At 41.3% G+C, this 57,671-nt stretch carries 48 protein-coding genes (1 of these 48 only partly in view); 8 read left to right on the forward strand and 40 right to left on the reverse strand.

Translation table 11 applies throughout. The features are described 5' to 3' along the window. The 7 genes in view from DWY37_RS12195 to DWY37_RS12225 are tightly spaced (at most 15 nt apart) and all read right to left on the reverse strand, a layout consistent with a single transcriptional unit that may run on beyond the window. Window positions 1–173: the 5' portion of an ATP-binding protein gene (locus DWY37_RS12195; RefSeq protein ID WP_117698006.1), read on the reverse strand. It extends 1,627 nt beyond the left edge of the window; the window shows 173 of its 1,800 coding nt (coding positions 1–173); its start codon is at window positions 171–173; its stop codon lies off the left edge, out of view. 11 nt (window positions 174–184) lie between these two features. Then, a complete protein-coding gene (locus tag DWY37_RS12200; RefSeq protein WP_117698005.1) occupies window positions 185–1,915 on the reverse strand; it encodes a DEAD/DEAH box helicase in 1,731 nt (576 codons plus the stop codon). Between the two features lie 10 nt (window positions 1,916–1,925). Beyond that, entirely contained in the window at window positions 1,926–3,089 is a 1,164-nt protein-coding gene (locus DWY37_RS12205; protein WP_117947769.1) for an aminotransferase class V-fold PLP-dependent enzyme, read from the reverse strand. A gap of 15 nt (window positions 3,090–3,104) precedes the next feature. Beyond that, the gene (locus tag DWY37_RS12210; protein ID WP_118540897.1) at window positions 3,105–6,668 is read right to left on the reverse strand and encodes a hypothetical protein; all 3,564 of its coding nucleotides are present in this window, start codon (window positions 6,666–6,668) and stop codon (window positions 3,105–3,107) included. A gap of 14 nt (window positions 6,669–6,682) precedes the next feature. After that, window positions 6,683–7,564 (reverse strand): DUF4007 family protein, encoded by an 882-nt coding sequence (locus DWY37_RS12215; RefSeq protein ID WP_117698002.1) that lies wholly within the window; start codon window positions 7,562–7,564, stop codon window positions 6,683–6,685. A gap of 5 nt (window positions 7,565–7,569) precedes the next feature. Next, the gene (locus tag DWY37_RS12220) at window positions 7,570–9,291 is read right to left on the reverse strand and encodes a phosphoadenosine phosphosulfate reductase domain-containing protein (protein ID WP_118544542.1); all 1,722 of its coding nucleotides are present in this window, start codon (window positions 9,289–9,291) and stop codon (window positions 7,570–7,572) included. A 5-nt stretch (window positions 9,292–9,296) separates the two neighbouring features. After that, on the reverse strand, window positions 9,297–9,599 hold the full coding sequence (locus DWY37_RS12225) for a helix-turn-helix domain-containing protein (RefSeq protein ID WP_117698001.1): 303 nt from the start codon (window positions 9,597–9,599) through the stop codon (window positions 9,297–9,299). 70 nt (window positions 9,600–9,669) lie between these two features. On the opposite strand from DWY37_RS12225, the gene DWY37_RS12230 reads away from it, so the two are divergent. Next, window positions 9,670–9,999 (forward strand): helix-turn-helix domain-containing protein, encoded by a 330-nt coding sequence (locus DWY37_RS12230; protein WP_117698000.1) that lies wholly within the window; start codon window positions 9,670–9,672, stop codon window positions 9,997–9,999. An 84-nt stretch (window positions 10,000–10,083) separates the two neighbouring features. Here DWY37_RS12230 and DWY37_RS12235 read toward each other — a convergent pair whose 3' ends face one another. The 10 genes from DWY37_RS12235 to DWY37_RS12280 all read right to left on the reverse strand — a co-directional run bounded on the left by DWY37_RS12235 (window position 10,084) and on the right by DWY37_RS12280 (window position 20,177). Further along, window positions 10,084–10,857, reverse strand: coding sequence for a ZIP family metal transporter (locus DWY37_RS12235; protein ID WP_117947773.1), 774 nt, complete (start codon window positions 10,855–10,857; stop codon window positions 10,084–10,086). A 94-nt stretch (window positions 10,858–10,951) separates the two neighbouring features. Beyond that, window positions 10,952–11,824: a GNAT family N-acetyltransferase gene (locus tag DWY37_RS12240; RefSeq protein WP_117697999.1), complete on the reverse strand. Its 873-nt coding sequence runs from the start codon at window positions 11,822–11,824 to the stop codon at window positions 10,952–10,954. A gap of 1 nt (window position 11,825) precedes the next feature. Next, a complete protein-coding gene (locus tag DWY37_RS12245) occupies window positions 11,826–12,713 on the reverse strand; it encodes a DUF2156 domain-containing protein (protein ID WP_117697998.1) in 888 nt (295 codons plus the stop codon). Window positions 12,714–12,876: 163 nt separating this feature from the next. Further along, window positions 12,877–13,719, reverse strand: coding sequence for an Rpn family recombination-promoting nuclease/putative transposase (locus DWY37_RS12250; RefSeq protein ID WP_158552025.1), 843 nt, complete (start codon window positions 13,717–13,719; stop codon window positions 12,877–12,879). Between the two features lie 368 nt (window positions 13,720–14,087). Beyond that, window positions 14,088–14,834, reverse strand: coding sequence for a helix-turn-helix domain-containing protein (locus DWY37_RS12255; protein ID WP_117697996.1), 747 nt, complete (start codon window positions 14,832–14,834; stop codon window positions 14,088–14,090). A gap of 122 nt (window positions 14,835–14,956) precedes the next feature. Further along, complete coding sequence (locus DWY37_RS12260; RefSeq protein ID WP_022243700.1) at window positions 14,957–15,466, reverse strand: QueT transporter family protein; 510 nt, start codon at window positions 15,464–15,466, stop codon at window positions 14,957–14,959. Between the two features lie 231 nt (window positions 15,467–15,697). Then, window positions 15,698–16,600 carry a carbohydrate ABC transporter permease gene (locus tag DWY37_RS12265; protein WP_242986114.1) on the reverse strand — a complete coding sequence of 301 codons (903 nt, stop codon included), beginning with the start codon at window positions 16,598–16,600 and terminating at the stop codon, window positions 15,698–15,700. Continuing rightward, entirely contained in the window at window positions 16,600–17,559 is a 960-nt protein-coding gene (locus tag DWY37_RS12270) for a carbohydrate ABC transporter permease (RefSeq protein ID WP_117697995.1), read from the reverse strand. Before DWY37_RS12270 ends, DWY37_RS12265 begins: the two co-directional genes overlap by 1 nt. Before the next feature lie 127 nt (window positions 17,560–17,686). Then, complete coding sequence (locus DWY37_RS12275; RefSeq protein WP_147326025.1) at window positions 17,687–19,120, reverse strand: hypothetical protein; 1,434 nt, start codon at window positions 19,118–19,120, stop codon at window positions 17,687–17,689. A gap of 16 nt (window positions 19,121–19,136) precedes the next feature. Next, window positions 19,137–20,177: a LacI family DNA-binding transcriptional regulator gene (locus DWY37_RS12280; protein ID WP_117697993.1), complete on the reverse strand. Its 1,041-nt coding sequence runs from the start codon at window positions 20,175–20,177 to the stop codon at window positions 19,137–19,139. Window positions 20,178–20,561: 384 nt separating this feature from the next. On the opposite strand from DWY37_RS12280, the gene DWY37_RS12285 reads away from it, so the two are divergent. Further along, window positions 20,562–23,006: a GH36-type glycosyl hydrolase domain-containing protein gene (locus DWY37_RS12285; RefSeq protein WP_117697992.1), complete on the forward strand. Its 2,445-nt coding sequence runs from the start codon at window positions 20,562–20,564 to the stop codon at window positions 23,004–23,006. Window positions 23,007–23,131: 125 nt separating this feature from the next. Here the strand turns inward: DWY37_RS12285 and asnS are convergent, their stop codons facing one another. Beyond that, window positions 23,132–24,523 (reverse strand): asparagine--tRNA ligase, encoded by a 1,392-nt coding sequence (gene asnS, locus DWY37_RS12290; protein WP_117697991.1) that lies wholly within the window; start codon window positions 24,521–24,523, stop codon window positions 23,132–23,134. Window positions 24,524–24,562: 39 nt separating this feature from the next. Beyond that, entirely contained in the window at window positions 24,563–25,756 is a 1,194-nt protein-coding gene (gene tig, locus DWY37_RS12295; protein WP_158552022.1) for a trigger factor, read from the reverse strand. A gap of 224 nt (window positions 25,757–25,980) precedes the next feature. Here tig and DWY37_RS12300 point away from each other — a divergent pair, with 224 nt between their 5' ends. Continuing rightward, the gene (locus tag DWY37_RS12300; RefSeq protein WP_117698024.1) at window positions 25,981–26,391 is read left to right on the forward strand and encodes a hypothetical protein; all 411 of its coding nucleotides are present in this window, start codon (window positions 25,981–25,983) and stop codon (window positions 26,389–26,391) included. A gap of 47 nt (window positions 26,392–26,438) precedes the next feature. Here DWY37_RS12300 and DWY37_RS12305 read toward each other — a convergent pair whose 3' ends face one another. The 7 genes from DWY37_RS12305 to ispE all read right to left on the reverse strand — a co-directional run bounded on the left by DWY37_RS12305 (window position 26,439) and on the right by ispE (window position 33,874). Next, window positions 26,439–26,885, reverse strand: a complete 447-nt coding sequence (locus DWY37_RS12305; RefSeq protein ID WP_022243709.1) for a DUF1934 domain-containing protein — start codon at window positions 26,883–26,885, stop codon at window positions 26,439–26,441. Window positions 26,886–26,925: 40 nt separating this feature from the next. Next, the gene (spoIIR, locus tag DWY37_RS12310; protein ID WP_243092109.1) at window positions 26,926–27,567 is read right to left on the reverse strand and encodes a stage II sporulation protein R; all 642 of its coding nucleotides are present in this window, start codon (window positions 27,565–27,567) and stop codon (window positions 26,926–26,928) included. A 584-nt stretch (window positions 27,568–28,151) separates the two neighbouring features. Then, window positions 28,152–29,291 carry a Ger(x)C family spore germination protein gene (locus DWY37_RS12315; RefSeq protein ID WP_158552019.1) on the reverse strand — a complete coding sequence of 380 codons (1,140 nt, stop codon included), beginning with the start codon at window positions 29,289–29,291 and terminating at the stop codon, window positions 28,152–28,154. Between the two features lie 55 nt (window positions 29,292–29,346). After that, complete coding sequence (locus tag DWY37_RS12320; RefSeq protein WP_117697988.1) at window positions 29,347–30,543, reverse strand: GerAB/ArcD/ProY family transporter; 1,197 nt, start codon at window positions 30,541–30,543, stop codon at window positions 29,347–29,349. 2 nt (window positions 30,544–30,545) lie between these two features. Further along, window positions 30,546–32,120 carry a spore germination protein gene (locus DWY37_RS12325; RefSeq protein ID WP_118173358.1) on the reverse strand — a complete coding sequence of 525 codons (1,575 nt, stop codon included), beginning with the start codon at window positions 32,118–32,120 and terminating at the stop codon, window positions 30,546–30,548. Window positions 32,121–32,282: 162 nt separating this feature from the next. After that, on the reverse strand, window positions 32,283–32,966 hold the full coding sequence (locus DWY37_RS12330) for a GntR family transcriptional regulator (RefSeq protein WP_117697986.1): 684 nt from the start codon (window positions 32,964–32,966) through the stop codon (window positions 32,283–32,285). A 38-nt stretch (window positions 32,967–33,004) separates the two neighbouring features. Next, window positions 33,005–33,874 carry a 4-(cytidine 5'-diphospho)-2-C-methyl-D-erythritol kinase gene (gene ispE, locus DWY37_RS12335; protein WP_117947545.1) on the reverse strand — a complete coding sequence of 290 codons (870 nt, stop codon included), beginning with the start codon at window positions 33,872–33,874 and terminating at the stop codon, window positions 33,005–33,007. 166 nt (window positions 33,875–34,040) lie between these two features. On the opposite strand from ispE, the gene DWY37_RS12340 reads away from it, so the two are divergent. Continuing rightward, a complete protein-coding gene (locus DWY37_RS12340; protein ID WP_022243716.1) occupies window positions 34,041–34,625 on the forward strand; it encodes a hypothetical protein in 585 nt (194 codons plus the stop codon). A 52-nt stretch (window positions 34,626–34,677) separates the two neighbouring features. On the opposite strand, the gene DWY37_RS12345 is transcribed toward DWY37_RS12340, so the two are convergent. The 7 genes from DWY37_RS12345 to DWY37_RS12375 all read right to left on the reverse strand — a co-directional run bounded on the left by DWY37_RS12345 (window position 34,678) and on the right by DWY37_RS12375 (window position 42,859). Beyond that, on the reverse strand, window positions 34,678–35,364 hold the full coding sequence (locus tag DWY37_RS12345) for a GTP pyrophosphokinase (RefSeq protein WP_117697983.1): 687 nt from the start codon (window positions 35,362–35,364) through the stop codon (window positions 34,678–34,680). Window positions 35,365–35,592: 228 nt separating this feature from the next. Further along, complete coding sequence (locus DWY37_RS12350) at window positions 35,593–36,654, reverse strand: PTS transporter subunit IIC (RefSeq protein ID WP_117947546.1); 1,062 nt, start codon at window positions 36,652–36,654, stop codon at window positions 35,593–35,595. Window positions 36,655–36,741: 87 nt separating this feature from the next. Further along, on the reverse strand, window positions 36,742–37,257 hold the full coding sequence (locus DWY37_RS12355; RefSeq protein WP_022242312.1) for a transcription repressor NadR: 516 nt from the start codon (window positions 37,255–37,257) through the stop codon (window positions 36,742–36,744). A 24-nt stretch (window positions 37,258–37,281) separates the two neighbouring features. Next, on the reverse strand, window positions 37,282–37,548 hold the full coding sequence (locus DWY37_RS12360; RefSeq protein WP_022242313.1) for a hypothetical protein: 267 nt from the start codon (window positions 37,546–37,548) through the stop codon (window positions 37,282–37,284). 3 nt (window positions 37,549–37,551) lie between these two features. Next, window positions 37,552–38,325, reverse strand: coding sequence for a TrmH family RNA methyltransferase (locus DWY37_RS12365; protein WP_117947547.1), 774 nt, complete (start codon window positions 38,323–38,325; stop codon window positions 37,552–37,554). A 9-nt stretch (window positions 38,326–38,334) separates the two neighbouring features. After that, on the reverse strand, window positions 38,335–39,309 hold the full coding sequence (pfkA, locus tag DWY37_RS12370) for a 6-phosphofructokinase (RefSeq protein ID WP_117841732.1): 975 nt from the start codon (window positions 39,307–39,309) through the stop codon (window positions 38,335–38,337). A gap of 88 nt (window positions 39,310–39,397) precedes the next feature. After that, window positions 39,398–42,859: a DNA polymerase III subunit alpha gene (locus tag DWY37_RS12375; RefSeq protein WP_118544543.1), complete on the reverse strand. Its 3,462-nt coding sequence runs from the start codon at window positions 42,857–42,859 to the stop codon at window positions 39,398–39,400. Between the two features lie 469 nt (window positions 42,860–43,328). On the opposite strand from DWY37_RS12375, the gene DWY37_RS12380 reads away from it, so the two are divergent. Then, the gene (locus DWY37_RS12380; RefSeq protein ID WP_022242317.1) at window positions 43,329–44,186 is read left to right on the forward strand and encodes a patatin-like phospholipase family protein; all 858 of its coding nucleotides are present in this window, start codon (window positions 43,329–43,331) and stop codon (window positions 44,184–44,186) included. Here the strand turns inward: DWY37_RS12380 and DWY37_RS12385 are convergent. Further along, window positions 44,183–47,005, reverse strand: a complete 2,823-nt coding sequence (locus tag DWY37_RS12385; RefSeq protein WP_117947549.1) for a hypothetical protein — start codon at window positions 47,003–47,005, stop codon at window positions 44,183–44,185. The two genes, DWY37_RS12380 and DWY37_RS12385, sit on opposite strands and share 4 nt — an antisense overlap. A 206-nt stretch (window positions 47,006–47,211) precedes the next feature. Here DWY37_RS12385 and DWY37_RS12390 point away from each other — a divergent pair, with 206 nt between their 5' ends. Together DWY37_RS12390 and DWY37_RS12395 are read left to right on the forward strand one after the other, a co-directional pair. Beyond that, window positions 47,212–47,955, forward strand: coding sequence for a LytR/AlgR family response regulator transcription factor (locus DWY37_RS12390; protein ID WP_117841728.1), 744 nt, complete (start codon window positions 47,212–47,214; stop codon window positions 47,953–47,955). Further along, complete coding sequence (locus tag DWY37_RS12395; protein ID WP_117947550.1) at window positions 47,952–49,271, forward strand: ATP-binding protein; 1,320 nt, start codon at window positions 47,952–47,954, stop codon at window positions 49,269–49,271. The genes DWY37_RS12390 and DWY37_RS12395 overlap by 4 nt, the downstream gene beginning before the upstream one ends. A gap of 213 nt (window positions 49,272–49,484) precedes the next feature. Here DWY37_RS12395 and DWY37_RS12400 read toward each other — a convergent pair whose 3' ends face one another. The 5 genes from DWY37_RS12400 to DWY37_RS12420 all read right to left on the reverse strand — a co-directional run bounded on the left by DWY37_RS12400 (window position 49,485) and on the right by DWY37_RS12420 (window position 55,908). Then, complete coding sequence (locus DWY37_RS12400) at window positions 49,485–50,984, reverse strand: radical SAM protein (RefSeq protein WP_022242699.1); 1,500 nt, start codon at window positions 50,982–50,984, stop codon at window positions 49,485–49,487. 157 nt (window positions 50,985–51,141) lie between these two features. Next, window positions 51,142–52,047, reverse strand: coding sequence for a hypothetical protein (locus DWY37_RS12405; protein WP_117697975.1), 906 nt, complete (start codon window positions 52,045–52,047; stop codon window positions 51,142–51,144). A 120-nt stretch (window positions 52,048–52,167) separates the two neighbouring features. Next, entirely contained in the window at window positions 52,168–53,049 is an 882-nt protein-coding gene (locus DWY37_RS12410; protein ID WP_117947551.1) for a GDSL-type esterase/lipase family protein, read from the reverse strand. A gap of 12 nt (window positions 53,050–53,061) precedes the next feature. After that, window positions 53,062–54,477, reverse strand: coding sequence for an MBOAT family O-acyltransferase (locus DWY37_RS12415; RefSeq protein WP_117697972.1), 1,416 nt, complete (start codon window positions 54,475–54,477; stop codon window positions 53,062–53,064). Window positions 54,478–54,582: 105 nt separating this feature from the next. Continuing rightward, entirely contained in the window at window positions 54,583–55,908 is a 1,326-nt protein-coding gene (locus tag DWY37_RS12420; protein WP_022242703.1) for an MATE family efflux transporter, read from the reverse strand. Between the two features lie 78 nt (window positions 55,909–55,986). Here DWY37_RS12420 and DWY37_RS12425 point away from each other — a divergent pair, with 78 nt between their 5' ends. Then, the gene (locus tag DWY37_RS12425; protein ID WP_117697971.1) at window positions 55,987–56,799 is read left to right on the forward strand and encodes a MerR family transcriptional regulator; all 813 of its coding nucleotides are present in this window, start codon (window positions 55,987–55,989) and stop codon (window positions 56,797–56,799) included. A gap of 46 nt (window positions 56,800–56,845) precedes the next feature. Here DWY37_RS12425 and pflA read toward each other — a convergent pair whose 3' ends face one another. Beyond that, entirely contained in the window at window positions 56,846–57,580 is a 735-nt protein-coding gene (gene pflA, locus DWY37_RS12430) for a pyruvate formate-lyase-activating protein (protein ID WP_117697970.1), read from the reverse strand. Window positions 57,581–57,671: the final 91 nt, after the last annotated feature.

A 57,671-nucleotide genomic window follows, 5' to 3' on the forward strand; every position in this document is an offset into this window, starting at 1 on the left:
TTATTTCTTCCTGTTTCGGGATTATATTCTTCTGATACAATTATTAAAATATCTTTTGCCTCTGCCTGAATAGAGTTATCAATAATTTCTGCCATTGCACATTCAATATTTTTATAACCCGTATTTCTCAGTGCATCTCCCATTGTCTGAATTACAAATATGTCTTTTGCCATAACTTTTCCTCCTATGCATTCCAATAATTATTAAAGTGTGAAAATGCCATATTTTCATTAAACTGATTCAAATTGTCTTTTACATCTATTAATAAACATTCCTTTTTTCCGCCCATCTGTGGTCCACGAAGTCCGCGCCCTAACATCTGACTATATAGAACTACTGATTGTGTTGGCCTTGCAATAAAAACACATTCAATGTTTGTTGCATCAAACCCTGTTGTCAGCACTTCATAATTAATCAGAATATTCATATCATTTTTTGTATCTTTAAACTTCCGGATTGCTTCCCTTCTCTCAGTTGCTGACATCTCTCCTATTACCAATGCATTAGGTATATCTTCCAGAGTAAGCATGGAAGAAAGTAATTGTCCATGTTTTACAGAACACGCAAAAACGATTGTAGGTGTCTGTGATTGATTTAGTGCTCTTAATTCCTGCATAATCCGCAAATTTCTGCTCTTATTTTTTCCAATCACATTAAGTGCTGCAGGCGAGAAATCGGAATAACCATTCTTCGTGGCTATTACTTTTATCTTTGACAGTTCTTCATCTGTTAATTTTTCTGCATATGTAAGCTCTTTCTTCTTTATCTTTGCCAGCACACCTCTGTTTTGAAAATAACGGATAATATCTTTTTCCACCTCTGCATTGAGTGCTTCCTGTCTGGACAAATTCACTTCATTCATAACTTTCGTATCAATGGATATGATTTTGTTTCCAAACGTCGATGCTAACAAATCATTTTCAAAACTCATTTCTGTTGTTCTGCCCGGCGTTGCCGATAATCCCATCAACGCACAATCCTTCATTTCTCCCGTTCTACGCATAAAATGTTCAATTACATTTCTTGTCTCCTGAGCTGCTGCTTTATGTGCCTCATCATATACAACTAATCTGGTAGCATTTACAAGCTTCTGAAATTTGTCCGGTTGATTTTCCTTCATAGACTGCAATTTTTGTATTCCACAGACCATAAAACCAGACATATCTTCTGGAATAGCTTCTATATTATGTTCTCCCCAAAGTTTATACGTTGAAATTTCTCCATTTCCTATGTTCTTCCAAACATTAACAAATGTGTCATATGCCTGCTGCAACAATTCTGTGGTATGTGCTATCCAGACAATCAATCCCTGTTTCTTTAAATTATAATTATAGTGATGACATATAATATGAGTTGCCGTCTTGGTTTTCCCCGTTCCGGTCGGCATATGTATTAAAAAACGTCTTTGCTTATATTCTGAAGTCAGTATATTCAGTGCTCTCTGGCGAATAATATATTGATAATCCAACAATTCATAAAACTTATCATATGATGCAATTTTTTCAGATGAAACTTCCTCTACACTTTGTTCCTGAAAAATATCTTTTTCCGAATAGTTCAACAAATGAAGTACATGATTATTTATCTGACTTTCACGCCAGTTTTTCTTCGCTACTACATCTATAATCAATTCCGGATTCTCACAGGTTCTATATTTTTCAGGCAATTCCACACGAAAATCCAGAATATCTTCTTTTTGAAAGGTACTCAAAATATGATGTCTGAATTCCTTACTCTTTAAAATATTCACCCCATAAATGCACATGATCATATCAACCAATCTTTTCTTCGTAAGCAGAGCTTCACTTCCTGTATTCCATTCAAGTAAAGATTCCACAATATCTTCTCCAAGAAAACTTTTTAAATCTTCCAAGGAAAATTTCATCATATGAGATCTCATAACTTCATTCTCCATCTTCTTCCTCCTACTCCGCCAGTTCCTCTACTGCGGCAACCAGTGTATCTATCTCTTTCTCCGTGGTATATCTTCCGATTCCGATCCGGACGACGCCGCCGGAAGCTTCATCCTTTAAATGCTTATGTATCAGTGGTGCACAGTGATATCCAGTTCTTACGGCAATTCCATAGTCTGTGTCCAAAAGCAATCCCACCTCGGACGCCTGATAGCCCCGGATATGGAAAGGAACAATTCCGACTTTGTCCTGCCCGAAATCTCCATATAATTTCACACCTGGAATCCGTTTTAACTGCGCAATTAATTTATCAGTCAACTGTTGTTCATGCGCCAGCCAGCCTTTCGTTCCGGCTGCCTTTATCTCCATGAGGGCTGCCCAAAGTCCTGCTATTGCTACAATATTGGGGCTGGCTGCCTCATAACGTGCCGGGCTTTCCAATGGCATCTTCGGATTCAGGGAATCACTGCCGGTTCCTCCTGCCAGAAAAACTTTCAGCTTTATGCCATGTCTTAAGAAAAATCCTCCTGTTCCGAATGGACCATACAGATTTTTATGACCGGCAAATGCTACAATATCTGCCGGAACTTTTCGCATATCAAGCTCTGTCAGCCCAAGGGACTGGGATGCATCGATTACTGTGATTGCATCATATTTCTTTGCAATTTTGCATATTTCTTCGATGGGGAGTATATAACCTGTCACATTGCTGACCTGTGACAGAAAGATATGAGTTGGCGGCTGCTCCGTAAAAAGATATTCCATTTTTTCCAAATCAATTTTTAAGGATTCTTTTTCCAAAGGAAGCTCTATTGTGGTAAACCCAATCCGCTCTTTCCATAAATCCAGTGGGCGAACCACCGCATTATGTTCGTAAGGGCTGACATAAACCACATCCGTTTCCTTCCAGTCCATTCCGCCAATGATCTGATTGAAAGCAACAGTAGCAGAGGCAGATAAAACCACCTCTGCCTGTTCTTTTGCATGTACTAAATCAAGCAGTGATTCTCTTGTTTCCGCGATAATTTCATCCGCCTCTTTTGCAAGGGCATAGGAACCCCTCCCTGCATTAAATGCAAGGCTGCGGTTGACCCGGTCCATTTCCGTATATACTACTTCCGGTTTTGGATATGTTGTTGCCGCATTGTCAAGATAAATAATTTCTTCTGTATTCATAACTACAACTCCTTGCTACTTCGTCAGTTTCTCTATCATCTGAACCAGTACTGCTACCTTCTGGTTCACTTCCAGACTGTCTCCGAATTCCTCCATAGCTTCTTCCATGGCATTTTTCAGAAAATAACTGGTGCTGTCATCCTCTGCTTCATAGAATTTCTTTACCTTTTTTCCATCACTTCCGGTAAATTCTATCATCTGCCTGCTGCCGGACTCACTCTGTTCCATTCCGATGTGTTCAATCTCTGCCTTTAACCGGGCAAGCTCTTCTTCATACTGCTTCAAGGACTCATCCCGCCAGTCTTCCATATAAATATCAAGGACTGCCTTGGAAAGATGTTCTACAATTTCCTGTTCATTGTGGGTCTGCATTCTGGATAAATAGCCCATCAATGCCGTCACCTGATTGCTGGCCAGAAAACTCTTTGCCGCCTTCCCCTGTTCCTCATACCATGCCTTTAAAACGCCAGAAAGACTGTCTTCTTTTGCTGCGCCATAGATTTTCTTTGTGACCTCTATTGCCTGCTCATTTTTCTTAAAAAGGAAGGTATCTAAATATTCTTTTCCCTCTTTGATTTGCCGTGTCGTTTCCTTTAAATTCTTTTTCTCTACCAGTCCCGGAAGCTGTTCAAACAGCATTTCCCTTGGGTTCGGCTCCATATTTTTAAGAATCTTACGAAGCCCCTTGATAAATACATAAGCTTCCTCATCCATGCCTTCCGGGCAGGTCTGAAAGGAAACAGCAATCTGCGGCAGACTTCTGTACCACCGTTGCATTGCTCGTACCAGTTCATAAAGCCGGTTTCGTTTTCCAATACTCTGATAGGTATCCTGTCCGCAAAAAATTTCTTCTAACTGCTTAATATACTTCTCTTTATTTACCGTTTCCTTTTCCACATAGAGGCTGTAATTCTCCGGATGTTCTTCTATGTTGTCAAATATTTCCGGCGTAATCTCCACCTCACGCTCCTGCAAAAGAATGACCGGTGTATCCTCAAGTTCCGCAATCTGCCTTGCGATATAAATTGGAATGATACCTTCTCTTACTCCATAGCCTTTTCCGGAAAGGCTTTCATAAAGTTCGGAAAAACTGTGTTTTTTCCCGGCACAGCGGTTGATATATTCCATGATTTCCTGTAATACCTGCTGGCTTCCCTCTTCTGCTCTTCCTTCATCCAGTACCCGTAAGGTTGCCCGGTAAATGGTTGCTTCTGCCGCCGAACCGTTCTCCCACTGCGCCATTTCTTTTCCATTTAAAACAGCATCTACAATGGTTCTTCTGGCACGTTTTGTCTGGGACGACACCTTTCTGCGGTTAATCATTTCATTATTAATTTTCGGAGTCAGATTATAATATTCCTCACAGATTCTACTGAGCGTACGATTAAATTCACCTACTGATTTACTCTTGTTCCGGGAAACAATTCCACATAATACTGTGCAGTTTCCATTTTCCGGAAGATAACGCTTTTCTAATGCCGCATTGATTTCATAAATCAAATCTTCTTCATATAGCTGCAATTCCTGCTGCAATACTGCATTTTCTTCTAAAAATGTCTTATCTTCTTTTAACTGCCGAACTGCTATCAGACGCCGGATATTTTCTTCTTCCATTAACGGTTCTCGCGGAATGAGGACTACGATTCGCTCGTCCTTTAACTCCTTCAGATGCTGCTGGACTTTTTCCATATCTGTTGTCTTATCTGCATCCGTCAATGCGATAATCTTTCCGTCTGCGGGTTTCTCTTCAAAAAGATATTCTGCCTTCTTTAATGCAAGAAACTGCTCTAACTTTTTATATTCATAATGAAAATATCTGGTCATGGTGAATTCCTGATTATACTGCTTTGGCAGGACATAATCTAATTCTGCAATTTCACCTAACACTTTTTCGATATTTACTTTTTTCTGTTTCTGTATTTCTTCCTGAATCTTTTTTTCGATATCTACACCGACATTATTTTTAAAATCATAAGAAGCAGTCCGGTTTCTCCACTGTATTAATTGTGCTTCTTTTAACTGTTCTAATTTTTCTTTTACAATTCCATATTCCAGTCCGCTTGCCAGATAGATGCTTTCATCGTTTACCGGAAGTTCTTCTTCATTTCCCATCATCTTAAGCAATGCCATTACTTTGATGATGTTTTTTTCTTCCTCATACTCTGCCTTTCCAAGGGCATACTCTGCCTTCAGCCATTCCGCATGAATATGGATAAGGTCTGTATTTTCCCGGAATAATCTGGAAAAATAATCATAAACGACTGCCGCACCGATTCCATGGGCTTCCTTTTCATCTTCTTCAATCAGGCGTACCAGTGAACCCGGCTCATTATTTGCAAGGAAAGTAAACACGCTGCGCTCATTCTGTGCCACTTTTTCACTGACTCCTAATAACAGATAAACGGTAAGCGGCAGCAAAGGAAAACAGCCTTCCTTTACTACTGTGTCATACTCCTCCTGTTCAAAAAGTGCAGAAATGCAAGGCAGTTGATAGGTATCTTCTAACACCTTTTTCCACTCTGCATTTTTTGCTGCCACACGTCTGCATTCCTCTATATCCTTATGAATGGCGTCCATCACCAGTTCAAAATTATTCTTCGCAGATACTACGAACCGGACTTCTTTTAATCTTCCTTCTACTCCATCAAAAGCATCCTTTATATTTTTTGATAACTGATGTCCATATTCCTTAATACTCTTGTGGGCAACACATACGATATGAATTTCCTCTTTGCCGGAATTTGCCAGCTCACACATGTCCTGCAATACCTTCATATCTCTTGCAAAGGTTGCCTCTTCATGACCTTCCACATATTTGCTGAACTCATCGAATACAAGGAAAATGCCTGCATAACCGTATTTTTCACATAAAATACGATTGATGCCCTCATAGACCTTCATGGTTTCAATATTTACAATCGGCTGGAACTGGCTGCCGGAAGTCACTTTCGGATAAATTTCCCGGAATGCTTCTAAGGCATCTTCCTGCATTTTATCCATCTGTTTTCTCCACTGTTCAATGGAGCGACCATGCTCTGAATGCATCAGTTCTGCAAACTTCTGATAAGTCTTGGGATAATTTTCCATCCAGTTATCCGCTGCCTTTTCTGCTTCCTTATAATAGCTGTCCGGAACAATGTCGCTAAGTCCTGCATACTGCAATGCTTCTGTCAGTCCTAAGACGAAGGCATCCGAAAGATTCATATTCGAACTGGATACAATAACCGGAAGGAATTTTTTCTTCTGACTCCGGTACTGTTCCACTAATTCTGCTGTTTCTGCATCTAATTTGCTGATTCTTTGAACCAGGTCATTTACCTTTTCATTTTCCGGTGCAGAAAGAATCTGCAACAATACCAGCAGTAAATGTGATTTTCCTTTTCCATAAGGTCCAATCAGAATCGTTGCTTTTTCCTGTTCCTGTCCCATTACGGATTTCAGATATTTTTGCAGAATTAATAAAGATGATTTGGTTGGAATATAACTTTCCAGCTTGGTATCATCCTGCAAATCCAGTTGCAAATTTATGGAATTTTGAAATCTTTTATCTATCTCAACGAAATCTTTCAGTCTCTTCATCTTCATCGTTTCCTTTATTTTTCATAATATAATTCCGCAACTTTCTGCGGCTCCCAATTTTTCTCTTCGTTTTTGTATACCATATCCAGCCCCGCAGTCCGGTTCAGCCGGATATAGCCATAGTTATCCAGTTTATCCAGATATTCATTCAATGCAGCCCGTTTTAACTGCAGGACTTTTCCCGGACCTTTTGCATCTTCCAAAAGGCTTGCAATACTGATGCTATTCGTTTTATTTTCTTTCCACATCTTTTCGATAAGATACCAGACTGCAAATGGGCTGAGCCGGTTTAAATTCGGCTGGCTCTTCCGGTATTTCCCACCATCCAGCTTTAATAATCCAAGGTGTGCAAAAGGACTGATGCTCTTATCCTCCGGGTCGTAATCCTCCACATGATCCCTGCTATACATCCGGAGTATGGCACTGCAATCATCTGCCAGCGAACGTCTTGGTATCTCTGTCCGTCCCGTTTCCACTGCATATTCCCGCAGCATATAATCTTCCAGTTCTGTTCTTGTAAATTCTTCTGCCTGCAGCGTATTAAAGAAAAGATACCAGCTTGTAACTGCCTCGGCATTTGTCACCAGATTCATATGTACCAGCCAATAGGAAAAATCATCCTCAAAATACGGGTCCTTCTGATATACTAATTGACCAAGTGATTCCAGTTTTACGGCTGCCCTGTTTTCAGTTTTTCCAATGAATCCGGCCGACTGCATCCAGTAACGGATTGCCTTTGCCATATTGGTTCCGACTCCCAAAGCATCTGCCCCGGAGTTTTTACTGAATACCGTTCCATCCTTTTCTGCTGCTGCCAGTCCCTTTGTCAGCCAGCCTTCCCGCAATATAAATGTCTCATGACCTTTCAGTCGAATCTTTTTTATCATTGCTCCCATTCTTCTTACTCTTCCCTTTTTCCTCGTTTTGTTGCCAGCACTTTTCTAATATAGCAGCCACCTACATAATGGTTGACGCACTCTCCACAGCGGACACATTTTTCATCCAAAATATGATAGGAAATGCTTCCGTCCTTTTCATCCCGGATAACAATCGCATTGTGCTTACAGATACTTTCACAGGCCTTACAGCCCATGCAGAGCTGATATTTGGTCAGCTGGCATTTTATCTTATCTTCCGCTGTTTCCAGATTTTTTGCTCCATCCAGATGCGTATCATAAATTGTCACCTTCAGAGTGGTCTTACCTATTCGTCCCTGCAATTTTATTCTTGGATTGCCATTTTTTGTGGTAATAAACACTTCTCCCAAACGCTCATTTCCAAGATTCTTATTGATATATCCAAACGGCCGGAATAGCTCATATAATTCTTCTGAAATCGGCCGCTGCAATTCATAATTAAAGCTGTTTTCTTCCAATACACAGGGTTTAAATGACACCACTGCTTTATTGGCATATTCCACGCCATTTCCGCCCTGTCTGGCTTTCCATTTGCCATCCCGGATATAACTTTCTGCATCCGGCTTGCCAATCCGCCTTGCAAAATCAACCAATAATTCCTGCCAGTGCTTTGACTGCTCCGGCATATAAATTCTTGATAAAAATTCTGACCAGGCACTGTTATTCGGGCAGCACCAGCAGCCTACTCTGGTATAACCCCAGCGATATGCGTCATTGAAATCTGTCTTTGTAGTCAGAAGATACAGCCAGATATCAAAGTCCATCCAGTCAATAATCGGCGAAATCGTAATCTGCTTCGTAATCTTCGAGCCTTCTGTCTCCCGCTCATATTTGCTTCTGCTGGCAGACTCACTTCTCCGGATTCCATAGAATGTAATTATTTTATCTTTATCACCAAACAACGCTTTTATCTTCCGCTGAATTGCTCCCGTTTTAAAAATAGTACAGCACCAGCGCATGACACGGCTTGGCGGTCCCATCAGTTCACACAGTTCTTCAAAATTCTTTTCTTTATTTCTCGATGACAGAACCGGTGTCTTCGGATGCTCTTTCTTAAACCGCTCCACATAGTGCATGGTTTCCGGAAATTCCAATGTAGTATCCCCGAAAATATGAAGTATCTTCGGTTCTGATAACGCCCGCATTACAAGACTGGATACCACCGTGGAATCCTTTCCACCGGAAAAAGAGACAAACATATCCTGAATCTTATAATTCTTCGTGCTCTCTCTGATATAACCGGTCGCTTCTGTGGTTATCTCTTCATAACGCTCCCGGTTCTCCTCTAAGAATCTTTTTATATAGGAATCAAAATACTGATAGGTATTCTGTTCTCTCAAATCCTCATACTGCTTACGCACTTCTTCTGCGTCTACTTCTATTAAATCTTTTACAGAAAAGTCAATTCGTTTGCCATTGACATAATATTTATTTCCGGAGCCATTCCATACCGAATCTTTTAAAAATGCAAATGGCTTTTTCAGCAAAATTTCTAACAGCAATCTTTCCTCCGGAAATACCGGGCGGATATCCGATACCATTCTCCTTGGCTTACTGCCACAGGAACATTTTTTCTGATATAAAGGAATGTTACAGGTATCACACCAGTAAATGTCGGATTTTTCCAGTTCCGCCCGTTCCTTGCATACCGGACAGACGCTGGTCTGTGTTATGATATTATCTTTCGTGCATCGATATCTTTGCATTTAACTCACCATTTCTTCAATTCTTCCGGTTTCACATTCAAATAGGAACACAATTCCAGAAACTCTGTTGCGTTCAGGCTTTCTTTTGCTCCCACCTGCAGTTTATCCTCCGAAATGGCGGTATCCCGTGCAACCTGTGTTACGGATAAATGATTATCTGCTATGTATATTGCTAATTTTTCTGTTATTGTCTTTGCCATTTTTCTTTCTCTCTTTAAAAGATTCCAACTCATAATATTCTCTGACTCCGGGAATATTTTCTTATAAATAGCATTATATTCTTTCTTAAAGAGAATATCAACATTCATTTTTCCTGTTATCCGAGAATTGTTTGACGTTCAAAATATGTTAGTTTATGATTAAAAAAGAGGTGAAAAAATGAAAAATGCAAACATCGCAAAAGTATTAAAAGAATATCGCAAACGCAACCAGCTTTCCGTAACGGATGTCTCCATCCAGTTAAGTGAGAAATCTGTCCCGGTAGCGCCAAAAACCATTTATGGCTGGGAAAGCGGTCAGACCCAGCCGGATGCCGATACGCTTTTGCTCTTATGCGAAATATATAAAATCAATGACATTCTTGGAACTTTCGGTTATGACGATTCCGAAAAAATTATTCTGACCAGACATGAAAAAGAATTGATTCTACAATACCGGAAGCACCCGGAAATGCAGGAAGCAATACAGAAATTATTGAATTTATCTTAAAAGTGGTATCTTCCGACAGTAAAAAAATCCCGGAAAGCTGATAAAAATGAGATATTCCTCAAATTATCAGTTATCCGGGATTTTCTATCCCAGTGCCACATCCAGTATCATCATCAGCAGAAATCCTACTGAAAACCATATGGTTGCAATATTCGAATGGCTGCCTGTGGATGCCTCCGGCAGCAATTCCTCGATTACCACATAAATCATGGCGCCTGCTGCAAACGATAACAGATACGGCAGAATCGGAATCACTATGGATGCTGCTGCAATGGTTATAATTGCAGCTATCGGCTCTACAATGCCAGACAATGCACCGTAAAGAAATGCTTTTCCTTTTCCGGTTCCTTCACTGCGAAGTGGCAAGGATATAATTGCTCCCTCCGGAAAATTCTGAATGGCAATACCGATTGCCAGGGCAAGTGCTCCTGTCAAAGTAATATTTCCGCTGCCCATCAGAAATCCTGCAAATACTACACCCACTGCCATCCCTTCCGGAATATTATGTAAGGTAACTGCTAGTACCAGCATGGTTGTTTTTTTTAGGTGTGCTTTAATTCCCTCCGGCTCATCACTGTTTAAATGTAAATGCGGAATAATCCTATCCAAAATCAGCAAAAATGCAATTCCAAGGGCAAATCCAACTGCTGCCGGAATAAATGACAACCTTCCCATTTCTTCTGACATTTCCAAAGACGGAATCAATAGCGACCATACCGACGCTGCCACCATGACTCCGGATGCAAATCCCAGCAGGGATTTCTGCACCAGCGGCTTCAACTCCCCAGTCATAAACAGCACACAGGCCGCCCCTAAAAATGTTCCTACAAACGGAATCCAGATATATATTCCAATCATATAACACCTCCTTTCACACTTGCTATTCTAAAGCAGCATTTCATTATCTTCTTATAAAATTCTTCTCTCATATAGAATTTATCTCATAAAGTTTCTACTCCAGCGTAAGATTCAAGTACCCATTCTTTACCTCATCACAGCCGGTTATCATGCCAAAATCTTTTTTCTGATAGCCCTGTTCTTTTTTATCATTTCCGACTCGTTCTTCTCTTTCAACTGCCGCCAGAGATTTTCTGACTCTGACCGGAACTTTTATCCGAAGACGCTTTAATACCGCCAGCAAATCCTGCTCTGATAAAGTTGTTTCCAATACTTCGATTGCATTTTCCTCTTCCCGGAATAATAAAAGCTCCTCTCTGCCATGGTGCTGCACTTTATAAGCATAACCATCTGCATAGTCATTTTCCAGCAACGCATAAGTGATTGCATCCTTATCCCAGCGGATATAACCATTTCCCATAAAATAAGCATCCCGAAGCTGCACATACTCATCCGGTGTCACTGTAAGCAGCCAGTATTCCTGCTTCCCTTTTTCTTCCCCTTTTGCTTCTGCAATTTCATCCGGAAGAATGGTTCGCTCTGCTACGCAAAATGCCATACGGAATCCCAGCTTCTCATAATAGTATATGAGGCTTTCGCTGGCTGGTTCTAAGACAATCGGTGTCAGGAAATGCTGTTTTCCTTTTTCTAACAGCATTTTTGCATAGCCCCTGTCCCGGTATTCCGGCAGGGTTGCTACTGCATAAGCATAATGTACCGGTATCTCGCCTTCCCCGGTCACAAGATACGCCTTAAGAAATGTTGTCATTGCCACAGGCTTCTTATCTTCCATACACACCAGCATATTTTCTTCCGTAAACCGGTGCGTGAAATAGAATTCCATATAGTCCTCTTCATCCCCGAAGCCCCGATGCCAAATCTCTTTTATCTGTGGAATCATCTCTTTTGTTGCAAACCGTATTTCCATCTTAAATCTCCCGTGCAGTATAATTTTTCAGCAAAATATCAGGATAATAGGATAATTTTGCCTTTCGCAGTCCTTCATCCCCGGCATCATCTTCTCGGTTTACATAACTATACTCCTGACAATTATGCATTACAAACTGCTGATTAATCATTGGATAAGCACCCTGTATTTCCGGAAATGCTTTTTCAAAATGCACGACATAAGTATCGGAATTTAATCGTTCTCCTATGGTAAATGCTACGATTTCTCCAGCCTTACGCAATATGCCACCTTCTAAATGCAACTCATCAAAATATTTCATTGCCTGATTCAGGGCACACTGCTCATCACTCATATCCTCATTCCACTTGCAGGCTCTCCGGTCGCACCACTTAAGATTCATATCATAGCATTCCTGCTTATTTTCCGCTGTCATTGGCTCATAACTCCAATCCTCGTCATCTTTAAATCTTGCAATGTGATTTCGTTTGCCATGAAGCTTCTTTCCTGCCAGACTGGTCAGCTTATCCACTGTATAAATATAATCAAAGCTGTCCCTGTTTTCTTCGATCTGAAAAATACCGGAAAAATACGTTTCTAAAAACTCCCGGTCTGCCTCCTCAATACTTTCAATATAGAGCTTGCTGTTATCTTCTTTTGCATGTGTAAGGAGCTGCATAATTGCTGCCTTCTTATCTCCGGCTCCAATTGGGAATGCATAACAGTCTTCCCCTTCTGCATCGAATTTTATCACGCAGCAGCCGCAGACTTCTGCCACTTCCACTTTATATATCACAGACCAGATAAAGTTATTTGCAAAGCTATATTCGCAGCCCTGTCTGTTATCTTCCCTGAGCTTTTCACTCATCCAGTCTCTGTCATCTATGGTTATTGGTCTAAATTCTATCATATCATCTTCCTCATTCTCTTTTCTTCCCCCATATTATACCCCAGATTGTCAACTCCTGCCCTGCATCACATAAGATATGCAGGGCAACACAAAATCGCTACTGCCACACTCCATATAGTTTATGGCAATAGCGAGCTTCTCCGATATCATATTTATTTCATATCTATAACTTCTTCACACCCTTTAATAATGCTTCCGCCTCATCCTCTGGCAGAGCAAAAATGTCCATCAGGCTGTTCTTTATTTCACCTGCCGGTACGTTCTTTGTCCGCATCTTTTCAATATACTGGTTTAGTATTTCCCTCTTTCCAGTTACAATTCCCTCTGCTTTTCCTTCTTCCCTTGCTTCTTCTCTATCTTCAATCCAGTCCGACTGTCTCTGCATATATTCTTTCCTCCATTTCTGGTTATCACGAACCCGTTGAACCTCCCTGTCCAACCGGTGGACGAAATCTGTTTCTATTGTTTTCTCAGACAGGTATTCCAAAAATGCTTTCATCTCTGCACTGACATCATCCTGCCATCCCATTGTACTCAAAAATATTTTTCCCGCTTCGTCTCCCAATGCCAGGTTCAAATCCTGTATACAACGGTTTTCAAAAGAATAAATATGTCTGCCTTCATCAAAAGGATCAAATGTACAGATAAATATCACATAACTTTTATTCAGGCTTTGATACTCAATACCCTTATCCGTCTCATCAATATCTATTATTCCCTGATAATAACGGCTTCTTTTCGGAAGATGCTTTTTCTTTCCTGTCTGCATCTCGATATCATAGATTGTATGATTCTCATCTGCTGCATAAACATCCATACGCACACTTTTTGCATTTGCCGCCACGTCCAGAGTCTTCTGCTCTTCCAGATATACAATGTCTGCAATTGGAAACCCCATAATCAATTCCAGCAATTCCTTACAAAGCATTTTATTCTGCATTACCTTTGCAAACATAAAATCATCCGAAAGCTCCAGTTCCTCATAACTTTTCCATTTTCTTTCCATATACACTACTTCTCCTTTCATTATAGTAAAAGAATGCCTGATTGACAACCCGAACACAGTCTTTTACTATTTCATCCTTTTGCTTCTTGTACCTGTTTCTTGGATTTTTCTGGCGAAATGCCACTGAAAAGGGAAATATCCCCATTTAAATTCTGATAGAAAACATACGATATGTTTCTGACACTGCTATCTTAACGGCTGATTCCGGATAAGTCAATATAACATTCCTTTATTTCAGAGAAATTTTATAAATGTATCTTTTCAATTTATTAGTGCAATTACAAGAACCATACTCTGCGATTTTCTTACTACTCAAGTCAAAAAAGAAGACCCTTTATCTTTCAAACAAAAAGGTCTTCTCCTGCACATTATTCTTTTTCTTTAATCATTTTAAACATCTGGACACGGTTTCTGATGCCCAGCTTCCGATAGATATTTAAGATATGCTTCTTTAATGTATTTACGCTTATGGACAATTCTTCACAGATGGTATGATTATCCTTTCCCTGCATCAGAAGCTGCAGTATCGTATGCTCCCGCTTTGTCAGTTCATATTTCTCTGTTACTTCTGTTATCGTTAGTTTCTCTGCCCTTTCATCCTTTTGCTGTCCGTCCTTATATAACCGGAATGCCAGATGGTCTTTCAACATGTCCAGAATAAAAATGTCATCATACTGGAAATTATCTTTTCCGATTGTCCGGTAAAAAGTGACAACGCCTAAAAATTCTTTATTTCTTCCCAATATCATCTGGATTGCATAATGCCAGTTATTTGGCCGGTACACCTTCTGATAATATTCTGTCTGTACCCTTTTTTCATCCGATATCATATCTGTTTCCCGGTACACCAGACTCTTTCCGCTATATACAATTCCGCGATTCGAATTCATTTCATCATACATCGGGGATTCATCATCACAATTATAAGTGACCGGTCTTACCAGATGCCTGCTCTCCTGGCTGTCTGCGAGAAAAAAATCTGCACTGTCAAAATCCAGCACCATCTTCATCTGCTCTAAAAACTGCTCCCGCATAATATCTGCATCTTCCGTCGTATAAATCTTATAAATAATACTATTTAAAATCATCCAGTCATTTGTCTCTAATGTTTTCAATCAATCACCCTCTTTAAGTATTTTTCAGATGTAAAAAGAGGGCATATTCTTTCGAATATACCCTCTTTGGTCTAAAACCATTATATTTTATGGCATTTTAAATTGCAAGTATTATTTTATTTTTATTCATGAAAGATTACATTGCGGTACTTATTCAGTACCCGGAGTAATACACTGCCTAAAATCACACAAGTGATAACTTCTCCGATTCCGACAGTAAGTGCATTAAATGGAATCGACCAGTCAACGCCTTTATATTCTGTAATAAAGCCATAACCATAGCGTAATACAAAAGGTACAATCACCATATTTGCAATAACCGGCGGCCATGTACATGCGAATTTATGCTTTCTTAATGCATAAGTTCCAAACGCTCCAATCAAAGTTGCAATGCTTCCGCACACAACATCCACCGGAATCCCGCCTGTCAGCATATTTGCCAGAAAACATCCCAGCCATAATCCCGGAATTGCTGCAGTCGTAAATACTGGCAGAATACATAATGCTTCTGAAATACGCACCTGAATCGTACCGGATGCCAGTCCTGCAATACTGCTAAGATAAGTCAGTGCCACATAGATTGCTGCAATTAACGCAGCCTGCACAATAAATAATACTTTTTTGTTTCTCATATTCTTTTGTCTCCTCTAGTTTTGTTTTACGAGTGGAAGGTCTCGAACACTCGGTTTCTTCTTCCCCTAAGACCTTGGTTTTACGGGGTACTTGCAACGTTTGAAAGTGTATCACAGAACTTGTCTAATTGCAAGCGATTGTATGCACACAAAGAGAGGCTGCTGTAGCAGCCTCTCTTCGCGCTTAATTATATTTTGTATGAGGAAATGGAAAAAAGAATTATCTTTGTTTTAGCCCTTTACACCACCAAGTGCTACACCTGCTACAATATACTTTGAAAGGATAAGGTAAGCAATAATTAATGGAAGTACCGTTACGGTAAGGCCTACATATACAACACCGTAATCTACACGGAACTGATCAGATGTCAGCATCTGTACAAACAATGGAAGTGTTTTCTTCTCATCAGTTGTTAACATGATGGTTGGGGTAAAGAGGTTATTCCACTGTGCAATAAACTGGAAGATTGCCTGTGTTGCTACTGCCGGTTTCATAATCGGCATGATAATGGTATTGAAAATCCGGAATTCTCTTGCTCCGTCAATTCGTGCAGCTTCAATCATTTCAATGGATAAGGTACTTTCCATATACTGTTTCATGAAGAATACAACTGCCGGTGCTGCGATACAAGGAATAATCAATGGGATATAAGTATCTACCAGATTCAGTTTTAACATAAAACGGTAGAAACCAATGATTGTAATCTGGTTCGGCACCATCATGATTGCCATGATGAACGCCCATGCAAACTTCTTTGCTTTGAAGTTATATACATGAATTCCATAAGCTGTCATACAGGAACAATATACTGCAAGGAAGGTACCTGGTACTGTGATACATAAGGAGTTAATCATTGCTCTTCCTAATGTTAATCTCATACCATTCTGCTTCTGAAGAAGCATGTTCCAGTTCTCCATCAGGTGGGAGGAAGGAATCAAGGATACACCTGCCTGAATATCTCCAGAAGTTCTGGTCGCATTCATAACCATTAAAAGGAATGGCAGTAAACTAAGGAGACAGAAGAGGATACAAATCAAACCTCGGATTGCTCTTTTTGTATGTAATACTTTCGAATAACTTTTCTGTTTTGGCTGGGATGTCTGTCCGCTCATTGCCATATCAAAACTTGCCATTATCGATTCCCTCCTTTCTTATGTTTCTTCTCGCTCCGATCCGTCATCGTTCCGAAGAAGATAAGACTAATAATCAAGGTCAGAATAAACAGGAATACAGATACTGCTGCTGCCTTACCTACATCACTCTGATATAATCTCATGATGTACATTGCCATTGTTGTGGATGAATCATCCGGCTGTCCGATAAGTCCTGACTTACTGACATTGAATAATGCCGGGATATCGTACATCTGTAAACCACCGATTGCGGAAGTAATCAATACGTATAACATAATCGGTTTTAATAATGGAAGTGTTAAATAACGGAATTTCTTCCATCCGGTTGCTCCATCGATATCAGCCGCTTCATAAAGACTTGGGTCAATTCCCAAAACTCCTGATATCAGCAACAGGGTTGTATTTCCATACCACATCCAGAAGAGGATAAATGATATTAATCCCCGCGTTCCGCCGACGCTTGTCATAAAGTTAAATTTCTGTGAAATGATTCCCATATCACGTAAAGTCTGTGTAATTGGTCCATACTGGGAAAACATTGCATTGAATAAAACAGATACAGACGCTGCTGTGATAATACTAGGTAAGTAAATAATAATTTTGTATGCGCCCTGAGCTTTTAATTTTACAATGTTATCAGTCAGCCATACTGCCAGTAACAATGAAACTAAAATCTGTGGAATAAAGTTACATACCCACATTGTCAGTGTATTTTTCAAATAAATCAATGCATATCCTTTTTCACCGGCTGTCAGTCCGAGAATATTTTTGAAATTGTCTAATCCGCAAAATTCAATAAATTCTCTACCGTTTCTCTTATAGTAGCTTAATGTACTATAGTAAAATGTATTAAATAACGGCCATAACTGAAACAGACAATATGCAATGAAGAATGGGGCGATAAAGAAGTATCCATATCTGCCATATTCAATATGTTTACGTTTTTTCTTTTTGTCCATCTTTGCCAACTCCTCTCAATCCATCTTCCATTTCCCTATATTTTAAAATAACTCTCCAATAGTTTTGTTTATAAATGCTGCCCTTCCCATGCCGGAAAGGGCAGCATAGTTATTGTTCTTTTACTGATTATTCAGCTTTTAAGTATGAATAGGAGTCATGTACTGCGGATTTGAAATCTGCGATTGCAGTATCTTTATCCTTGTTTCCTGCTGCATACTCTTTCACCTGAGTAGACCAAGCAGAGTTGATGTTCTGATCTTCTGCTGTTGCATTCTTAGCACTGATGGAATCAGCCATTGGTAAGTAGAATGCCATGATATCCTGACCAGCTGCTTCATATAAGTAGTCACATGTTGCGCCTGCTTCAGAAATCTTCTTAACAGCTTCTTTGTTGTTTACGAAATCACTGTTCTTTGCATTGATAGATACCATGAAGTCTGTGTCACAGGTAAATGCTTTGATAATTGTTCCAGCCATTTCTTTGTCTGCACAGTTAGCTGTTGCTGCAAGTCCTGTACCACCCCAGTAGAACTGTTCCGGAGCATTTACAAGGATTGTGTTACCTTTCCAGGTATCTTTTAAGCTCCAGTATGTGAACCATGGGCATCCACAGTAAGCAACTGCTGCATTAGATGTCTCGCCGTCACCTTCCATGTTTGCATACCAGTCTGTTGACCACTGGTCTGTTTCATAGGTTAATCCTTCGTCTACCATTGTCTTAGCAAGTTCCATATACTGTGTCATGTTATCATCAACAGAAATAACATCGTCATCGCCATACCAGCCGGTTGCTCTTGAGTTAGAAAGTACACGGAAGCACTCATCATAACCGGAGAACAGTTTACATTTTCCATTAGATGCATCATTTACTTTTCTTGCTGCATCAAGAACACCATCCCATGTAGAGAACATTGTGCTTAATTCATTTACATCAGTTGTTCCAAGATATTTCTCACAAAGGTCTGCTCTTAACTGGAAACATCCAGGAGTAGCCTGCCAGAATAATGCTTTTACATTGTTTGCATCAGAAGAATCTTCGCCGGATACAGTTCCAAGATCCAGATTGTACTGATACTGATTTGCATAATCATCTGCTGTAATTCCACAGTCACCAACTGAGGTCAGCCAGTCACTGTTTACATATTTCAAAACGTAGTCAACCTCAAGTCCCATCAGGTCTGGATACAATTCATTATCAGGATCATCTAAGATTTCATCAATCTTTGTCTGATAATAATCAGATCCACCTGCATTTACGAATACGATACGTTTTGCAAGGTCTGGGTACTGCTCTGCAAACGGTCCATCCAAAATGTTCTTGATGTCATCGTTCCAGCCCCATACTACGAATGCATCATCTGCACTTGGATCACCGGTGATGGTGTTCTCTACTTCTGTAGAATCAGAACCACTGTCTGTGTCCGTATCTGCATCTGCTGTTCCTTCTGTGTTGGATGCATCATTGTTCGCATCCTTTGTGTCATCCCCTGATCCACATCCAGCTACCATAGCTGCTACCATGGATACGCATAATAAAGTACTGATAAGTTTCTTTTTCATTGAGTTCTCCTCCTTCTCATTTTTCATCCTCCTCGGATGTTGTTTCAGGCAGCTCTCCTACCGACTGGCCGGTAATCAATGTGCCCTCTATAACGACTCTCTCTATGAGAGTAGTTCTCGGTTTCTCGATGGCATCAATCAGACGCCGTGCTGCTTCTCTTCCTATTTCTTCTGTATCCTGACGAATCGTTGTGATTCTCGGATGAGATAACTGGGAAATTCTTGTTCCGTCATATCCTGCAATGGAAACATCTTCCGGGATATGCATCCCACGTTCCATAATCACGTTTTTCCCTCCGATTAAAGAGGTGTCATCCGGATAAAGAATACAGGTTGGCGGGTCATCCATATCAAGTAAAATTTCTGTCTGCTCCGCCGCTCCCTTTGTTTCCAGATAAGCAGCTTCCCGAATGTAATCTTCATTTACCTTAATATGAAGTTCTTCCATCGTCCGGTAAAAGCTTGTAAGTCTTTCTCTTGTTACATTCGAGTTTTTCTGTCCATGTATGTAAGCAATTTTTCGGTGACCCTTCTTATATATATACTTCAGCAGCTCTTCCATTCCTTTTACATTATTGGAACAAACTGCTGTGCAATTGTAATGTGTATAATCAATGGTCACTACCGGGAATGCACTGTTCATTAATTCAAGCACTCCCTGGCTGGCAAAATCAGCACACACGATAACGATTCCTTCAAAGTTCCGGTATCTGCAATGTTCAAAAAATGAGGTTTTCTTTACTCCGTAACTGTTGTTGATAAATGTCACGTCATATCCCATCTTCTCAACCTGCACCTTAATTCCATTTAACACACCTGAAAAATATTCATGTGTCAGGCCACTTCCTGCTTCTTCCTGAAACAGGACTCCTACGTTGTAGGAACGGTTGGTCTTTAATGCTCTGGCAGCTGCATTTGGAAAATACCCCATCCGCTCTGCTGTCTCTCTTACTCTTGCTTTTGTTTCTTCTCCAATATCATGTTGTCCATTCAGTGCTTTGCTAACTGTTGCAGTTGATACACCACATTCTTTCGCAATGTCTTTTAAAGATACCATCTTTTGCACCTCACTGTTTTGAGTTGCTTTTCTTAATCGTTTTCGTAGCTTTATCATAACATATTCAGTGTGAAATGCAACTATTTTTTGTATATTTGTAACAGTTATCCAGTTTTAAGTCGTCAGTTTTGTGCATTTTTTACTAATCTTGTTTTCTTTCTTCTATATTAAGTCGATTTTTTTCTTTCTCTTTACTTAATCGTTATCACTCGGTGTTTTCGATTCATATGACAAAAAGCTGTCATTTTCGCTCTTTTCTCCTAAAATGCATACTTTCTTCAATATTTCTGTTGCTTTTTCCTGATTCTTATATTATACTCAACCTAAAGAAATACCTCTCTTAATCGTTTTCGGACTTATTGTATTTAAGGAGGTTATTTAATTATGAAATTTGGACATTTCGATGATGCAGCGAAAGAATATGTCATCACTTCCCCAAAGACTCCACTTCCATGGATCAACTATTTAGGATGTGAAGATTTCTTTTCACTGGTTTCTAACACCTGCGGAGGATACAGTTTCTATAAAGATGCCAAGCTCCTTCGTCTTACAAGATATCGTTACAACAATATTCCTTATGACAGCAATGGACATTATTACTATATCAAAGATGGTGACACCATCTGGAATCCGGGATGGATGCCAGCCAAGACTGAATTAGATTCCTATCAGTGCCGGCATGGATTAGGCTACTCTGTTTTTGAGGGAAGCAAAAATCAGTTATCCGCAGAGCTGACCATGTTTGTTCCTATGGGAAATACCTGTGAGATTAACAAACTGACACTGACCAACCACGGCAGCGAACACAAAGAAATTTCCGTATTCTCTTATGTAGAATTCTGTCTGTGGAATGCCATGGATGATATGACAAACTTCCAGCGTAACTTCAGTACTGGTGAAGTGGAAATTCACGGCTCTGCCCTTTATCATAAGACAGAATACCGCGAACGCCGTAATCATTATGCGGTATATGCTGTAAATACCCAGCTTGCCGGATTCGATACCGACCGTGAATCTTTCCTTGGTGCTTATGGCGAAAATTCCGCGCCGGAAGTTGTCATAAACGGAACCTCTAAGAACTCTGTAGCAAGCGGCTGGTCTCCGATTGGTTCCCACCATATCAAGGTTTCTCTTGCACCGGGCGAATCAAAATCCTTTGTTTTTGTACTGGGTTATGTAGAGAATCCGGTTGCCGAGAAATGGGATGGTCCTGCTGAAAACGGATGCATCAACAGAAAACCGGCAGAAGAATTATTAAAACGTTTTGATACCACAGAAAAAGCTGACGCTGCTTTAGCAGAATTAAAAGAATACTGGAATAACCTTTTAAACCACTTTACCGTATCTTCTTCCGAAGAGAAGTTAGACCGTATGGTAAACATCTGGCATCAATATCAGTGTATGGTTACCTTTAATATGTCACGTTCCGCTTCCTATTTCGAATCCGGAATTGGACGAGGCATGGGCTTCCGTGATTCCTGTCAGGATCTTTTAGGATTTGTTCATCTGATTCCGGACCGTGCAAGACAGCGTATTTTAGATATCGCATCTACCCAGTTTGAGGATGGAAGTGCTTACCATCAGTATCAGCCACTTACCAAAAAAGGAAATGCTGATATCGGAAGCGGATTCAATGATGACCCGTTATGGCTCATTGCCGGTACTGCTGCTTATATCAAGGAGACCGGAGATTACTCCATTTTAGATGAAATCACTCCTTATGATAATGACGAAAGCAAAGCAACCGATTTTATGGAACATTTAAGACGTTCCTTCAACTATACCAGAACACACTTAGGACCACATGGACTTCCTCTGATTGGACGTGCTGACTGGAATGACTGTCTGAACTTAAACTGCTTCTCAGAAGAGCCGGGTGAATCTTTCCAGACCTTCGGACCATCTGAGGGACCAAATGCAGAGTCTGTATTTATCGCAGGCATGTTTGTAAAATATGGTAAAGATTATGTAGAAATCTGCAAACACAGAGGTCTGGAAGAAGAAGCCAAAGAAGCGGAAGAAGCAATTGCTTCCATGGAAAAAACCGTTCTCGATGCCGGCTGGGATGGCGAATGGTTCTTAAGAGCTTACGACCACTACAAACAGAAAATCGGTTCCAAAGAATGTGACGATGGTAAAATCTTTATCGAGCCGCAGGGATTCTGTGTTATGGCAGAAATCGGACTGAAAGAAGGCAATTGTCTTCAGGCAATGCAGTCTGTTGAAAAATACTTAGATACCAAATACGGTATTGTACTGCTGCAGCCACCTTATCACAAATACCATGTAGAGCTCGGTGAAATTTCTTCCTATCCACCTGGATACAAAGAAAATGCAGGTATCTTCTGTCACAACAATCCATGGATTTCCATTGCAGAAACAGTCGTTGGACGTGGCGACCGTGCATGGCAGGTATACACCAGAACCTGTCCTGCTTATATCGAAGATATCAGCGAAATCCACCGCACTGAGCCATATGTGTACTCTCAGATGATTGCCGGAAAAGATGCGCCAAACTTCGGTGAAGCAAAGAACAGCTGGCTTACCGGTACTGCTGCATGGACTTTCCTTGATGTATCCCAGTATATCTTAGGTATCCGTCCGGATTATGATGGTCTTGTAATTGACCCATGTATTCCATCTACTTTATCCGGTTTTACCGCAAAACGTGATTTCCGTGGTGTAACTTATCACATTCAGGTAAAGAATCCAAATGGCGTACAGAAAGGTGTCAAGGTTCTTACTGTGGATGGTGTTATTGCTGATGGCAATATGATTCCATTTGATCCGTCTAAGAAAGAAGTTACTGTTGAAGTAATTATGGGTTAAGCAAAATACCTCCCTTTATTTATCTTATATAAAATCAATCCATGATTCAAAAGAAGGGCGTATGAAAAAACGAAAGTTTTTTCATACGCCCTTCTTCTATATACTTCTTTTATAACCTGCTGCTCTTACAATTCACAGGTATTAACGGTTCTTGGGAACGGAATGACATCACGGATGTTTGCCATACCGGTAAGATACATGACGCATCTTTCAAATCCAAGTCCGAAGCCTGCATGTCTTGCAGAACCATATTTACGTAAATCAAGATAGAAGCTGTAATCTTCCTCTTTTAATCCAAGTTCATGGATTCTTTCTAATAATTTATCGTAGTCATCCTCTCTCTGGCTTCCTCCGATAATTTCTCCGATTCCTGGCACCAGACAGTCAACTGCTGCAACTGTCTTGCCATCCTCATTGAGTTTCATATAGAAGGCTTTGATTTCCTTTGGATAATCTGTTACAAATACCGGTCTCTTGAAAACCTGCTCGGTTAAGAAACGCTCATGCTCGGTCTGAAGGTCACAGCCCCAGGATACCTTATAATCAAATTTATCATTATTCTTCTCCAGAAGTTCAATGGCTTCTGTATAAGTCACTCTTGCGAAATCGGAATGTAATACATTATTCAGCCGTTCAATCAGTCCCTTGTCTACGAAGGAATTAAAGAACTGCATTTCTTCCGGTGCATGTTCCATAACATAGGAAATAATATATTTCAGCATACTCTCTGCCAGTACCATGTCATCTTCCAGATCTGCAAATGCAATTTCCGGCTCAATCATCCAGAACTCTGCAGCATGTCTTGTAGTATTGGAATTCTCTGCCCTGAAGGTTGGTCCAAAGGTATAAATATTTTTGAACGCCAGTGCAAAGGTCTCTCCGTTTAACTGTCCACTTACGGTAAGATTGGTTGGTTTTCCAAAGAAATCCTGTGTATAATCAATGCTTCCGTCTTCCTTGTGTGGAATGTTATTTAAGTCCATGGTAGTAACCTGGAACATTTCTCCCGCACCCTCACAGTCACTTCCGGTAATCAGCGGAGTGTGTACATAGACAAAGTCCCTCTCCTGGAAGAACTTATGAATTGCATATGCAATCAGGGAACGTACACGGAATACTGCCTCAAAGGTATTGGTACGTGGTCTTAAATGTGAAATAGTTCTTAAATATTCGAAGCTGTGACGTTTCTTCTGTAACGGATAATCCGGTGCAGATGCGCCTTCAATTACGATTTCCTCTGCCTGAATTTCAAATGGCTGTTTTGCTTCCGGTGTAGCTTCCAGCACTCCGGTAACAACAATAGCTGCACCAACATTAATTTTGGTAAGCTCCTGAAAATTCTCCAGTCCGTCTGCATATACTACCTGCAGTGGTTCAAAGAAAGTTCCGTCATTTACTACGATAAATCCGAAGTTTTTAGAATTACGGTTACTTCTTACCCAGCCTCCGACGGTAATCTTCTTACCTACATAATCTTCCTGATGGTGAAATAAATCTCTGATGTCAACAAGTTCCATTTTTCTATCCCCCTTAGATAAAAAATTTTCTAATCCTTTTTAGTTTTCTGTATTTAATTCAGTATCTGTAACATTTTCTGTTCCTGCCTCATCTTCAACAGTTGCACTGTCAACTACTTTCTGAAGTGCCAGATTGCATACATATACTTTCTTTAAATATTCTTTTCCGCTGTCTGCGCTCAATCCATATGATTTGTATAATGTGGATTCATCGCTGTAGCTGTAATTGCTCATAAGATTTCCAACGTAGCTGTCAAAGCCATCCTGGTCAAACTCAATGCCTTCCTTTTCTGCAATTGCCTCTAAAATCATCTGTGTCTTAAGATCTGATGTCACTTCGTCAGTTACATTGCTTACAAATTCATCATAATCCTGATTTGCTGTATTTTCCACATAATCCTTAAGGCTGCTTCCATCGCTGCAGTAATAGGATTCATACTGTGCCATTACCTCTTCCATACGGGCATCCAGAAGTCCATCCGGAAGTTCCTTTACGGTACATACCTCTCCTAACTTGTCCATTACTGCAGAACGGATTGCAGATTTCTTGGAGGATTCCTTAGAAGATTCCAGATAATTGCGTGCATCTGCCTTCATCTCATCTACCGTATCATAGCCAAGGCTGGCCTTAGCATTGACATATGCCACATATTCATCTGTCATATTGTCATAAGTAATATCCTGCTTCTCAACAATTTTATTGATGGTTACATTAAACACAACCGCCTGTCCTGCCAGGTCTGTATTTTTATAGCTTTCCGGGAATGTAAGATTCAAGGTTACTTTATCCCCTACTTTTGCACCGATCAGTCCTTCTTCGAAGCCGTCAATAAACGTATTGCTTCCAATCTCTAAGACCGTATCTGTTGCAGTTCCACCGCTGAATGCCACGCCATCTTTTAATCCTTCATAATCGATATTTACAGCATCTCCATCCTCTACCACTGTTTTATCCGTATCTGCATAGTATGGATAGTTGGTAATTACGCTATTCTCAATAAAAGTCTTCACATCATCATCACTTACGGAATAATCGTCTGTCAAAGCTACTGACAATCCCATATAATCGCCCAGTTCCACATAATCAAGCGGGTCAAAATCAATTGCCGCACTGGATACCACTTCTGTGCTCTCTGTATTCTCTACCGATTCACTTTTCTTGTCTTTTCCACAGCCAGTTACTGAAAATGCCAGTGTCAGGCATAACAATACTGCTACTATTTTCTTCTTCATGTTTATTTCCCTTCTGTCTTTCATTCAAAGGCTGGATTTTTCCAGTCAGTCATACTTTCTAAAGATACCACATTTTCACCGAAAATAAAAGCATTTCATAGAATTTTTCGCATTTGCAGGTTGTCAATCCTGCCAATCAATGATACAATCATATTTGGATTTTACTTAAGGAGGTTTTCATCGTGCCAAAATTTGCGATTGTATTATTAACAATACTGATTATTATGATTATTGCCCTGATTGTTCTTTATTTTGTGGGCAAACGAGCTCAGAAAAAGAAAGAAGAACAGGATGCCCAGATTGCAGCAGCAGCACAGACCATTTCCATGCTGATTATCGATAAGAAGAAGATGCGGCTTAAAGATTCCGGTCTTCCGGCAAATGTCATTGCCCAGACCCCGAAAATGCTCCGCCGTTCCAAACTTCCAATCGTCAAAGCAAAGGTTGGTCCAAAGGTTATGACTTTAATCTGTGACGGACAGATTTTTGATTCTGTTCCGGTTAAGAAGGAAGTAAAAGCTACTGTCAGCGGGCTTTACATTACTGCAGTAAAAGGAATGCGTGGTCCTATTGAAGCGCCTGCCAAAAAGAAAAAAGGCTTTATGGCAAAGTTAAAAGAAAAAGCTGGTAAATAAAATAACTTGAGCTGGGTTTTCACCCAGCTCTATTTTTATACATCCAGCTACGCAAGACTGAATCCGCCTTTTTCTTTTGATGCAATCTTCATCTTAATGGTACAGTCCGCCAGATGCTCATAGTTTACCTCCAATGCATAATCTATCTGCACATCAATACAATGTTCTGTCTCTTCCACTTTAATATCCTTTGCATCAATTCCAACCAGAAGATTTCCAAATGGCGTTCCATAATAAGACATATTTTTCCGGTTCTTTTCAAAGACCATGTGTACATTGGAAACTCCTTTTTTTGTAATATCAATACAGTTTTCCTGCATCTTGATTATATTCTTTGTGCTTCCTTCAAAACCTTCATTTACTTCTTCATACAGCACATAATGTTTTCCGTTTTTCTGGTAATAATCCCCTACTGTAATCACTTCAACCGGCTCTGCTTCTCCTTCTGCCGGCATCTGTAATCCGCTGATTGATACAATTACATCTTTTGTCATCTAATCCGCTCCTTCTATAGAAATCCAGGTCAGTATAGCACTATTTATCCCAGAAATCCAGCCATTTCCATGAAATCTTATAATTCTTCTCTTCCATCAGAGACTGATATTCCGTCTCACTCAAGGTATCCTTCAATACCTTTTCTGATTTACCATCCACAACCTCATAGACACTTCCTTCAAAGCACATATTCGGATACATGACACACCACCAGTTATGTCCCATGCCTGCTCCGATAATCACTTCCAGTGCCTGATAAGTTCCCGCCGGGAACGTATAACTGCCATAGGTCTTTACCGGGAACTCCACGGAAGATAATTTCACCTCTACCGGATAATCATAGCCCTCCTGCCGGATGACTTCTTTTGCAATATGTATAATTTCCGGGAAGTGTTCTCCTGCAATCCGGCTGCTTTCTTCGGCTGTCTTAGCATCCTGCAAAAGTTCTCCCATTTCTTTTCCAACAGCATCCCGCACCTTAAGCTTCAGTGCCTGATCTGCTTCCCCATCACTGTTTGCCCTGACATGGAAACGCAGAATCTTTTCTGCAATGTCCTCCTGCATTCTTCGCCCCTCATAAGCCTTTTTCGCACTGCCTGCCGTAAATACCAACAGTAATAACAGCATGCCATAGAACAACGCCCTTTTTAAATACAATTTTTTTCGGTTATATTCTTTCATGGTAAAACTCCTTTTCATGTTTCTGATTTCTTATTTCTTCTTTTCCTTGCTACACTTTCTTTCGCCATACTATTCTGACTTTCTATCTGGAATATAACCGAAAAAATTTTTTCTATACATTTTGATAACTTTTTGGGGGAGAAAATTTTATGTAGAAATGGGGTGGGGTTGTAAATTTTTCTTGGTGGGATGCGGCTGAGCTTGTAACTTTTCTTTTTGGGGACACGGTTGAGTTTGCGACTTTTCTCTCAAAAGTCGCTGGTGAAGTTGATTTGGGTATAATTTAAGAAAAATGACTCTTTTTTGCCCAATCTCCTCTGCTGTTATCTCCGAAGTTCTCTCGGTTTGGGTAAGATTCTAGAAAAATGAAGTCTTTTTACCCAATCAGAAGCAAATAACAAAGACTATGCTTCCTTCTGCAACTCATTTTGGGCAAAAAGTAATGTAATCTTTCTGTTTTTGCCCAATCTAAGTCAAATTAATAAATTAACTTAAGAAATAATAGGCTGCCGTCAGCATCACCAGAACCAGACATCTTACAAAGATGTTGCCAATGTTACCAGTGTAACCGGGTGTCCAGCATCCTACGGAGATGTCACCAGCGTGACATCCCAATGATATTCCACTGTCAGGTTTTTCCGGTAACTGCTCCAATCCTTCTGATATTGCAAATAAATATCTCTTGCATATGCCCCTAATTTATAATAACTGTTTGTTCCATCTGCATTCTGATTCTGTTGCAATTTTTCTGTCATGGCATCCATCTTTTCTTCCAAAGTCTGCTCTATTTCTGCTTCCACTTCCAGCAGTGCATTTTCATCCTGACTGTCTGTATGAAGGTCTTCCAATTTTTCATCCCTGTGCTTTGTTTTCTGCAGCAGTTCCCTGTTGCCCTGATACTTTCCATCCGCCTTTATTGTAACGGTTTCCGTCACCTGGCCATTCTGCTCCGTAAAAGCATAGCTGCAGCATAAATTACTAAGTGTTACACTTTCTGCATCTTCAAGTGAAATGCTGTAGCTTTTCATCTTCTGCTCTGAGAGCAAAGCCAGTTCTCCCGTTTCCCGGTCCACTTTGCCTGCTGCCGTCCTGCCCTGCATCAGATAATATTTTTCCAGTATCATTTTATCTTCTGCACAGTTAATATAGGGAATCCACAGATTTTCGTTCTCATTTTCCCATATCCGGAACAGGCTGCCCAGGGTAACTGCCTCACTGTCCTTAAAACGTTCATCCGAGGCAATTCTTTCATTCAGATAAGTTCCTACCGGCTCTTTTAAAACTGTATCCATCTCCATCACCTGATCCGGTTCATCCTCCGTAACAAAAAGCAGCGTATTCCTCGAAAAAAGATTTTCCTCTTCCAGATACCCAAGAAATGCCCCCAGCTGCTTTTCATTCTCTAACAGCGACCTGTTTAGAATCAATGCCTTTAAATGGTTATAATCCATCTCTCCAGGATTTTCCCCATCTGCATGTAAAAACAGCTCCATGCAGTCTTTTCCTTCCGCCAGAAGTACCGATGTATTCTCTTTTTCGCTTTTCTCATCTGCCACATCCTTAAGCTGCTCAAAACCAAATGCCATCTGATAGTTCTCCTTTGTCAAAGTCAACGCTGCTGCCAATGGAAAATTCCGTTCTTCCAACTCTGTATTCCCACAGCCGCCAAGGCATAAGACTGCCAAAAATATCATGGAAACAATTGTCACGATTCTATTTTTCATACTGCTGCTCCTTTCCACCATTTTTTCCGCTATCCTTTTTCACTATCCCTTTTCACTATCCCTTTTCCCGGCATTTCCTTATCTCTCCAATGCACAGCGGAAAAATTACCGTCAACGGAAGAAATGCAATTGCCTGAATCCATATAAATATTATTTTCCACTCCGGTAACCGGTAAAAAAGCAATGTGACTGCAAATGTAAGAACCATTACAATTAGTATTATCAATTTTTCTATACTTTTCGCATCGGCTTTTCCCTGAATCGCTTCATTTTTCCCATCCGCTTTCTGGTGCCCTTCCTTTTGCCATACAGCTTTCAGCAAATCTGAGGCATAAAACATTCCGGTATTGATAAATGCGTAAATTGTAAAGAACCAGATTGCTACCATAAAGGCATCCTGCCGTTCGAAGAAACCGCCCGGCAGTTTTATCATGCTCATTAATGTAATTGCCGGATATTTCATTTTCGGCAGCATGCCACTGCCAAAGATGCCAAGCGTAATCAGATAGATTGCAGCATTAAAAATCACTGTAACACAAAGGCTTTTCCGGCATGTCCGTCCTACACGGACATTTTCTGCAAGATAGGGCTGTAAAAACAAAACAAATGCCATTGTGCCATACAGAAGCACAACTGCCGCTGTCCCTTTCACAAAGTTTCCCCAGGAATGTACCATTACCGGAGTCCAGTAAATCGTATTGACATCCTTTGTTGCCAGAAGCAGCATTAAAATAAGTGGAAGAAATACAAACCAGAACAGGATTTCATACACCCGGGCACGCCCTTCGATGCCCTGCCAGATTCCATAGCCACATAAAAGCATTAGTAAAACTGCTGCCAGCACAAATGAACTATCCTTTAACAATTCACTCACCATCAGGTCACTTAAAAGAAATAAGCCATAACCCGCCAGCAGAATTCCCTCGACTGTATAGACTACCAATACAAAAATGCGAATAAAACCATTGCCTTGTTTCTTTAAAATCTCCGGATAACTTTTCCCGATGTTACTGATATTGCTGGTATTACTGCCATTTCTGGTATTACTGTTTTTCCGCTTTTCCTGTAGCAGCTCTGGAAGAAAGGTAAATAGATACACCGGCACTGCTCCCAGCAATATGGCAAATACGCCGTCTGTCCCAAGCATTTTTCCTAACAGTCCGGGAAGCAGCAACGTACTGATTCCGCACATATCAAAAATCAGGAGCCTTGCCATCTGCCTCTCTGATATTTTCTGATTTTCTGAAAACATAATTACTTTTTCCTCCTAAGCCGCAGACGATTGTGGCGTCTCGCAAAAACCGGTCTGTGCCGCAATTGATATAATGGCAGACGTAGCAGACTGTCCCGCTCATCCTGATAATCCGTTACATCTGCGCCTACAAAGGGCATCAGATATGGAATGCCAAAACTCTTAAGATGCGACAGATGAATGAGTACCGCAAGTAAAGCCATCAAAAAGCCAAAAAAGCCCAGCCACGCACACATGGCAATAAAGAAAAATTTCAAGATGCGAAATGCTGTTGCAAATTCTTCATTGGGTACCGCAAAGGAACAAAGTGCTGTAAATGCCACCACAATTACCACGATAGGACTGACCAGATTTGCTTCCACCGCCGCCTGTCCGATAATCAGCCCACCGACAATTCCTATGGTATTCCCCATAGCTCCCGGAAGGCGCACGCCTGCTTCCCGCAACAGTTCAAAGGATAACTCCATCAAAAGTACCTCTACCACCCCGGGAAACGGCACTCCTTGTCTTGCTGCTGCAAAGGATAACAGCAATTTCGTCGGCAGTATCTGTGTATGAAAATTGCAGACTGCAAGATACAGTCCCGGTAATGTCATGGCAAAAAAGGAAGCCAGAAAACGTAACATTCTTCCCAATGATGCAATTTCCCAGCGATTGTAATAGTCATCACTGGTCTGTATGAAGGAGTTATAATCCGTCGGCAGAATCAGTGCAATTGGTGAATTATCCGCAATCAGCACTACCCTTCCCTCTAAAATCGCCATGGCTGCACGGTCTGGCCGCTGTGTGGTCTGAAACTGTGGAAATGGAGAATACCATTTTTCCTCTGTAAGCTGTTCAATAATTCCACTGTCTAAGACTCCGTCAATTTCAAATCCATCAAGCCGCTTTTCTACCTCCTCTAAAACTCCGGGATAAATCAAATCCTCCATATACATCAAATCCACATTGGTCTTACTGCGCAGCCCTACCTTTTTCTCTTTTACCTTTACTTTCGGAGAACGAATCCTTTTACGTACTAATGCCGTATTTGCTTTTACGGACTCGGTAAATCCTTCATTAGAGCCCCGGATTACCTTTTCTGAATTTACTTCTGAAATTCCCATAGACGGGTATCCCTTATCCGGAATCTTTAACGCTTTATCATAGCCATCTATAAATAGAATGGTATCTCCGGTCAGAAGACCTGCTGCTGCATCCGAAAAAGTATCAAAGGGCGTAACATCCGATAAGCCAAGGGCATTCTGCGACAGCCGCTCATAGACTTCTTTTTCATTATAATGACACAATTCGTTTAAAAGCCTGCCAACGAGCGATTTCTCAAAAATTGCTCCACCACCGGTTACCTCTATGTATGCTGCCATACACGCAATCTGCTGCTTCTGTCCAATCTTCATGGTTCGCATTTTAATATCCGCACACCCGGAAAATATCTTCTGAAAACGTGCAGCATTTTCCTGCAAACTGGTTGTAATTTCATCATTGTATTCTGCATTACGTTCTGTTGTATGTTCTGCGGTGTGTCCTGCGATATGCTTTGCAGTGTGCCCTGTGATTTTCTCTTCTTTCTGCTGCATAAATCAACTCCTTGGCATAATTTTTATAGTATCGGATGTCCGCCAGCTCTGCATATAAGCATGCGATTTTCCAGTCACCTGTGCATATGCAAAAAGGACAGACCCTGTGCGGTCTGTCCTTAGTGTTTCCGTATTTTGTTTTTTTATTCCTGTTTCTTTATGCTATTGGTCTTGTTCCTGCTGACGGATCATATCTTTGACTGCTTCTGCCTGATTCTTCACATGCTCCCGCATGGTTTCTGAAGCACGGGACTTGTCCTTCCTGCGAAGACTCTCTGCAATATCCTTATGTTCCTTTAATAATCTCGGATAAATCGTCTCGTCCTTTAAATATTCTACACGGTAACGATACATCTGCTCCCGCAGATTGTTCAGCATGGATACCAGTTTTGCATTTCCGGTAGCATTATAAATAGCATCATGAAATGCTACATCTGCCTGTGCAATTTCTTTTACATCATCACTTTTTAAAGAATTTTCAAAATTCTGTCTTGCCTGTTCTAATGCACCAAACTGTTCATCTGTAATCTGTTCTGTTGCAAGCTGCACTGCCAGTTCATCTAATGCTGCCCGGATCTGTAACACATCTTCCATGTCCTTTTCTGTCATACGGGCAACCTCGGCTCCTCTTCTCGGTATGGTTACAGCAAGCCCCTCCTGCTCTAACATCCGGATGGCCTCACGAATCGGAGTCCGGCTGACTCCAAGCTTAGATGCCAGCTGCAGCTCCATCAGTCTTTCACCCGGTTTTAATTCTCCTTTTAATATTGCCTCACGAAGTGTATTAAATACAACATCTCGCAAAGGAAGATATGCATTCATATTTAATTCCAGATTATCTGTCATATATTAACCCTCCAACCCTTTTTATAAAGAGCATGTTGTTATCTTCTATTATTATAAATCTCTGTTACAAAGACCTGCCTTGCGAGCCCGCTCTGGCGTACAATCGCTGCTGCCATTTTTGCCGTTTCCAGTTCATCAAAAAGTCCAAATACTGTCGGACCACTTCCACTCATCATGGCATTCAATGCACCATTTTCCCGCATCAGTTCTTTTATCTTCTCTATCTCCGGATACTTCTTTGCAGTAACCGTTTCTAAAAGATTTCCCATACTACATGCAATTGCCGGCAAATCCTTTGTGCGGATATTCTGTATCAAGGCATCAATGTCAGGATGCTGTGTATGCTCATCCAGCTTCAGATTCTCATAGACATATTTAGTAGATACACTGACCTGCGGTTTGGCAATCACTACCGGACACTTCACCATCGGTGGCAGTGAAGTTAATTTTTCTCCAATGCCTTCTGCCAAAGCTGTACCACGCATGATGCAATACGGTACGTCAGCCCCAATCTGAACGCCCAGTTCCATCAGTTCTTTCCTCTTTATTCCAAGATTGAATAATTCATTGATTCCATAAAGCACACCTGCGGCATCCGTGCTTCCACCTGCCATCCCGGCAGCAACAGGAATCCGCTTATTCAGCCGGATATCAATGCCTTCTTCAATCTGATATTTTTCTTTCATAAGTCTCGCTGCCCGGTAAGCCAGATTACTTTCATCTACCGGAAGAAATCCAAGATTTGTCTCTAAATGTATGCCAGACTCTATTTTCTTAAGATGAAGCTGGTCATATAAATGAATGGTCTGCATAACCATCTTTACTTCATGATACCCATCTTCTCTCCGACGTAATACGTCCAATCCAAGATTTATTTTTGCCAGTGCTTTTACTGCAAGTTCGTCCATTGTTTTTCTCCTGTATTTTGTATACATGATACAAATTTATGTTATCATTTTTTCTAAAAAAGGTCAATTCTTCCTCTTATATTTTGTCCCATTCTTACCGATAAAATATATGAATAAGACTAAGAATGGATACTTAGTAAGCATTTGACCAAGGAGGGTTAAGATTATGGCAATTAATTCTATTAACAATTATGTATCTGCTGCATCCACTGTTGCCACAGATTCCAAAGTTTCTTCTAAGAAGACCGAATCTTCGAAGAATGACACCTCTACCGGTGTTATCTATGAAAAAGGCTCCAGTGACAAGAGCAGTTCTTCCCAAAAGACACAGAACTCTGCTCTCATTGCAAAGATGAAAGCTGATTCTGACAGCCGTATTTCACAGCTTCGCGGAATTGTAGAACAGATGATGAGCAAACAGGGCGCAGCCATTGGCAAAGCCGATGATATGTGGTCTTTCCTTGCAGGCGGTAACTTCACTGTTTCTGCTGATGTAAAGGCACAGGCACAGGCTGATATTGCAGAAGACGGATACTGGGGTGTAAACCAGACCTCTGACCGTATTTTAGATTTTGCAAAAGCATTATCCGGTAATGACAAGTCCAAGGCCCAGGAATTAGCAGATGCTTTTAAAAAGGGCTTCGATCAGGCTACCAAAGCCTGGGGTGGAAAGCTTCCTGATATTTCCCAGCAGACCTATGATAAAGTATTAGAAAAATTCGATAGCTGGATGAATGGAGAAGACGATTAAATCATTTTTAAGCCACTTGCAAAAAAGAAGCTGCCGGTTTTGGCAGCTTCTTTTATTTTTCTTTATCCGCTCTATTTTTTTCTTCCCGCAATAGCTCTGCTTCCTGTGCTGCCTTGGCCTCTAGAATTGCTTCGTTCAGGGATAACATCTTTGCATCCAGCATAGAAACAATTTCTGCACACTCCCGCAAATCTTTACTGATATATTCCGGTGCATTTCCTTCGAATTTGTAATATATCTTATGTTCAAGACTCGCCCAGAAATCCATTGCAATGGTCCGTATCTGAATCTCAACCTTTGTATCCACTACACGGTCTGATAAAAAAATCGGCACCGTAACCAACATATGATAACTCTTATAGCCGCTTTCCTTCGGATGCCTGATATAATCCTTTACCGATACCACGGTAAGGTCATTCTGTTTTCCAATCATCTCTGCCATACGATAAATATCAGAGGTAAAGGAACATACAATACGGATTCCTGCAATGTCATTTACATAATTGACCATATTATCAATGGTACTCTCGTAACCATATCGTTTCAGCTTCTTTACGATACTCTCCGGCGTCTTAATCCGCCGCTTTATATATTCTATCGGATTGTACTGATGTACATGCTGAAATTCATCATTTAATATTTCAAGCTTGGTTCCAACTTCTTTTAATGCAGAATTATAAAGAAAGATTATGGTATTCCAACCATCTACACCTTCTGTCACTTCAATTGGTGATTCCATTTTCTACTCCTCCATGCATCTACTGCGGAAAATAACCTTTTTATATTTCCGGAATTTTCCTCGTAAGTTATAATATATGCAATAACAATCTAATTTTAGTATAGCACATCTTTGTATAATATGTTTGTTATTAGTTAAATTTTTATCAATTTTTAATAATTATGCACAAGAGGTATTGTTTTTATTTTCTTATGGTATAACTTTTATCTATATTTTCTTAAATCTTTCTTATAAATCGAGCTTCAAATCATTTTCTTTGATCCAGCCAATCTTACGGAAGAACAGACCGAATGCCCAGGTTAAAACACCCGGTAAGATAAAGCATACTAACAGCATTCCAATCCAGTCCATTGGTGTAATGGCTGCCTTGGTGTCGGATGCAATATCATTAATCCAACCGGTATAAATACCAATCTGACCAACCAGTCCACAGGTTCCCATTCCGGATGCTACGGCTGCACCGTTCATTTGAAGATGGAAGACGCAGGTTGCTATTGGACCTGTTATGGCGGAGCTTAAAATTGCCGGAAGCCAGATTCTTGGATTCCGCACGATATTTCCCATCTGTAACATGGAAGTTCCGATTCCCTGTGCGAAAAGTCCACCCCATTTATTTTCCCGGAAGCTCAGTACTGCAAAACCTACCATGTTGGCACAGCATCCTGCTACTGCAGCTCCTCCTGCCAGTCCGGTCAGTCCCAAAGCTGCACAGATTGCAGCACTGCTGATTGGCAGCGTCAGTGCGATACCTACAATTACAGAGACTAAAATTCCCATAAAGAACGGCTGCAATTCGGTTGCCCACATAATGGCATTTCCTACTGCACTGGCTGCGGCTCCGATTGCCGGTGCCCACCAGATTGATAAGCCTGCTCCGATGAAAATGGTTACAAACGGAGTGACGATAATATCAATTTTAGTTTCTTTGGATACTGCTTTACCGAATTCGGCTGCAAAGATGGTGACAATCAATACTGCCAGCGGTCCGCCTGCTCCACCCAGGGTATTTGCGGCCACACCGACGGCTGCCAGTGAAAAAAGCACCAGTGGTGGACACTGCAAAGCAAAACCAATGGAGATTGCCATTGCCGGACCGGTTGCTGCTTTGGCATATCCACCGATGTCCACCAGAAGCTGGATGCCAGCCTGCTCACCAATTGTACTGATAATTGTTCCAATTAAAAGAGAAGCAAAAAGACCTTGTGCCATTGCACCTAAGGCATCAATGCCATATCTTTTTGCTGAGATAATAATATTTTTGCGTTTTAAGAACGCTTTTATCTTTTCCATTTTTCTTCCTCCTTGACTTCAGCTGTCTTGTCAGTTGTCTTGTCAGTCAAGGAGTAGTTTACCATATCGAGAAAAAAAGTCAAGCTGTTATCTTGCGTAGCCTTTTTCCCGTAATTTTTCTTCTATGATGTCAAGTAATTGTTCTGAATCTGCTTCTACGGTATGAAAGTGTTTATTTCCAGTCAGTGTCTTAAGCGGCTTTGCCTTGCTCTTTGCAACCTTTGCAATAAATTCGTCCACATCCTGACGGCTTTTTAAAATCAGATCCACCGTTATCTGTCCGTAAATATCATGCTCGATTACGACGTCTAAGACTTTCCCACCGAAATCCACGATGGTATAAAGCTCATCCTGTGTCTGTTCATCACTGTGGCTTACTGCAATGGTTCTTCTTGCTTTCTGTGTCTCTTCCGAAGGGTCATAAAGCACATAGCCTTTGTTGGTGCTTAAAATATTCTTATTTACTGCACGAAGCAATGCAATATCCTGTACAATCACCTGACGGCTGACTCCTAATTCTTTTGCCAATTCTGTTCCGGACAAAGGTTTTCCCTTCTCCCCCAGCATCTTAATGATGGTATCCCGGCGCATCTGCCCTTCCATTTTCTTTCCTCCTGACACAGTTACTTAATCCTCTTCAATCACATGAATTTCCAAAAAATCAAATTCAATTTCTTCCACAAAATTATCCTGATAAAACCTGGTCTTTGCATGCCGCTTAAATTCATCCACATTGCGGTCTAACCAGATTGGTTTTCCCAAATCAAAGGTATAGCACACCTCATCTAATGCCCGGAACACCTTATGGGTTCTGGTATCCCCGGAGTCATCACAGATGGTGGTATCCTTTAACATATGATTGTCTTTAAATTCTTTTGCCCATAACCGGAACATCCCTTACCTCCTCTGGCGTGCTGCCTCATACATCAGCAGTGTTGCCGCAATTGCTGCATTCAGTGATTCTACTTTTCCTGCCATTGGAATGTGGATATAGGTATCTGCCATTCTGGCAATCTCATCCGATAATCCATTTCCTTCATTTCCAATTAAAAAGCCTGTGGGTTCTTTATAATCCGGCTCCTCATAAGAAACACTGCCCTGCAGATGGGCACTGTAAAGCTTTATTTTCCGGGACTTTAACTGCATCAATATATCCTGCAGGTTTTCCGTCACGAAAAATGGTACGCGAAAGATACTGCCCATAGTGGAGCGGATGGTCTTTGGATTAAAAACATCTACAGTGGTGCGGTTCATGATAATTCCGCTGATTCCCGCTCCCTCTCCGGTTCGGAACATCGTGCCTAAATTGCCCGGATCCTGAATACTTTCAAGAATCAGAAGATGGGCATTTTCCTTTGGTATTACTTCTTCTAAGGTATAATCCGGCATTTTCACAAGACAAAGGATTCCCTGCGGTGTCTTGGTATCGGACACACTTTCAAACACATGATTGACAAGTACTTCATAATTTTTTCCCTGCAGAACTTTTACATGGGATTCCTCTTCCATGAAATGCTCGGAAACATAAATTCTATCAAGCCAGCCTTCCGGGATTTCCCGGAACATACGGATTCCTTCCACAACAAAAAGCCTCTGTTCATTACGAACTTTGGCTTTTTTTACTAACTGAATTAAATTTTTTACCTGCGGATTTGCTGTACTGGTAATCATAATAACATCCTATCTGGAAAGATTTCTACAGATCTCATACTGATATTCCGGAATGGATTTGGTCATTGCCAGTGCCTCGTCAATATCATAATCTACGAATTCACCATTTTTATATGCTACAAGACGGTTGGATTTGCCTTCGCACAGCAAATCTACGGCAATGCATCCCATGGTAGATGCATAAACACGGTCTTTACAGGTCGGGCTTCCACCACGCTGCATATGTCCTAAGATGGTCGCTCTGGTTTCAACTCCGGTTGCTGCTTCAATTCTCTTTGCCATGCTTGCGGAATGACCGATACCTTCTGCATTTACAATAATATGATGCTGCTTTCCACGTTTTCTGTTCTCTATAATATTATTTACAAGCTTCTGCTCGTCATAATCATATTTCTCCGGAAGCAGGATATCCTCTGCTCCATTGGCAATACCACACCACAGTGCAATGTAGCCTGCGCCTCTGCCCATTACTTCAATGATGGAGCAGCGCTCATGGGAGGTTGAGGTATCACGTACCTTATCAATGGCTTCCATGGCAGTATTTACTGCGGTATCAAAACCGATGGTATAATCGGTACAGGAAATATCAAGGTCAATGGTTCCCGGTAATCCGATGGTGTTGATTCCAAGTGCTGCCAGCTTCTGTGCGCCCTTAAAGGAACCGTCTCCACCGATTACGATAATTCCATCAATGCCATGTTTTCTGCAGATTTCAGCACCCTTCTGCTGTCCTTCCGGTGTTACGAATTCCTGACAACGTGCAGTCTGTAAAATTGTTCCACCTCTCTGGATAATGTCTGCTACATCTTTTGCTTCCATATCAATAATCTCTTCCTGCAAAAGACCTGCATAACCTCTCTTAATTCCTTTTACTTTCTTTCCCTTTGCAATAGCTTCCCTTACTACCGCACGGATAGCAGCGTTCATGCCCGGAGCATCCCCGCCACTGGTTAAAACACCAATTGTCTGAATTTCTTTTGACATTCCCTGTTACCTCCTATATGTAAACACTTCTCTTTGTTCTTTATCCAATCATTTTTATTCTAATCCTTAAACTCTGGTTTTGCAATGGCTACAACGACTTTTCTACAACTTTTACATTATCTTTACCTAAGAAATTCCCAAGATCTTCTAAAAGCTCTTTTGTAATTGCAACATTTCTGTTTTCCGGCAGACGCTTCATCTGTTTTTCTGCTGCAAGATAAATAACGACATGCTCTGAGCCATCGGCATCCATCATTTTTCCATAAAGAGCACCTTCTTTTTCTTCGAAATCGCTCTTACTTGGAAACTGCAGCCACAACTCCCGTTTCACTTCATCAAAGGAAATGATTTTCTCACAAATAAGCTTGCCGTTGCGGTCTTCTTCTGCAGTTACACGGCCTTCCACAAATACTTTGGCATCATTTTCAAGATATTTTGCATAACGCTCATAATCCTTCGGGAAAATGATGATTTCCACTGTTCCCACCAGATCTTCTAACGTAATAAATGCCATCGCCTTATTACTCTTGGTATACTTGATGACTTTATCGGTAATCATTCCACCGATACGTACCTTTGCGCCATCCGATACCTTAAGGGTTCCGGTCTCTTCATCCAGTACAAAGTCTGTGGTAACGGCATTGGTATTCTTCTTTAAACGCTCCATATATTCTTCCAGCGGATGTCCGCTGATATATATGCCCAGGACTTCCTTTTCAAAGCCAAGAAGCACTTCTTTGTCATACTCTTCTACATTCGGAAGCTTGATTTCGTACTCTGCCTTGTCCTCTTCCGGTGCAATATCAAAAAGTGTCATCTGACCAGCCATTGTGGTCTTCTTTTCCTGATTCAGTGCATCCAAAAGAGAACCGTATATCATCATCTTCTGACGGCGGTTTCCTTCCAGTCCGTCTAAGGCTCCCGCTTTGATAAAGTTTTCTATGGTCCGTTTATTCACTTCTCTTCCGGAAAGTCTTGTAATAAAATCCTTTAACGTGGTAAACGGCCCACGGATTTTACGCTCCTCCACAATGGCATCAATCACCGGTCTTCCGATACTCTTAATGGCAGAAAGTCCATAGCGGATTGCTTGTCCGGATACGGAGAAACCACCCTCGCCTTCATTGATATCCGGCGGCAGAATTGCGATTCCCATCTGGCGGCAGGTGTAGATATATTCTGAGACTTTGGAAGTATTGTCTAAGACTGATGTCATTAACGCTGCCATAAACTCTACCGGATAATAGTATTTCAAATATGCGGTCTGATATGCAACCACTGCATAAGCTGCCGCATGGGATTTATTAAATGCGTATTTGGCAAAGTCAATCATGTTATCATAAATCTTGTTTGCCACTTTCTCATCGATTCCTCTTGCAATACAACCCGGAACATTTTCTTCCGGATTACCATAGACAAAGTTCTTCCGCTCCTGCTCCATTACCTTGCCTTTTTTCTTAGACATGGCACGGCGCACCAGGTCAGATCTGCCCCATGTATAACCGGCGAGGTCACGTACAATCTGCATAACCTGTTCCTGATACACAATACAGCCATAGGTCGGTGCCAGAATCGGCTCCAATTCCGCGCAGTCATAGGTAATGCTCTCCGGATGGTCTTTTCCCTTGATATAAGCCGGAATAAAGTCCATTGGACCCGGACGGTAAAGAGAAATGCCTGCGATAACATCCTCTAAGCTCTGTGGCTTTAACTCCTTCATGAAGTTCTTCATTCCGGCACTTTCCAACTGGAAGACACCATCGGTTTTGCCGGTTCCAAGAGAGTCTAGCACTTTCTTATCGTTATAGTCGATGGCATTCATATCAATTTTTTTACCGCTGCTCTTTTCTGCAAGACGGACTGCATTCTGGATTACAGTCAGTGTCCGGAGTCCTAAGAAATCCATTTTCAGAAGTCCTAATTCTTCAATGGTAGTCATGGTAAACTGTGTGGTTATGGTGCCATCGGATGCTCTTGACAACGGAACATATTCATCCATTGGTTTCTGGCTGATTACCACGCCTGCTGCATGCATGGACGTATGCCTCGGCAGACCTTCTAATCTTCTTGACATATTGATAAGTTTCTTTACCGACTCGTCAGATTCATACATGCCCCGGAGCTCCGGGTTCATCATCAGTGCCTTATCAATGGTAATTCCCAGTTCATTTGGAATTGCCTTGGCAATCGTATCTACAAAATTGTACGGCAAATCCATGACACGCCCCACATCACGGATTACTCCACGGGCTGCCAGCGTACCAAAGGTTACAATCTGTGTCACACAATCCTTGCCATATTTTTCTACCACATAATCAATAACTTCCTGTCTTCGTTCAAAGCAGAAATCCACATCAATATCGGGCATAGATACACGTTCCGGATTTAAGAAACGCTCAAAAATCAGATTGTAACGAACCGGGTCAATATCTGTAATTCCGGTGGTGTAAGAAACAAGGCTTCCTGCGGCACTGCCTCGTCCCGGTCCCACCATAATATCATGCTCTCTCGCATAATGGATAAAGTCCCACACAATCAGGAAATAGTCCACATATCCCATATTTTTAATAACGGCAAGCTCGTCATCTAATTTCTGTAAATATTTTGGTGCATCGGCTCCATACCGCTTATCCAGTCCTTCATGACACAATTTATTTAAATAAGTCCAGGAATCATAGCCTTCCGGCACCTCAAAATGCGGCACCTTGGTATGTCCGAATTCAATTTCCACATGACAGCGGTCTGCAATCTTCTGGGTATTTTCCAGTGCCTGCAGTGCATATGGAAAAAGTGATTTCATTTCCTCTTCGGATTTGACATAATACTGTCCGCCTTCATAGCGCATTCTGTCTTCGTCCGCTAATTTTTTTCCGGTCTGAAGGCAGAGCAGGATGTCATGAGGCTCTGCATCCTCTGCATTGGTGTAATGCACGTCATTGGTTGCCACCAGCTCAATTCCGGTCTCCTGACTCATGCGGAGAAGCTGCTGGTTTACCAGCTTCTGCTCCGTGATTCCATGATCCTGCAGCTCTAAAAAGAAATTGCCTTTTCCAAAACAGCGTTCATAGCGGTAAGCTACTTCTTTTGCTTCTTCATACATTCCACGTACCAGATTACGCTGTACTTCACCTGCCAGACAGGCACTTAAGGCAATGATTCCCTCATGGTATTTTTCTAACACTTCCATGTCCACACGCGGCTTATAATAGTATCCCTCCACAAAGCCTTTGGATACAATTTTCATCAGATTGCTATAGCCTGTGTTATTCTCTGCCAGAAGCACAAGATGATAGTATCTGTCCTCTCCATGTACCATCTCGCGGTCTAATCTGGAGCCGGGAGCCACATAGACTTCACAGCCAAGAACCGGGTTAATTCCCGCCTCCCTGGCTGCCTTATAGAAATCAATGACACCATACATAACACCATGGTCGGTAATCGCCCCTGCTGTCATGCCAAGTGCCTTGATTTTCTCCACATATTCTTTTATTTTATTTGAACCGTCTAACAGACTGTATTCTGTATGTACATGTAAATGGGCAAATGCCATTCCCGTTTCCTCTCTTCCGCTGTTTCTATTCTTCGCCTTTTATCACTGTCTCATATTATAGCGTTTTTTGCGGAAGGTTTCAACGACCGGAAGGAGATTCTGTGTGGATTATTCCGGGGAAATTATATCAATTTGCGGCATTCGGGCTGCTACCCATATATTAACGAAATTGTTTAGAGACTCTTAGAATTTCTCACCAAAACTGGCAATGCTGGCACATGGACGTGCCAGCAAGGCACAGATGAACATGGATGTGAATTTGTGCCGGTTGCCGGAACTTTTTTTATATTTCATGAAATTCTTAGAGACTCTTAACAATGCAGTGACATATGGGTAGCAGCCCGAATGCCGCAAACTCTTATATTTTCCCGGAATATACATACAATAAAAAATGTATTTTGACATTCTTCTTCAATGTGCTAAACTATATGTGAAAAAATTAACGAAGTATATCTCAAGAGGTGATACCATGGAAAAATCTGGATTGATTGTAGAAGGCGGCGGTATGAAATGCGCTTACAGTGCCGGAATTCTGGATGCCTTCTTAGACGACAATGTTACATTTGATTATTGTATGGGTGTATCTGCCGGTGCGGCAAATACTGCTTCTTACCTTGCCGGGCAACGTGGTCGTAATCTGCGTTTCTATATAGAGCATGTAAAAGACCCCCGCTACATCAGTATCAAAAATCTGATTAAAACCGGTTCTCTCTTCGGGCTTCAATATATTTACGGAACCTTAACCAATTCCACAGGAAACGACCCGCTGGATTATGATGCCTTAGCAGCAAATCCAAGTGAATTTCATTTTCCGGCAACCAATGCTGCCACCGGAAAGGCAGAATATTTTTCCAAAGAAGATTTAGGCCGTGATGATTACCGCGGCATTATGGCAACCTGTGCCCTTCCGGGCTTCTGCAAACCGATTTCTTTTCACGGCAATTATTACTATGATGGCGGTGTTGCAGATTCCATTCCGGTTGAACGTGCCATTGCAGATGGCTGCGACAAGGTAGTAATTATCTACTGCCGTCCACTTGGCTATGTCAAGCAGCCGGAGAGTTACCGTTTTCTTTACAAAAAGATGTTACGGAAATTTCCAAATACGATTACTGCAATTGATAACAGACACTTAAATTACCGGCACTCGGTAGAAGTTGCTGCAAAATTACAAAAAGAAGGACGGGCATTTCTCTTTGCACCGTCCCATCAGGTTAAGATTGGCACTTTTACCACTGACCCGAAAATCATGCAGGAGCTTTATGATTTAGGAATCAGTGATTATAAAGCACAAAAGGATGCGCTGCGTGCCTTCTTAAACAATTAACAATATTTCTTTCTGCCAGCAGCTGCCACAACCATCAATCCAGCTGCGGAAAACATCAGAAGCAGTATTCTTCCAACCGGTGTTTCATCACCAGTTTTTATGGTTGCAGTCTTCTGTGTTGTTCCCGTCAGGGCTGCCGTATTGGAACCGGCTGCATCAGAGCTGCTTCTATTTGAAGTTCCCGCTACTGTGCCGGAACCGTTCGTTCCAGTGCTGCCTGTAGTTCCATTACTGCCTGTGGTTTCACCTGGATTGGAACCGTTTCCAGTGGAAGGGGCTTCCTTTACGGCAACTGTCACCTTTGTAGATGCAGAAGCCAGATAGTTTCCTGTCTCTGCATACCGTACGAAATAGTCACCCGCTGCAAGCTGGCTTATCTTTGTACCATCTGTAACCTTGGTCCAATGAATTTCATCTGTGCTGTATTCCATTGCAGTAGTCAGGTTTTCAATGGCTCCATCACTTGCACCTGTTTTACTGGTATTTACAGCCTTCAGTCCTGTTGGTGCCGCCTGACCTGCCTTCCCTATCGTAAACTGCAGATGTGCTGCTTCATGATACACTCCAATACCTGTTATTGTTACCTCTGCATTTCCTGCATTTTTGTTATCCGAATAAGCAACGGTATAATCCGTATCCTTTGTCAGTGTCTGTCCGTCATATACCACAAGTACTTCCGGTTCCTTTGCTGTTCCATCATAAGTATAGGTCGTTGGATTCAATGTTGCCGATAAATCTGCATCTGTCATCTTGCGATAACGAAGCTCCACATTCTGGGCAATCTGACCATCTGCATCCACAATGGTATTTCTGTAATCAGCATCTGCAGGATTTCTCTTCCTATTTGCAATAGAATAATCTTTTGGCAGGAATCCCCGGATTGTTCCGAGACTTTCTTCCAGAGCAACGTTGGCATAATTCGAAATGCCCTGACTCACATTCTTTAATACCAGCTTTGAATCTTCATCCATTGTAAGCTTCTCTAACCAGCACCGTCCAGAACCGTCATTTCCGGATACTGTAACTTCACTTCCCTCAAGCTTTACTCCACTGTTCGTCATCCACTGTAAATCAGTCAGTGCTGCTTTTGCATTTTTAAAGGTCAGTTCCTTTGTAAGTCCGACACCGCCATTGGTAATCTTTCCCTTATAATTACCATTTGCAATGGTAAGATTGTTCCCTGAGGAAATCGTATCCAGAATCAATGTATGTCCGTTCAGGTCAAGGGTTACGGCTTTACTGTCTCCGATTGCTGCGGTTCTTCCATTTCCATAAATATCTTTCACAAATTTGATGGTATCTCCATCTTCCAGGTATCTGAAATCATTACGTGCTCCGGTTCCACCGAAGTCTCCATTCAGCATTCTCTTAGTCGTTCCATCCGTTCCAATCAGCTCTGCATATTCTATGTCATATTCTCCACAGACCATACATCTGCCGGAATATCCTGCTAAAATCGGATGTTCACAGTTATCTGCATCATATGTCTCGCCGGTTGCCATTATCTGTACCCAGTTTTCCCCGCCATCGCTATATTTTACGATATCATTCTGCGTCTGCAATGTTCCTCCCAGAAGTGGCGGAGTACCGGTAGCAGCACTTCCGGTTCTGGATATGGAAAGCTCACCGCCTGCTGCATTCATTAAAATGTTGCTTCCCCCTATTACAGAATGCCCTTCTGCTCCCAGAAGTGTAATGTAATTTCGTGCCTGAAGGTCTGCATCCCCTGCAATTGCTGCATTGTTCGCACTCTGCATGGATATTCTATTTGCATTTATCTTTGCATTTCCTTCGATTATGGCAGCATCTCCATTTGCCTGCAGCATAACAACTAATGAAGGTGCCGTAATCTCTGTACTTCCGGTTGATACCGCTCCCCCTTCACTGGTTATCTCAACACCATATCCATTTTCTGCATTGACAGCGAGATTTCCTTTTACCGCAGTCTTCTTTGCGCGGATTGTTACATCTTTTACTGTTTCTAATTCAAGATTGCCTTCTGCTATTGTTTCACCCACAAGAACTATCCTGCCACTCGAACTGTTCGAATTACTGTTTCCATTGGATGACAGAAATGTATCTTTTGCTTTAAAAAATGCCTCTGTTACATTTATATTATTTCCATTTACCAGATCAAACGAATTCAGGGAACCAGTCTTTTTCAGGCTGATTTCTCCGTTCTGCTCATCCGTTGCCTCTATCAGATACTTCACCGCTCCACCTGATAAATAGATGTCCAACTGATCCGCCTCAAGCTTAACTGAACCGGCAGAGATAAATACATCACCAGTAACATCGTCTGCATCTAAAGTTATCTCCCCGGCGGTTTTTAAGTCCACCAGAGAAAGTCCCTTTATAAGAGCATTTCCACCCCTTCCAGAAACTTGAATATCTCCGGTATATTCATCCGCCTTAAGTACTGCATCTGCAGTTCCTGTAACCAATGTTTCCGTATCATTATCATTTGTCAAATAAAAGTTACCATCCCCTTTCAATGTCAGGGTTCCATTTTCAATCTTTAAGATTTCTGTTGAACTTCCTCCGTTCGAATATATTTTTACACTTCCTTTTACTTCCATTATACCTGCACTATAATAGATATATGCTCCCGGAAGAGCCGCCGGGTCACATTCACTCATGGTTCCACTCCCTCTGCTTCCTCCGAATTCATAGTATCTGCCATCCTCTAGTTCCGTTCCGTTTATGGATACCTTCAGTCCCTCTGCATGTACCGGTATTACTTCCTGCATTCCGGTAAATACAGTCATCAGCAGCAGTAACACTGCCAAGATTCCACATGTTTTCTTTTTTAATTTCATAAGTTACCTCCCAAATTTATTTTTCTCTTACGAAATATTTTTCAAAATGAATTTGTATACCAATTTCCTTTATACCATTCTTTTTGAAGGCTTGTCAATCGGGGTGGGATGAAAAGCACTTTAGTGGGATGAAAGATTCGTATTTTTTCGACAGGTATGCTATAATAATGCCTGAAAAGCCATGAAATCGAAAGGAGGCTATCTTATTGCGGTTTGCAATTGTTGATGACAATATAGAAGAAATACATATGACAGAGCTGCTCATCCGGGACTGGTGCGGCAGCCATAACATAACGGTCTGCTGTGATACCTTTACCGAAGGGGATGCTTTTTTGTTGTCTGCCGCCTCGAATTCCTATGATTTTGTGCTATTCGATATTTATCTTAAGGAAGCAAACGGGATTGACCTTGCGGTTTCTTTTCGCAGGATTTCACCGAAGACACCGATTGTCTTTCTGACCTCCAGCTCGGAATATCATGTGGAAGCTTTGCATGTCCACGCTTTCGACTATCTGCAAAAACCGATTACCAAAGCTGCCATCCATCCGTTATTAGATGACCTTCTGGCTGTCCGTCCTGTTTTGGATTCCCATTTATTTCTGACCGTAAATACCAACAAGACGAAGCTTCCGATTCTTTATTCGGACATTCAATATATTATTTCAGATTCAAACTATCTTATTATTCATACCAGCGAAGAAATCCGCTGCCGTATGCTGTTTCGGGATGTTACCCGCACGCTTTCGGAGGATGAACGTTTTTTGACCATTAACCGTGGTGTTATGGTAAATCTGGACTATGTTTCTTCCATGGACGGAGCAGTCTGCATGATGAATGATGGAGCATCCTTTTCCATGAACAAAAAGCAGTCTAATACCCTTCAGCAGACTTATATTACCTGGCAATTTACCCAACGCACAAAGTCACTTTTACACGGAGGTCTGTCATGAATCCTTTTACTGTTCTGATTGCCGCAGCCCATTACGGAGTTATTTTCCCGGGTATTTTTATCTGCATCGTTCCGGTTGCTGACTGGATATCAATTCCCCTGCGGAAACTCTTTTCTGTTCTGATTCCGGTTATGACTGCAATTTGTCTGATTTTAGGCTGCGTTGAATCCACCGGGAATTATGATGCAAATCTGTTCTTTTTCCCACTCCTGTCCGTATGCCTTATTGTATATTTTATTACGGTCCGCCTGAGTAATCTAAAGCTCTGGTATTTATTTTTATGTGCCACCGCAGCCCTTTCCTTTGGCTGCATTGCCAACGATTATATCATTGCTTATACCGTCCCTTCTTCCAATGTAGATGACAGCTCTGTTCCGGGACTGCTCTTACAATACGCCATCAGCTTTCTTATTATGTTCGTATTTATCGTCATAAAAGATAAGCTGAAATGGATTTTCGAAAATGTAAATCAGCCTTTATTCTGGTGGCTTACATGGATTATTCCTGCCATTATTACTTTTTGTAATATCTTTATGCTGCCTAAGGACTACAACAATATCCGTGTAGGCCGGGTATTTGTAATTGCCATGGTTATCGAGGTGGTTCTTTTTATCTTTTTTATAACCTTCCAGATTCTGCTTTATCTCATTGCCGTTACAACTGCACAGAAAATCAAAGCAGATACCACTTCGATTATGTACCGCGCCCAGGCAAGCCAGTATGTCAAGCTTCAGAATTATCTCGATCAGTCCCGTCAGGAGCGGCATGATTTCAAACATACCATTGCAGTTATGCAGGAGCTGGCCCAATCCGGGCAATATGAAGAATTAAAAAATTATATGGCTGACTACCAGATGGAAACCGGAAGACATTCCATGCAGTATCTTTTCTGCCAAAACATGGCTGTGAATGCAGTTATCAGTTACTATGCTTCCCTTGCAGAATCCTGTCATATCAAAATGGATTTTAAGGTTATTGTTCCCCGGAAGATTTCTATTTCTGATGTAGACTTAAGCCTGCTTTTCGGCAATCTTTTGGAAAATGCCATCCATGCCTGCTGTCAGGTTCCGGTGGAAAATAGATATATCCACCTCAGTTCTGACCTTAACAGTCCGGGCACCATATATATCACAATGGTAAACAGCTTCAATGGAATTGTAAAAAAGATGAACGGGCAGTTTCTGTCTACAACAGAAAGCGGCAGCGGTATTGGACTTCTTTCTATCCAAACCACTGCCGAACGTTATCATGGTTCTACCCGGTTTTATAATGAGGAAACGGAGTTTATTTCAAATATTATGCTGCGGTTATCTTAAGAGAAAACTATTTCATCATATGATTGTAATGGATTCCTGTTTCATTTGAGACCTCCCTGTTGCCGGATGTATCTATTTTACTGTATCAGGTATAAGACTTCAAGATGCTTTACTTATCTCTCGCGGACTTTCAAAAAAATAGGACTTAAATCATTCAAACCCTTGTTGTATAAGGTTTCTCTTGATTTAGTCCTATTTTATCATCTGATTTAATTACTGAAGATCCTCATCTCTTAATCCATCGGAACCATCCGCATGCTCAAATGCTGCAAGTTCCGGATGTTCTCTCTTTTCTTCCGTATAGTTCTCATAAGGTGCTTTCTTATGTTTCTGTTCTGCCCAGATACGGTCTGCAACCGGTCCCCACTCTTCTGCATAGTGATCACACTTAGAGCAAAGATGCTCAACAGTCTCTTCTGCCTCAGCGTTTGTTCCCTTCGCACCAGTCTTGTTTACCATTTCTCTTAAGAGCTTTGGATTCTCAAGCATCGGACATGGACGCAGGTGGTTTCTGTTAAATGGCTGTCCTTCATGATATGCCTTAAACAATGGACTCTGCAGCATCTCAAGGATTGACTTATCATGGATATTCGAATCCGAGAAATGGATAAATACGCACGGTTCTGCGTCTCCCTGTGCATTAATATGGAAGTAGTTACGTCCACCGGCAATACATCCGCCAACAAATTCTCCGTCATTCTGGAAGTCCATTGGGAAAAATCCGATATCATTGTCTCCGGTACGAACCCAGCGAATCTTCTTAATAATTTCTTCCCGCTGTTCCAATGTCGGCATCAGCTCCGGAGCTGCGTTCTGTCCTACCGGCATATAATGGAAGTAGAAACCGAAACGTGCGCCCTTATCAGCAATGAAACGTAAGAATTTCTCATCGGTAACAGCCTCAACATTGGCTCTGGTATAGCAGATAGAAGTTCCGAATATGATACCATATTGTTTCAACAGATCCATTGCCTTCATAACTGCTGCATAATGTCCGTCACCACGACGTCCATCATTTGTCTCAGGTGTTCCCTCAATGGAAAGAAGGAATGTAATATTTCCAAGTTCTACAATCTTCTTACATAACTCCTCATCAATCAGAGTAGAGTTGGAGAAAAGACCGAACATACAATCATTATGCTTCTCAGCAAGTTTTAAAATATCATTCTTACGAACAGTCGGTTCTCCACCTGTCATAAAGTAAAGATAAGTTCCAAGTTCCTTACCCTGTGTAACAATCTTATCCATATCCTCATAGGACATGTTATTCTTGTGGCCATATGTGCCGGACCAGCATCCTACACAATGCATATTACATGCGTCTGTCGGGTCAAAAAGAATCAGCCATGGAATATTACAGTTGTACTTCTCACGGTTTGCCCTGATTGTCTTTGTTCCACGGAAAAATGCTTCATATCCTAAATTCAGAAGGAATTTCTTAGCATAATTTGGATTTGTCTCATCCAGAACACGGTTTACAAACTTCACCCATCTGTTCTCCGGATTCTTTACATACTCTCTGACCTTATCCAATGTTGCCTTGTCTGCGCCATTTCCCCAGAAAGTCTCTGCCTTATCAATAAGTTCAAGGAATGTTTCCTGTCTTTTCGCGATATCATCTGTCTTAGTCAACTTACCTACGATGCTATTGGTCATTATCTCAAAAGCTTTTCTTTCTACTTTGTGCTGTGTGTTTTCAACGAATGAAGCCATGCTAACTTCCTCCCTCTTTTTTCTTCTATGTATTTTAACATTTATTAGTATAAGAAACAATGCGTTTTTTTGACATATACAATAGATTTTTTTTGTATGGTCAAGTTATACTTTTTCGACAATTTGTATATCTGACAGCACAAATTGTCCATTTTGTTTATAACTGCTCATCATAGACAAGTCCTTTGATATCGTCCTCGGCAAGTTTATGCTCCGCAACCTTTTTCTCTGCTTCACTCTTTAAAAGGCTGCTCTGGGTCTCCTTGTCTAATTTTGTATCAGTCTTCTTATCCTCTTTCTTGTCTGCATCCTTCTTATCCGTATCTTTCTCATTTTCTTTGATGGTCTCATCGATGTGGTCTACTGCTTCCCCAATCAGTCCTAATGTTGCTTCATCGGATGCATTGTCTAATATTTCTTCCGCTTCCTTCTGGCTGTCTATCATATCATGATGCTTTAACCGTTCCGTATGTACTGCCCGGAGGTATCCGTTATCCTCGGCTCTTTCCTTTCCAAGGTCTTTTATCTTGCTTCTGTATTCTGACTCCATTTTATAGTAGTCCATGGACTCTTTCTGATAGTCTGTCATTCCGCCTTTCTGTAATTCTGAGACATGCTCTAATTCTTCTTTGGAAAGCATGCTTCTTCCTTCTGCTGTACTGGCTTTCTTTAAAAGGTCAAGGTCTGCCTCTTCCTGGCTGCCATCCGCTACCTGGTAACGTCCCTTTAATTCAGCTTCCTTATTCTGTAAGTCGCGGATTTCACTCTGATAATCTTTTATCTCGCTGTCAATTTCCTTAATGTGGGCACGCCGCTCGTCCATCTCTTCATCCACTGCGTGCTCACCGGAAAATGTATCCATAATCTTCTTTAATGCTTCTTTCTGGGCATTTGCCATCTTCTGTCCAATCAGATCTGTCTGATTCAGATTAAGACCGGCACCTTTTATTACATTGCTGTCATTCTTATTATCCTGCTTCTTATCATCTGACTTTGCACTTCCCTGTGTCCCGTCATTCTGATATAAGCTCTGTGTCCCAAAACTGGTATTGATTCCATTCATATACGCTTCCCTTGCCTTTCTGCAACGCTTATCCGGTTATCGGATATTTCTTTCACTGTTGTATACACTTTTATAAATAATACATCGGTTTTCCACTGCGTTTTCCTAAGAGTTTTGGTCTTATTTTTCCTTTACAATAGCTTTCGTCAGAATCCATTCTGCCCACTGGGCATAATATTTTCCTAGAGGATGGGCATCATCACTGGTATACTGGGCATCGAGGTTTCCTGCCCCATCATCAAAGATTTCATTCACATCAATATAATAGGTCTGCTTCTGGTCACATAAGGACTCCACCACGTCATTGAGCCAGTCAATATTGGCATTGTTATAAAGGCTGTCCGAATCGGATTTTGCCTTGGAAACATGAAGACTCGCCTCTAAGAATAAAATGGCATCCGGCTGCATTTCCCGTATTTTCTCTACCACTTCACGATATTGCTTTTCTATGCTTGCATGTGGATATCCCAGTTCATTGATACCTAGCATCAGATAAATCTTTCCGTAATTTTTCCGGCTTAACACTTCATCCAAAGTTTCTTTTCCATAGCCCGGCATATCCACCTCTGTTTCAAACAGCTTAAAGGAACTTAAGCCAATCGTTGCAAATACATCCGCATCCCCAAGGTCTGCATACTCCGATAATCCTACTGTTCTGGAATCTCCAATAAATAAAGCATCGGAAAAATAGCTGATATCCTCTGTTGTAAAGGTTCCCTCCTGCTCCGTATCTGCCACCGTTTCATTATCCTTGGTACCTGTTTTATCTTCTGTATTTTCTGTACTATCAATATCTTCTTGTCCTGTACCGGCTTTATCTGTGCTGTTTTCTTCCGTTCCGGCAACTGCTTCCGCCGGCTCTTTTTCTGTGTCTGTCACCTGTGCCAGTTCTTCCTGCCTTGCCTTCTTCTCCTGCTCCGCAGTTACAAGCTTTACGGTAATCACCGGGAATGCAATCACAAATGTCAGCAGTAAAAGTATAGTAAATTTATATTTTTTCATCGTATTTCCTCACTAGAATCTGAAGTATAAGAATGGATCATCCATTCCAAGATACATACAATATACGCTCGCCCAGAATAATGCCAGCAGCAGTAAAATCACCCAGAGGCGGTTCTTATTCTTCTTAAGGAGCTTCTCCTGAACACCTGTTGCAAACAGGATACCAAGCACCAGATAAATGCCATAGGTCTTACCATATTTCAGATAATCTCCCTGAAACAATACCGTTCCGGTACTGCCAAAGAATGGGAATAATTTCTGTAAATAAATGCCAAGCTGGCTTAAATCCGTAATCACAAAGACCAGCCAGGAAAGTGGTATCCAGAGTATCATATAAATATGGCCAAGCGCCTTATGCCGCTCCAGCACTTTTCCAAGTCCGGCTTTTTCCACGAATAATAAGACAAAAAGCAAAAGTCCCCACAGTACAAAGTTCCAGCTTGCGCCATGCCAGAGCCCTGTCAGAAGCCATACCACAAACATATTGCGGACGGTCTTTGCAAAACCACCGCGGTTGCCGCCCAGCGGAATGTATACATATTCCCGGAACCAGCCACCCAGTGTCATATGCCAGCGGCGCCAGAAATCCGTCATGGACACTGCCATATACGGATTGTTAAAGTTCTGTGGAAAGTCAAAGCCCATCATCCGCCCCAGTCCGATTGCCATCAGGGAATACCCATAGAAGTCAAAATATAACTGCAGGCTGTATGCCACAATGCTCATCCATGCCAGCGGTGTGGAAATGCTCTCATAACCGATTGCTGTCACCTCTGTCCAAAGATGTCCCACCCGGTTTGCCAGCAATACTTTATAAGCAAGTCCCAGTGCAAATACCTTAAGTCCGGATTCCACCTTTACCATGGAATGTTTTCTCTTATGAAGCTGCTCCTGAATCAGATGGTAATTGACAATCGGTCCTGCAATTAACTGCGGGAACATGCATAGATACGTTCCCAGAGAAATCAACGATTTTTCCGCTTTTGTTTCCCTCCGGTACACGTCCACCAGATAGGAAATAATCTGGAACGTATAAAAGCTGATTCCAATTGGCAGAATCAGATTCCATGTTTCCAGTTGTACCTTAACGTGCATTGCACCAAAAAGGGCATTCAGATTCTCTATAAGAAAGCCCAGATATTTAAACAGAATGAGCCATCCTAAATCATAGACGATTCCAACCACAAGCCAGGCTTTCCTCGCCCGCTTCGTCTTCTGTGCCGCAATCAATTTTCCAGCCACGAAATTGACCACCACAGACATAATCATAAGTAAAAGATAACCCGGATTTCCCCTGACACCATAGTAATAAAAACCAAGGCTGGCAAGGAAAAGCCAGGCATTCTTATAAGAAGCCGGCAGGATATAATAAACCAGAAAAAATACCGGCATAAAATACATGATAAATGCTATGCTGCTAAAAACCATCTTTCGTATCCTCTCTTTACTATCTTAAAATGGTATTATCCATTCATTCTTTACCATTCATTATACTCTTTATAGATTAGACGTTCCAGATGAAAAAAAAGTTTCTTAAATTCCGTATTTCGATAAATTTCTTCTCTGACAGTAAAAAGAAAGTCCTGATGTCACAAATTCTGCCACCGGAACTGCCAGCCAGACTCCCTTTAATCCGATAATTTGCGGCAGAATCAGTAAAGAGGCCAGAATACAGACAAAGGTTCTGCTGAAGGATACCAGTGCAGATGTTTTTCCATCAGAAAGTGCCGTGAACAGCGAAGAGGTAAATACGTTATAGCCGCTGAAAAGATAGTTGATGCCAAACAATGCAAATCCCGTAACTGTCATTGCAAAGGTATGACTGCTTTCTGAGACAAATACTGATGTAATCGGCTTCGCCAGAAGAATCGATGCCACCGCCATAAAGCCAGAGGATATTTTTACAAACCGGTTACTGATATGGTAAACGTTACTTAATTTTTCACTGTTCTTTGCTCCGTACTGGAAGCTGATAACCGGTGCCACACCCATGGAAAATCCAAGATACAGCGCATTGAATAAAAACTGTCCGTATAAAATAATGGTAATTGCAGCTACCCCGTCTGCTCCAACCATACGCATCAGAATAATATTAAAAAGGTATGTAATTACTGCATTGGAAAGGTTCGTTACCATCTCGGAAGAACCGTTGGTGCAGGACTGCCACAATGCTTTTCCATCCCAATGGAAGCGGGTAAAATGAAGTCCTTTTCTTTTCACCAGGAAATAGATGACTCCCACTACCGCAGGAATCATCTGTCCGATGCCTGTTGCAATAGCTGCTCCGGCAATGCCAAGCTGCATTGGCCCCATAAAGACATAATCTAAGATTGCATTGGCTACACCTCCGGCAGTAATCAGTCCGAGTCCATATGCAGGTTTTCCTGCAGTCACAAAGAAGCACTGAAATAAACTCTGCAAAATACAGCACGGTCCAAAATACATCATATCAATAAGATATGTTTTCCCATTTTCGAATAAAGAGTCGTCTGCTCCTAATGCATATACAATCGGTTTATGAAAAAGTAATACAATAACCAGCAGCACCAGACTTACAGCAACTCCTACCACTGCAAGAAAAGTAAAGTTCTCACATGCTCCCTTTTCATCTCCCTCACCCATTTTTCTTGCTACCACTGCACTTCCACCGGTTGCTAACATAACGCCGATTGCAATGAGAATACAAATAACCGGCCATACAATATTGACTGCAGAAAGAGCGCTTTCTCCTACCAGTCTTGACACAAAGATTCCATCTATGATTGTATACAATGACATAAATACCATCATAATCATAGATGGCAATGCAAATTTCAATAAGGATAATGTTTTAAAGTTCTGATTTAATGAATTCGACATGATAACCTCCTTGTCTTATGAATCACTATTTGCTATCATAAACTATATGGTAACCATATAGTCAAGGAGATTTTTTTAATGAGTAGAAATGAATATCTGACCACCGGAGAAGTTGCCCGGATGATGGGCACTACAAAGAATACACTGTTTCACTACGACCAGCTTGGCATTTTTTCACCCGAAGCAAGAGGGGACAATGACTACCGCTACTACACCGTCCGCCAGATGGATGTGTTAGATGCCATTATCACGCTGCGGGAACTTGGCATGCCTCTGTCGGAAATTAAAGAATACATGGAACACCGAAGCCCGGAAAATTATGCCACACTTCTTACGAAAGAAAACGCTGTCATCGAACAGCAGATTCGTGCATTAAAAGAAAAGCAGAAGTGGATTCAAAGACAGCAGAAACGAATTAAAACCAGCCTGACTACAAATCCGGATATCATTGAAGAAGTCTCTCTGCCAGGATTTTATATTGCAGCACACCCTGTCAGTTCTTCCGATGATAAGACCATCTCCGTAAAAGTCAGTGAGCTTCTGAACTCCTATTATGAAAGCAAGGAAACTACCGGTTTTACAGTGCTTTATATCCAGATGGAGCGTGACCTTGCCCGGGGTGCCCACAATCTTTATCACGAGGTATGCCTTGCCATGCAGACCCCTCCCAAGAAAATGCCTTACCGGATTCTTCCGGCTTCTAAATGTCTCGCTGCCTATCACCTGGGAGACTGGGATGATATTTCACTCGCTTATGACAGGCTGCGCAGCTACATGAAGCAGCACCAGATTACTTCATCCGATGGCAGATTCTATGAAGAAGAATTGATTAACGCTACCATGACGGATAAACGAAGTGAATACCTTACCCGCATTATCGTCAGAATCTAAAAAGCAGCATTACTTTTTTATTTTCCTGTAATGCTGCTTATCTATTTTACAGTGCCCCAAGAATCTCTTTTGCCCGGTCTATCTGCTCCTTTGTAGGCGGGTCTACGCCTTCTAACTGATATGGAATTCCAAGTTCCTTCCATTTAAAGACGCCTAAGGTATGATATGGCAGCACTTCCACCCGCTCTACTGTCTTAAGGGTATCAAGAAAACTTCTTAAGCGGTGAAGCTCATCCTCTTCTGTTGTAATACCCGGCACCAGCACATGGCGGATCCACATTGCTTTGCCATGGTCTGATAAATAAGCTGCCATTTCCAGAATATTCTGATTGGTCTGTCCGGTGAGTTTCCGGTGTGCTGTATCATCCATATGCTTAATGTCCAGCATAAAAAGGTCTGTATATTTCATCAGCTCATCAAATTTACTTTTAAACGGTTCTTCCATGGAAAATGGATTGCCAGAGGTATCGAGACAGGTATTTACCCCTTTTTCTTTTGCCAGCCGGAACAGTTCTGTTACGAAATCTATCTGTAAAAGAGCCTCTCCACCACTTACGGTGATTCCGCCCTTTTCTTTCCAATATGTTTTATAGCGAAGCGCCTTTTTTAACACTTCTTCCGGTGTCATCAGCTCTCCGCCATCTTTTGCCCAGGTATCCGGGTTATGGCAGTACTGACATCTCATGTTACAGCCTTTTAAAAATACAATATATCTTACGCCCGGCCCGTCTGCTGAACCAAAGCTCTCTACGGAATGGATACGTCCTTTTATTTCACTCATGTTGCCTCCTATACACCAAAATACTTACGGCTGCTTAACAACCTACGATAAAAATGTGCAGGCTTTTTTCATTAAGCCTGCACATTCTGCT

It is taken from the genome of Roseburia sp. AF25-13LB (genome assembly GCF_003478915.1).
Classification (GTDB): domain Bacteria; phylum Bacillota; class Clostridia; order Lachnospirales; family Lachnospiraceae; genus Roseburia_C; species Roseburia_C amylophila.

What these genes read in the sequence shown, in the direction of transcription:
- DWY37_RS12200 (WP_117698005.1), bottom strand. Translation starts at nt 1,915, where the DNA reads ATGGAGAATGAAGTTATGAGATCTCATATGATGAAATTTTCCTTGGAA.
- DWY37_RS12205 (WP_117947769.1), bottom strand. Translation starts at nt 3,089, where the DNA reads ATGAATACAGAAGAAATTATTTATCTTGACAATGCGGCAACAACATAT.
- DWY37_RS12210 (WP_118540897.1), bottom strand. Translation starts at nt 6,668, where the DNA reads ATGAAGAGACTGAAAGATTTCGTTGAGATAGATAAAAGATTTCAAAAT.
- DWY37_RS12215 (WP_117698002.1), bottom strand. Translation starts at nt 7,564, where the DNA reads ATGGGAGCAATGATAAAAAAGATTCGACTGAAAGGTCATGAGACATTT.
- DWY37_RS12220 (WP_118544542.1), bottom strand. Translation starts at nt 9,291, where the DNA reads ATGCAAAGATATCGATGCACGAAAGATAATATCATAACACAGACCAGC.
- DWY37_RS12225 (WP_117698001.1), bottom strand. Translation starts at nt 9,599, where the DNA reads ATGAATGTTGATATTCTCTTTAAGAAAGAATATAATGCTATTTATAAG.
- DWY37_RS12230 (WP_117698000.1), top strand. Translation starts at nt 9,670, where the DNA reads ATGAAAAATGCAAACATCGCAAAAGTATTAAAAGAATATCGCAAACGC.
- DWY37_RS12235 (WP_117947773.1), bottom strand. Translation starts at nt 10,857, where the DNA reads ATGATTGGAATATATATCTGGATTCCGTTTGTAGGAACATTTTTAGGG.
- DWY37_RS12240 (WP_117697999.1), bottom strand. Translation starts at nt 11,824, where the DNA reads ATGGAAATACGGTTTGCAACAAAAGAGATGATTCCACAGATAAAAGAG.
- DWY37_RS12245 (WP_117697998.1), bottom strand. Translation starts at nt 12,713, where the DNA reads ATGATAGAATTTAGACCAATAACCATAGATGACAGAGACTGGATGAGT.
- DWY37_RS12250 (WP_158552025.1), bottom strand. Translation starts at nt 13,719, where the DNA reads ATGGAAAGAAAATGGAAAAGTTATGAGGAACTGGAGCTTTCGGATGAT.
- DWY37_RS12260 (WP_022243700.1), bottom strand. Translation starts at nt 15,466, where the DNA reads ATGAGAAACAAAAAAGTATTATTTATTGTGCAGGCTGCGTTAATTGCA.
- DWY37_RS12265 (WP_242986114.1), bottom strand. Translation starts at nt 16,600, where the DNA reads ATGGCAAGTTTTGATATGGCAATGAGCGGACAGACATCCCAGCCAAAA.
- DWY37_RS12270 (WP_117697995.1), bottom strand. Translation starts at nt 17,559, where the DNA reads ATGGACAAAAAGAAAAAACGTAAACATATTGAATATGGCAGATATGGA.
- DWY37_RS12275 (WP_147326025.1), bottom strand. Translation starts at nt 19,120, where the DNA reads ATGAAAAAGAAACTTATCAGTACTTTATTATGCGTATCCATGGTAGCA.
- DWY37_RS12280 (WP_117697993.1), bottom strand. Translation starts at nt 20,177, where the DNA reads ATGGTATCTTTAAAAGACATTGCGAAAGAATGTGGTGTATCAACTGCA.
- DWY37_RS12285 (WP_117697992.1), top strand. Translation starts at nt 20,562, where the DNA reads ATGAAATTTGGACATTTCGATGATGCAGCGAAAGAATATGTCATCACT.
- asnS (WP_117697991.1), bottom strand. Translation starts at nt 24,523, where the DNA reads ATGGAACTTGTTGACATCAGAGATTTATTTCACCATCAGGAAGATTAT.
- tig (WP_158552022.1), bottom strand. Translation starts at nt 25,756, where the DNA reads ATGAAGAAGAAAATAGTAGCAGTATTGTTATGCCTGACACTGGCATTT.
- DWY37_RS12300 (WP_117698024.1), top strand. Translation starts at nt 25,981, where the DNA reads ATGATTATTGCCCTGATTGTTCTTTATTTTGTGGGCAAACGAGCTCAG.
- DWY37_RS12305 (WP_022243709.1), bottom strand. Translation starts at nt 26,885, where the DNA reads ATGACAAAAGATGTAATTGTATCAATCAGCGGATTACAGATGCCGGCA.
- spoIIR (WP_243092109.1), bottom strand. Translation starts at nt 27,567, where the DNA reads ATGAAAGAATATAACCGAAAAAAATTGTATTTAAAAAGGGCGTTGTTC.
- DWY37_RS12315 (WP_158552019.1), bottom strand. Translation starts at nt 29,291, where the DNA reads ATGAAAAATAGAATCGTGACAATTGTTTCCATGATATTTTTGGCAGTC.
- DWY37_RS12320 (WP_117697988.1), bottom strand. Translation starts at nt 30,543, where the DNA reads ATGTTTTCAGAAAATCAGAAAATATCAGAGAGGCAGATGGCAAGGCTC.
- DWY37_RS12325 (WP_118173358.1), bottom strand. Translation starts at nt 32,120, where the DNA reads ATGCAGCAGAAAGAAGAGAAAATCACAGGGCACACTGCAAAGCATATC.
- DWY37_RS12330 (WP_117697986.1), bottom strand. Translation starts at nt 32,966, where the DNA reads ATGACAGATAATCTGGAATTAAATATGAATGCATATCTTCCTTTGCGA.
- ispE (WP_117947545.1), bottom strand. Translation starts at nt 33,874, where the DNA reads ATGGACGAACTTGCAGTAAAAGCACTGGCAAAAATAAATCTTGGATTG.
- DWY37_RS12340 (WP_022243716.1), top strand. Translation starts at nt 34,041, where the DNA reads ATGGCAATTAATTCTATTAACAATTATGTATCTGCTGCATCCACTGTT.
- DWY37_RS12345 (WP_117697983.1), bottom strand. Translation starts at nt 35,364, where the DNA reads ATGGAATCACCAATTGAAGTGACAGAAGGTGTAGATGGTTGGAATACC.
- DWY37_RS12350 (WP_117947546.1), bottom strand. Translation starts at nt 36,654, where the DNA reads ATGGAAAAGATAAAAGCGTTCTTAAAACGCAAAAATATTATTATCTCA.
- DWY37_RS12355 (WP_022242312.1), bottom strand. Translation starts at nt 37,257, where the DNA reads ATGGAAGGGCAGATGCGCCGGGATACCATCATTAAGATGCTGGGGGAG.
- DWY37_RS12360 (WP_022242313.1), bottom strand. Translation starts at nt 37,548, where the DNA reads ATGTTCCGGTTATGGGCAAAAGAATTTAAAGACAATCATATGTTAAAG.
- DWY37_RS12365 (WP_117947547.1), bottom strand. Translation starts at nt 38,325, where the DNA reads ATGATTACCAGTACAGCAAATCCGCAGGTAAAAAATTTAATTCAGTTA.
- pfkA (WP_117841732.1), bottom strand. Translation starts at nt 39,309, where the DNA reads ATGTCAAAAGAAATTCAGACAATTGGTGTTTTAACCAGTGGCGGGGAT.
- DWY37_RS12375 (WP_118544543.1), bottom strand. Translation starts at nt 42,859, where the DNA reads ATGGCATTTGCCCATTTACATGTACATACAGAATACAGTCTGTTAGAC.
- DWY37_RS12380 (WP_022242317.1), top strand. Translation starts at nt 43,329, where the DNA reads ATGGAAAAATCTGGATTGATTGTAGAAGGCGGCGGTATGAAATGCGCT.
- DWY37_RS12385 (WP_117947549.1), bottom strand. Translation starts at nt 47,005, where the DNA reads ATGAAATTAAAAAAGAAAACATGTGGAATCTTGGCAGTGTTACTGCTG.
- DWY37_RS12395 (WP_117947550.1), top strand. Translation starts at nt 47,952, where the DNA reads ATGAATCCTTTTACTGTTCTGATTGCCGCAGCCCATTACGGAGTTATT.
- DWY37_RS12400 (WP_022242699.1), bottom strand. Translation starts at nt 50,984, where the DNA reads ATGGCTTCATTCGTTGAAAACACACAGCACAAAGTAGAAAGAAAAGCT.
- DWY37_RS12405 (WP_117697975.1), bottom strand. Translation starts at nt 52,047, where the DNA reads ATGAATGGAATCAATACCAGTTTTGGGACACAGAGCTTATATCAGAAT.
- DWY37_RS12410 (WP_117947551.1), bottom strand. Translation starts at nt 53,049, where the DNA reads ATGAAAAAATATAAATTTACTATACTTTTACTGCTGACATTTGTGATT.
- DWY37_RS12415 (WP_117697972.1), bottom strand. Translation starts at nt 54,477, where the DNA reads ATGGTTTTTAGCAGCATAGCATTTATCATGTATTTTATGCCGGTATTT.
- DWY37_RS12420 (WP_022242703.1), bottom strand. Translation starts at nt 55,908, where the DNA reads ATGTCGAATTCATTAAATCAGAACTTTAAAACATTATCCTTATTGAAA.
- DWY37_RS12425 (WP_117697971.1), top strand. Translation starts at nt 55,987, where the DNA reads ATGAGTAGAAATGAATATCTGACCACCGGAGAAGTTGCCCGGATGATG.
- pflA (WP_117697970.1), bottom strand. Translation starts at nt 57,580, where the DNA reads ATGAGTGAAATAAAAGGACGTATCCATTCCGTAGAGAGCTTTGGTTCA.